This is a genomic window from Plantibacter sp. LMC-P-059a (assembly GCF_030209505.1).
Taxonomy (GTDB): Bacteria; Actinomycetota; Actinomycetes; order Actinomycetales; family Microbacteriaceae; genus Plantibacter.
The window spans coordinates 1-57,671 of sequence record NZ_JARVRZ010000008.1 but is presented as its reverse complement, the minus strand read 5'-3'; the positions used below and the strand labels follow the sequence as shown (position 1 = coordinate 57,671).

Sequence of the window (57,671 nt, the reverse complement as noted above, 5' to 3'; positions counted from 1 at the left end):
GACGGCGACGAGCAGCAGCTCGGCGTCGATGGTCTTGCCGTCTTCGAGCGTGATGTGCACGCCCTGGTCGTCCTGCGTGACGCCCTGGAACCGGACGCCGAGCGAGTAGTCGATCCCGCGCTTGCGGAACGCGCGCTCGAGGGCCTTGCTGATGGCCTCGTCCTCGTTGGGGACCAGGTGGGGGAGTGCCTCGATGATCGTCACCTCGGTGCCGAAGGACTTCCACACGCTTGCGAACTCGACACCGATCACGCCGCCGCCGAGCACGGCGACCTTCTTGGGCACGAAGTCGAGCTGCAGGGCCTGCTCGCTCGTGATGACCCGGCCGCCGATCTCGAGGCCGGGGAGCGAGCGGCTGTACGAACCCGTCGCGAGGATGACGTTCTTGCCGGTGATGAGGTCGTCGCCGACCTGCACGCTCGTCGGGGAGACCAGACGGCCCTCACCCTCGATCGTGGTGATGCCACGAGCCTTCACGAGGCCCTGGAGACCCTTGTACTTCTTCGCGACGATGCCCTCGCGGTACTTCGTGACGCCCTCGATGTCGATGCCTTCGAAGGTCGACTTGACGCCGAACTTCTCGGACTCGCGGGACGCGTCGGCGACCTCGGCGGAGTGCAACAGCGCCTTGGTCGGGATGCAGCCGCGGTGCAAGCAGGTGCCGCCGACCTTGTCCTTCTCGATCATGCCGACGGTGAGGCCGAGCTGCGAAGCGCGCAGCGCCGCAGCGTATCCGCCGCTTCCGCCTCCCAGGACTACCAGGTCAAAATTCTGCTCGGACACTCCGTTGCTCCTTGTGTGTGCTTCGTGGTCGATCGGAAACCGTCGTGGTGTGTTCGGCGGTGTCGAGGCAGGTCGAACCGCCCCCATCGACCTTACTACGGGTGGCTAATCTCCTCGGCCATTGCGAGGAGTGTGCGGACCGCGACACCGGTCGGTCCCTTGGCGGTGAACCCGTACGCCGCGTCGCCGTTCATGGCGCTGCCGGCGATGTCGAGGTGCGCCCACGGGATGCGGGTCGCCACGCCTTCGGCATCGGTGCGTTCGGGGATGAACTCCCGCAGGAAGGTCCCGGCGACGAGCATGCCGCCCGCGGTGGTTCCCGGCTTCGCGTTCGCGAGGTCGGCCACGTCCGAGTCGAGCACCTTGCGGAGTTCCGCGGGGAACGGCATCGGCCAGAAGAGCTCGTCGGCGCCGAACCCGGTCGCGATGAGGTCGGTCACGAACGCGGCGTCGCCCATGACCCCGGTGTAGCGGTTGCCCAGCGCCACCACGGCGGCACCGGTGAGGGTCGCGACGTCGATGATCGCGTCGGGCTCCTCTTCAGCGGCGGCGACCAGGCCGTCGGCCAGGACCAGACGGCCCTCGGCGTCGGTGTTGGTGACCTCGACCGTACGACCGCCACGGATCGTGAGGACGTCGTTCGGTCGGATCGCGGTCCCGGAGGGGAGGTTCTCGGCGAGACACAACCAGGCGGTGAGCCTCGTCGGCACGCCCAGGCGCGCGGCGGCGGCCAGGACGGCGAGGACGGTGGCCGCCCCGGTCATGTCGTACTTCATCCCGACCATCGACACCGGCGGCTTCAACGACAGCCCACCGCTGTCGAAGGTGATGCCCTTGCCGACGAGTGCGAGGTGCGTTCGAGCCGCCTCCGGGTGGTAGCTCAGCTTCACGAGACGCGGGGGCCGTGAGGATCCCTGCCCGACCCCGAGGATGCCGCCGAAGCCGTCCTCGGCCAGGCGGGTCTCGTCCCATTCCTCGACCTCGACGTCGAGGCCGTCCACGGCGGCCCGCGCGGCGTCGGCGAAGGTCGCCGGGTAGAGATCGTTCGGCGGGGTGTTGACGAGGTCCTTGACGAGCCCGATGGCCTCGGCGACCGCCGCAGCGTGCTCGGCGACGTCGATGCCAGGGGCGTCGAGGGCTGGCGGGACGACGACCGTGACGCGCTCGAGGGGGCCAGGCGCCGACGGCGTTCCGGTGCCACGGGAAGCGGTGTAGCGGTACGAGCCGATGGCTGCGCCTTCGAGGACGGCTTCCGCTGCCTCCGCCGTCTCCTCCGTCAATGCGAACGTGATGGAGGTGTGGCCGTCCAGCCCTCGGGTCACCGCGCCTGCGGCGCGACGGAAGGCCGCAGGGTCCGTGTCGGCGCCGACCCCCATAAGGACGAGACCCGTCGCGGTGCCGAATCGATCGGGGAGCCGACGCACCTGGTCTTCGGCCCCGGAGATACCGAAGGCGGGAAGCTCTGCGGTCAGTGCCGTGTAGGGCTCGGGAGCGAGGAGTTCCGGGCCGTCCTGACCCTGCCTCACCGCGAGGACGAGCAACTCGCCCTCGAGCTGCTCCACGGTGGCGGACACGACGGACAGTGCGGGGATCGTCATGTCTCCATCGTAGGCACGCACCCAGCGGGCCGGACGCGATGCCGACCCTGTTCGCTCTCGGCGGTACCCGGAGGGCGTCGAGGGGCGGGGGCCTTCGACACCCCCGTTTAGAGTTGGAGCATGCCTACGCCAGACGACCTCTACGAGGTGCACGCGGAGATCGACGTGCCCGCCGGACTGCACCTGGTGGCGGGGCTCACCGGTTTCTCCGACGCCGGGGGAGCGGTCGGGCAGCTGAACGCCTACCTCGACGACGTGCTCGACACGACGGTCGTCGCCGAGTTCGACGCCGACGTGCTGCTCGACTACCGCGCGCGCCGACCGATCATCTCCTTCGACCAGGACCACCTGACCGAGTACCGTCCGCCGCGGTTGACGCTCTCGCTCGCGCATGACGAGCTCGGATCGCCGTTCCTCCTGCTCACCGGCTTCGAGCCGGACTTCCTGTGGGGGCGTTTCGTGGCCGCGGTGCTGGAACTCGTCGACCGGTTCCGAGTGAGCGACACGACCTGGGTCCACGCGATCCCCATGCCGGTCCCGCACACCCGACCCATCGGCGTGACCGTGAGCGGCAACCGCTTCGACCTCATCGAGTCGCTCTCGGTCTGGCGCCCGCGCACACAGGTGCCGTCCAACGTGCTGCACCTGCTCGAACACCGCCTCTACGAGCGCGGCGACAGCATCGCGGCGTTCGTCCTCCTCGTTCCGCATTACCTGGCGGACACGGAGTTCCCTGCCGCGGCGATCATGGCCATCGAGAGCCTGAGTGCCGCGACCGGCTTGATCTTCCCGACGGACCGGCTCCGTGAGGACGGCCGTGACTTCCTCGCCAAGATCGACGAACAGGTCGGCACGAACCACGAACTCGGCCAGCTCGTCACGACGCTCGAAGAGCGCTACGACGCCTACATGGCCGACAACTCCCCGAAGTCGCCGCTGACCGACATCGACGGCGCCCTGCCGACCGCCGACGAGATCGCGGCCGAACTCGAGAAGTTCCTCGCCAGCAGGCGGCACGGCGACGAGGACCGTTCGAGCGCCTAAGCTGGATCGGTGGGATCTCGACGCGTCTGGTGGGTGTTCGGCGTCGGAGTGTTCGCCTACCTCATCACCGTCATGCAGCGGTCGACGCTCGGTGTCGCGGCCGTCGACGCCACCGGTCGGTTCCACATCGACGCTGCCGCGCTCTCGACGCTCGCGGTCGCGCAGCTGATCGTCTACGCCGCGATGCAGGTCCCCGTCGGCGTCCTGATCGACCGCCTCGGTCCACGGATCCTCATCGCAGCCGGTTTGTCGGTCGTCATGATCGGTCAGATCTGGTTGGGGCTCACGACCGAACTGGGCGGCGCCATCGTCGGGCGGATGCTCGTGGGACTCGGCGACGCCGCCGTGTTCACCTCGGTCCTCCGGCTCGTGAACTCCTGGTTCCCCACGCACCGCGTGCCGATCGTCTCGCAGTGGGTCGGGAACATCGGGCAGATCGGCCAGGTCCTGTCAGCGGTCCCCTTCTCCTTCGTCCTGCACGCCCTCGGGTGGTCGCCGGCGTTCCTCGGCGCGGCGGGTCTGGTCCTGCTCGCCCTCGTGGGCGTGCTGATCGTCGTGCGCGACCGCCCGACCGGGTCGGACGAGGCCCCTCGGCCGGAGAGCTGGGGACACGTCGTCCGCGAGGTCGTGGTCAGCCTGCGGCGGCCCGGCACCCGTCTCGGGTTCTGGTCGCACTTCGTGACCCAGTCCTCCGGAACCGTCCTCACCCTGCTCTGGGGCTTCCCGTTCATGGTCTACGCGCTCGGGTACTCGCAGCCGCTGGCGGCGTCTCTCCTCATCGTGATCGTCGTCTCCGGCATGATCGCGGGGCCGATCATCGGCGTGCTCACCGCGCGGTTCCCGTATCGACGCAGCAACCTGGTGCTCTGCATCGTGACGGTCATGGGCCTCGCATGGGCGGCCCTGCTCCTGTGGCCCGGAGTCCCTCCGATGTGGCTCGTCATCGTCCTGTTCGTCGTCGTGGGGGTCGGCGGGCCCGGGTCGCTGATCGGGTTCGACTTCGCCAGGACCTTCAACCCCATCCGGGCACTCGGTGGCGCGAACGGCATCGTCAACGTCGGCGGGTTCCTCGCGAGCTTCGTCATCATGTTCCTGATCGGCCTCATCATCGACGCGGTGAGTGGCGGCTCTCGCGCCGACTACTCGATGGACAGTTTCAGGATCGCGTTCTCCGTGCAGTACCTCGTGATCGGGTTCGGCGTCGCCATGCTGCTCGTGGCCAGGTCGCGCACGCGGAAGCGCTTCGTCGAGGAGGAGGGGATCGCGGTCGGCCCGTTGTGGATCGCCGTCCGTGCCCGACTCGGTCGCCGTCGCTGAGCGTTCGCCTCGTGCGACGGACCGGCTCTTGACAAATCGCCGGTGGCTCTGTGGCCTTCCGTAGCGCGCTATAATAGATCTCGGACCCGTTCACCTCTCGGAATGTCGGCGGCCCTTTTCGGGTTGCACTGCACCAAGACTTGACATGGGTCCTCGTAATGTCCGAAATCACGGACGATCCGGCGTTGACTCTCGAAGCCGGGTCCGAACAGGAAGGTGCAGCTATGGCCACCAAGACCGCTCGCGCAGACGAAGCAGCGCCGGCAGACGAGGCCACGGAGGCTCCCGCAGCGAAGGCTCGGACCACCAAGGCCGCCACGCCGCGCACGAAAGCCGCTCCCAAGGCGAAGGCCACGCGCGCCAAGGCCGCCCCGAAGGCGGGCTCGGAGCCCGATGAGGCTGCCGACGACGAGGACGTCGTCGTCGAGGTCGTCGCCGACGACGCCGTGGTCGACGCTCCCGCCGGCGAGGCGACGGAGGCGGTCGAGGAGGAGGACGACAAGTCCGTCCCCGAGATCACCCTCCCCACCGACGCACTCGTGCTCTCCAACAGCGACGACGACGAGATCCCCGTCTACTCCGCGGCGATCACCGGCGCGACCGCCGACCCGGTGAAGGACTACCTCAAGCAGATCGGTAAGGTCGCCCTCCTCAACGCAGCGGAAGAGGTCGAGCTCGCCATGCGCATCGAGGCCGGACTCTTCGCGGAGGACAAGCTCTCGCAGCTGTCCGACCTCGAGAAGCGCTCGCGCGTCGGCCGGGAACTCCAGTGGGTCGCGAAGGACGGAGCCCGGGCGAAGAGCCACCTGCTCGGCGCCAACCTGCGACTCGTCGTGAGCCTCGCCAAGCGCTACACCGGACGAGGCATGCAGTTCCTCGACCTCATCCAGGAGGGCAACCTCGGGCTCATCCGTGCTGTCGAGAAGTTCGACTACACGAAGGGCTTCAAGTTCTCCACGTACGCGACCTGGTGGATCCGCCAGGCCATCACGCGTGCCATGGCCGACCAGGCGCGGACCATCCGCATCCCCGTGCACATGGTCGAGGTCATCAACAAGCTCGCCCGCGTGCAGCGCCAGATGCTCCAGGACCTCGGTCGCGAACCCACGCCTGAGGAACTGAGCCGTGAGCTCGACATGACGCCTGAGAAGGTCATCGAGGTCCAGAAGTACGGCCGCGAGCCCATCTCGCTGCACACCCCTCTGGGCGAGGACGGCGACAGCGAGTTCGGCGACCTCATCGAAGACACCGAGGCGGTCGTCCCGGCCGATGCGGTGAGCTTCACCATGCTGCAGAAGCAGTTGGAGTCGCTCCTCGATTCACTGTCCGAGCGCGAAGCAGGTGTCATCCGGATGCGCTTCGGCCTCGGAGACGGCATGCCGAAGACGCTAGACCAGATCGGCGACACGTTCGGCGTCACGCGCGAGCGGATCCGACAGATCGAGTCGAAGACGATGGCCAAGCTGCGTCACCCGAGCCGATCCCAGTCGCTCCGCGACTACCTCGAGTAGGAGCATGCGCTACGCCCCCGCCATCCTCGCGGGTCGAGCCGTCCGATTCCTCGCCAGGCTGCGTAAGCCGGGCGGGGGATCGGCCGTTCCCGGCCTCGTGGTCAACCGTGTCGCTCCCGGGTTCCTGCCGGACACGCTGAACAGCTTCCCGCGTGGCCTCGTGATCGTGAGTGGCTCGAGCGGGAAGTCGACCACGACCAAGATGCTCGTGGGTATCCTGCGCGCGCATCAGGTCTCCGTGTTCACGAACCCGTCCACGGCGAACATCTCCCAGGGCCTCACCTCGGCACTCCTCGAACGGGCCGACCTCCGAGGTCGGATCGACGCGGATCTGGGCGTGCTCGAGATGGACGAGGGCCATGGGGCTCTGATCGCGCCGCGGCTCCGCCCGGCGCACGTCATCCTGACGAACGTGTCGGTCGATCAGATCGACCGCTTCCACGATGCCGCCATGGTGTCCCGCATGCTCGATGCGATCGCCGGACGATCGACCGGTTCGCTGGTCCTGAACGGCGACGACGCGCTGGTCGACGCGGTCGCCTCGGGGAGCGCCGCGACCCGGTGGCGGTACGGCGTCTCGGCCTCGGTCCTGGAAGCCAGTCCGCGTGGCCTGGGCTACAGCTCGACCGCCCCGGATCGTGTCGACGCGGACGCCGGCACGGTGGTCCAGTCGCTGGCCGGCGACGAGGTGGTCATCGCGCACCGAGGCGAGACCGCGCGGTTCCGCCTTCCCGCTCGCGGCGTGCACTACGCGATCGACGCGGCTGCGGCCATCTCCGGTGCCGCGGCCATCCTCGGGCCGGAGTTCCGGCTCGCGACGGCGGCAGCCTCGTTCGGGGCCTTGACCCCGGTCTTCGGCCGCGGCGAGGTGACCACCGTGCGTGGCGTCGAAGTGGAGTTCGTGCTCGTCCAGAACCCGGCGAGCTTCCAACTGAACATCGACAGTCTCGCCCCGGACACGGAGCAGATCCTGGTGGCCGTCGGCAGCGACGTCCGCGACCCGTCCTACCTGTGGCCGGTCGACACGGCCCGACTCGGTCGCGTCGCCGTCGTCTCCGGGTCGAAGGCCTGGGAGGCGGCGCTCCAGCTCGGGTACGACGGCGTCGAGATCGATCGCATCGAGCCGGATCTCGGTGCGGCCCTGGACGCGTTCCTGGCACTCCCCGCCCCTGGTGTCGGCCGTAAGACCGTCATCTTCACCGCCGACTCGATGCGTCGCACGCGCGCGCACCTCGGGCTCGCCTCGAACGATCAGGACGACGCATGACGACCGAGCCGACGATCATCATCGCCGTCCTGCTGCCGTCGAGCTGCAACGTCAACGGCGACGCCGAGAACGGCTCGGTCCTCGCCCGCCGTGGTCGCGCTCGGGGACTCACCGTCGAGCTGGTCCCGGTCGAGTCGGTGGCGGACCTGCCGGACGCGGTCCACGCCGTCGTGCTCGGCTCCTGCGACGACCCGTCCGCCCCGGCTGTCCTCGAAGCGCTCCGGCCGTTCCACGACGCCTTCATCGCGTGGGTGGAGGCCGGGGTGCCGGTCCTCGCCGTGGCGAACGGATGGAAGCTCCTCACCCGTCGTCTCGAACTGACACCGGGCAGCTGGGTGGACGGACTCGCGATCATCGAGGGGGACGCCCCGCTCCGCAGCGCCCGGGCCAGCGACGACCTGCTCGTCGTGCCGGCCGGCGACCTCGAGCTGGAGTCGCCCGTCCTCGTGGGCTACGAGAACCACGCGAGGGACTTCCGTGCCGGTACGGGCGTCCAGGCTGTCGGCGCGGTGCGCCACGGCCGCGGCAACGGAGACGGCACCGAGGGGGCGATGGTCGGTCCGTTCATCGGCACTCATCTGCACGGACCGGTGCTGGCGAAGAACCCCGAACTGGCCGACCGTCTGCTCCGTCAGGCCATCGTCGTCGCCGGTGGGACGTCGATGCTCGACGAGTCGCCGGAACTGCGCGCCCTCGACGACATCGCCGAGCAGGCGCGGGCACAGATCATCACGTCCATCGGCTGAACCCATGACGAAGGGCCCCGGATCTCGGATCCGGGGCCCTTCGTCATGACTGGGGAGGCTACGCGCGCTGCTCGGTGAAGAGCCGCGCGGACTCGTCGTGCCAGTCGGTCGCGACCTGCGTCAGCTTCTCCTGGTACTTCTTGCCGTGGTGCGCGCAGAACAGCAGCTCACCGCTGTTCATCTGCACGCGGATGTAGGCCTGTGCTCCGCACAGATCGCAACGATCGGCGGCAGTCAGTTGCTGGGCGTCGAGGTCACTCGGCGTGCTCTCGGTAGCAGTCTGTGACATGTGCTCCTCCTGACTCGGGCGGCTACGAAACTCGTAGTACTCATGAAAGCACGCGTTCGCCGCAACGGTGTGCCTTTGCGCGTTCGTTTCGCTCTGCGCGTAGATCATTCGGACCAGACCCTCAGCCGGATGGGTGCCGGCCGGAATGCAGGATGGCGGGATCGTCGCCGAGTGTCACCATGGGCGTGTCGGACGCGGAGACTACTCTTGAGAGGTGAGCAGCGACTACTCCGCCCGGCATCTCTCCGTCCTCGAAGGCCTCGAGGCGGTGCGCAAGCGACCCGGCATGTACATCGGATCGACGGACTCGCGGGGCCTCATGCACTGCCTCTGGGAGATCATCGACAACTCGGTCGACGAGGCACTCGGCGGGCACGGTGACGAGATCGAGATCATCCTGCACGCCGACCAGAGCGTCGAGGTCCGAGACCACGCGCGAGGCATCCCGGTCGACATCGAGCCGAAGACCGGCCTGTCGGGCGTCGAGGTCGTGTTCACGAAGCTACACGCCGGCGGCAAGTTCGGCGGTGGGTCCTACGCCGCGTCGGGCGGGCTGCACGGCGTCGGCGCCTCTGTCGTCAATGCGCTCTCGGAACGGCTCGACGTCGAGGTGGACCGCGGTGGCAAGACCTACGCGATGTCCTTCCACCGTGGCGAGCCCGGCATCTTCGCCGACACCGGTGAGCCCACGCCGGACGCACCGTTCACCCCCTTCGAGAAGCAGAGCGAACTCCGAGTCATCGGGAAGACCAAGCGCGGCGTGACGGGCACGCGGATCCGCTACTGGGCCGACCGCCAGATCTTCACGAAGGGTGCGCAGTTCCAGGCTGAGGAGCTGTTGGGCCGAGCCCGTCAGACGGCCTTCCTCATCAAGGGGCTCGGCATCCACATCCGCGACGAGACCGTCGAGGAACCGACCGAGGCCATGTACCGCTACGAGGGCGGCATCTCGGAGTTCGTCGACTACCTCGCGGGCGACACCGCCCTCACCGACACCTGGCGCCTCACCGGAAGCGGCACGTTCACCGAGACGGTGCCGGTCCTGTCGCCGTCGGGCACCATGGTCGCGACCGAGGTGGAGCGCGAGGCCGAGGTCGACATCGCCCTGCGGTGGGGCACCGGGTACGAGATGGTCATGCGGAGCTTCGTCAACATCATCGCCACACCGAAGGGCGGCACGCACCAGCTGGGCTTCGACCAGGGGCTGTTGAAGTTCCTCCGGGCCCAGGTGGAGCAGAACGCCCGTCGGCTGAAGGTCGGCTCGGACAAACTCGAGAAGGACGACGTCCTCGCCGGCCTGACCGCCGTGCTGACGGTCCGGCTCGCCGAACCGCAGTTCGAGGGCCAGACGAAGGAGATCCTCGGGACGCCCGCCGTGCGGGCCATCGTGGCGAACGTGGTCGCGAAGGAGCTCAAGGAGCGGTTCGCGTCGACGAAACGCGACGATAAGGCGCAGACGGCGCTCGTGCTCGAGAAGATCGTGTCCGAGATGAAGTCCCGGATCTCCGCCCGGACCCACAAGGAGACACAGCGCCGGAAGAACGCCCTCGAGAACTCGTCGCTGCCGGCCAAGCTCGTCGACTGCCGCTCGGGCAACCTCGAATCGAGTGAGCTGTTCATCGTCGAGGGTGACTCCGCGCTCGGGACGGCGAAGCTGGCGCGAGACAGCTCGTACCAGGCGCTCCTCCCGATCCGCGGCAAGATCCTGAACGTGCAGAAGGCCTCCGTCTCCGACATGCTCTCGAACGCCGAGTGCGCGTCCATCATCCAGGTCATCGGAGCCGGGTCAGGTCGATCCTTCGACCTCGACGCCGCACGGTACGGGAAGATCATCCTGATGAGCGACGCGGACGTCGACGGTGCGCACATCCGCACCCTCCTGCTCACGCTCTTCTTCCGCTACATGCGGCCGCTCATCGAGGCCGGCCGCGTCTTCGCTGCGGTGCCACCGCTGCACCGGGTCATCGTCATCAACCCCGGTTCGAAGCCGAACGAGACGATCTACACGTACTCCGAAGCCGAGCTGCACGCCGTCCTCGCCGACCTCAAGCGCACCGGCAAGAAGCACCAGGAACCGATCCAGCGGTACAAGGGACTCGGTGAGATGGACGCCGACCAGTTGGCCACGACGACGATGGATCGACGCCACCGCACGCTCCGCCGCGTGCGCGTGGAGGACGCCGAGTCGGCCGGACGCATCTTCGAACTCCTCATGGGCAACGATGTGGCCCCGAGGAAGGAGTTCATCGTGGACAGCTCCGACCGGCTGTCCCGCGAGAGCATCGACGTCTGACTCCCGCCCGGGCCCTGCAGCGCCCGGGGACGAGGCGATGGCCCGGGGAACGATCGAGGCCCGGTGCGAGCGGATGCTCGGACCGGGCCTCTCGTCGGTGCGGGACAGGGCTCAGGCAGGTTCGCCGTCGGCGGTCGTGTCATCCGTAGCCGGCGGGGCGACCGGTGGTGCGATCGCGCCGCCGATGAACCCGATAGGAGCGTCGAGCGGTGTGCCGGAGGCATCGCGTTTGGCCCCGACCTCCGGGAGCGTCCGAGGCGTCCCGTCCGTGCCGACGGCGTGTGCCGGAGCGGCACCGACCCAGGCGACGGCCAGCTGGTCCTCACCCTTCAGGAAGCGTTGCGACCGGACCCCGCCCGTCGCCCGACCCTTCGCGGGGAACTCCGAGAACTCGGACACCTTCGCACTGCCGGTGTCCGTTCCGGCGAGCGTGAGGGAGTTCGTCGCGACGGTGACGACGACCACCTCGTCGTCCGGGAGGACAGCAGTGAAGGAGATGACCTTCGCACCGGCGGCGAGGTTGATGCCGGCCATGCCACCCGCGGCACGACCCTGCGGCCGGACGGACGACGCGGCGAAGCGGAGGAGCTGCGCGTCGGAGGCGACGAACACGAGTTCCGCATCGTCGCCGACCTGCGCCGCACCGATGACACGGTCGCGCGGCTTCAGCGTGATGACCTCGACGTCGGGCTTCGCGGGCAGATCGCCGGGGATGACGCGTTTGACCACGCCGGTCTCGGTGCCGAGCACGATCGGCTGCTCGCTGGAGAGGGAGACGATGGCCAGCACCCGCTCATCGCGGTCGGGCAGGGAGAGGTACTCACCGATCCGGACGCCGGCCGCGAGCTGGATGGACGCCGCCGGCACCGCGGGGAGGTCGAGCGGCGTGAACCGGATGAGCCGTCCCTTGCTCGTGACGGCGCCGAGCTCGGTGCGGCTGGTGGTCTCGACGACGCTCAGGATCGCATCGTGCTTGCTCCGACGTCCCGGCCGGGGCGCCTGAGCGTCCGGGTCGAGGTCGACGCGGAGCGCCCGTCCCGTTGCGCTGAGGTAGACGCGGCACGGGGTGTCGGCGAGCTCGAGGATCGGGGCGCTCTTGCCGCGCCCGGTCGTCGCGACGCTCGGCTTGGCGTTCGTCAACATCGTCCGTCGTGGGGTGCCGAACTGCTCGGCGGCGGCGGCGAGTTCCGCCGAGACCGCCGCTCGGATCAGTCGCTGGCTCCCGAGCAGTCGCTCGAGTTCCGCGATCTCCGCGAGCAGCTTGTCGCGCTCCGCCTCGAGTTCGATGCGGGAGAACTTCGTGAGCCGTCGAAGCCGGAGCTCGAGGATGTACTCGGCCTGCAGCTGGGACAGGTCGAAGACCTCGATCAGTCGCGCGCGGGCCTGCTCCGAGTCGTCGCTCGCCCGGATGACCTGGATGACCTCGTCGATGTCGAGGATCGCGATGAGGAGGCCCTCGACGAGGTGCAGGCGTTCCTTCCGCCTCGCCAGCCGGAACCGGCTCCGGCGGGTGACCACGCTGATGCGGTGGTCGACGTACACCTGGAGCAGCTCGCGGAGACCGAGCGTCTGCGGGCCGCCGTCCACGAGGGCGACGTTGTTGATGCTGAACGAATCCTCGAGGGGGGTGTACCGGTAGAGCTGCTCGAGGACGGCTTCGGGGGAGAAGCCGGTCTTGATCCCGATCACGAGCCGGAGTCCGTGCATCCGGTCGGTGAGGTCGGTGACGTCCGAGATGCCGTTGAGCTTCTTGGAGGTGACGCCGTCCTTGATCTTCTCGATGATCTTCTCGGGTCCGACCAGGTACGGCAGTTCCGTGATGACGAGGCCGGTCTTCCGTGCGGTGACCGGTTCGACGGACACCTTCGCGCGCGTCTTGAAGGAACCACGGCCCGTCGCGTAGGCGTCCTTGATGCCGTCGAGCCCCACGATCGTCCCGCCGGACGGCAGGTCCGGTCCGGGGACGAACTCCATGAGGTCCTCGAGGGTGGCCTGCGGGTGCGCGATGAGGTGCCGGGCGGCGCCGATGACCTCGACGAGGTTGTGCGGCGCCATGTTCGTCGCCATACCGACGGCGATGCCGCTGGCGCCGTTCACGAGCAGGTTGGGGAACGCCGCAGGCAGCACCTCCGGCTGCATGAACTGGTTGTCGTAGTTCGGGACGAAGTCGACGACGTCCTCGTCGAGGTCGGCGGTGAGCGCGAGGGCGGCGGCGTCGAGCCGTGCCTCAGTGTAGCGCGGGGCCGCCGGCCCGTCGTCGAGCGATCCGAAGTTGCCGTGGCCGTCGATCAAGGGCACGCGCAGGGTGAACGACTGCGCGAGGCGGACGAGCGCGTCGTAGATGGCAGTGTCGCCGTGCGGGTGCAGCTTGCCCATCACCTCGCCGACGACCCGCGCCGACTTCACGTGGCCGCGATCCGGGCGGAGACCCATCTCGGTCATCTGATAGAGGATGCGCCGCTGGACCGGCTTCAGACCGTCGCGTGCATCGGGGAGGGCGCGGGCGTAGATGACCGAATAGGCGTACTCCAGGAAGGAGGTCTGCATCTCCGACGAGACATCGATGTCCTCGATGCGCTCGCCACTGGGCTCCGTCGGCGGGGTCTGCTGTTGGCGGGTCATTCCGTGTCTCTGCTGAGGGACACCGAGCCGATGCTCGGCGGTGATGGCGGGGCTCGCTCGACCATGCGGTGTGCGAGACTGAGCCCGATGACCTCCATGCTACCGACGGTCGATCCTGACTCGCGCAGCCTTGCCGATGTCCTCCCGGATTGCCTCGCATCCCTGACCTCGAGCGGTGGATCACTGCCGTCGGCCGACCATGCCATCGTCGTCCTCGTCGACGGCCTCGGCGCTGCGAACCTCCGCGGAGCTGCCGCCCACGCCCGCTTCCTCGCCCCCCGCCTCGGCCCTCGGTCCACGACGACGTCGGCATTCCCGTCCACGACCGCGGCCGGGATCGCGACGCTGACCACCGGGGCGCTCCCCGGCCGTCACGGACTCGTCAGCTATCGAGCCAGGGACCTCGCCGGAGACCGGGTCGTCAACCAGCTGAGCGGCTGGGACCCGGGCATGGTCCCAGAGACCTGGCAGCGCCTACCCACCGTGTTCGAACGGGCCCGCGCCGAGGGCGTCACCACCACCGTCATCGGCCAGGAGCGGTACCGCGGTTCGGGGTTCACCCGAGCGGTCCTCCGTGGCGCGGACTACCGGGCGGGACGCTCCATGTCCGATCGTCTCGACGCCGCGCTCGACGTCGTCGCCGGGAGCACCGGACGGACCCTGAGCTACGTGTACGTCCCTGAGCTCGACCAGGCGGCGCACGAGTACGGGTGGGAGTCCGGCCGCTGGGCGGCGCTGCTCGAGGAGCTCGACGGTGACCTGAGACGGTGGTCGACCCGGCTGCCGAACGCGGTCGGCGCCCTCGTCACCGCCGACCACGGGATCATCGACGTCCAGGCACACCAGCACGTCCTCTTCGATCAGGTGCCGGCGCTCGTGGACGGCGTGCGGCACGTCGGCGGCGAGCCGCGATGCCTGCACCTCTATCTCGACGCCGACGCGGACGCCGCGGATCACGAGCGACTGGCGGCGTCGTGGAGGTCCGAGGAGGGCGCGCGGTCCTGGGTCGCGACGCGAGCCGAGGCGATCGAGCACGGCTGGTACGGCGAGGTCGATCCGGAGGTGCTGCCGCGCATCGGGGACGTCATCGTGGCCGCCCGGAAACGCATCGCCTATTACGACTCACGGCCGACCGATCAGAGCGCACGCGGCATGATCGGCCAGCACGGGTCACTCACCGACGACGAACGTCGGATCCCGCTCCTCGGCCTCGGGCGCTACGAGCCCTGACCGCTCCGGCGCTCAGACGGGGTCGTCGTCGGACTTCGCGCCGAAGACGATCTCGTCCCAGGACGGCATCGACGCTCGGCCGCGTCGGGCTTTCGCACCCGCGGGTGCCGCGCCATCGCCAAGGGGATCGGTGTCGCCGGAACGTCGCTGCTGCGCAGCCTCGAACTCACCGGTGTCGAACACCGCCAGGGGTGTCTGCTGGTCCGGTACGGCATGCGGCGTGCTCGGCCGTTCCGCAGGTTCGGGTTCGCTGGGCGCGGACTCCCGCTCGCCCCGACGCTTGCGGAGCGCCTCGAGGAGGTCCGCGGTCTGGTTGTGCTGATCGGGGCTGGAGGCCTCGCGGTTGATGGCCGCCTGGGTCGCCGCCTTCGAGGAGGGCGCGCGACCGAATCCGGTGTCGGCAGCGAACGGCAGCGGATCGATCGGACGGGTCTCCGCCGCCCGAACCGAATCGGCGGGCGGTTCGGTGGACACCCGGTCGAGCGAGAACGCGCCGCTGTCGAAGCGGGAGGTGTCGGGGGAGTCGTCGGTGTCGACGGCGCGCAGACGGGGGATCAAGGCGGCCGGAAGGTCACCCTGGCGGGACAGCGTGGTGGCTTCGCTGCCGATGGGGGTCAGCGCGAGCTTCTTCGGTTCGAACGCCCAGCGGGCGTCGTGGTCGACCTGATCGGCGGTGAAGGAGAGCTTGACGATCCAACCGCCCTCCGGTTCCTTCCAACTGGTCCAGCGCTCGTCACTCGCTCCGAGCTTCTCGAGCCGGGCCCGGATGACGTTCCCGAAGGTCGCCTCGATGTCGTCGGCGGTGGTGTCCGTCGTCGGAAGGACGGCGACGCCGAGGGCGGTGCCGACGATGTGTTCGCGTTCCGCCATCACCGGGCCCTCGAACCGCTGGACGTATTCCAGGGACGCACCGGTGACCGCGGCGACGTCCTCGGCCGACAGACCGCTGCGGATGTGCGCCTGCACTTCGCGCGGGCTGATCTTGGTGGCGCCGCCGACGGGGGCCCCGGCCGGTTTCGCCCGCCGGAGGTGGACGTGGAATGCGTCGTCGACGATGAGGCGGTACTCCTCCTCGTTCCGATCAGCAACGATCAGAGCTCCGAGCTCCGCCCCGACTACCTTCAATTCCTGCATGATGAATGCCTCTCAGCGCGCCACGTGATTGACCCACGTTCTCACGGATCACCGGGTGATCCGGGGAATACGCCGGGCGTGCCGTCAGTTGCACGGGAAGGTTCCGCACCCCCTCCTGAACACGGTTTGCTATTCACGCGGAACTGATGCAAACTGTGCCCGCCGATTTTGTATCCGACGGCATCGAGAAGTGGATAGGCATGGCAACTGATTACGACGCTCCCCGCAAGACCGACGACGATTCCGAGTCGATCGAGGCCCTGAAGGAGCGCGTTCCAGACAAGCTGTCGGGAGTCGTCGACTCCGAAGACGCCGACAACCCGGGCGACTACAACCTGGGTGGATCCGACCTCTCCGACCTCGACCTCGACGTCGTCGTGCTCCCGCCTCAGGCGGACGAGTTCACCTGCATGGAGTGCTTCCTCGTGAAGCACCGCTCGCAGCTGGACCACGAGGGCAAGTTCGGCCCGATCTGCGCGGAGTGCGCAGCCTGACGACACCACCGCATCAGCGGTAGACGGAACCCCTCCGGATCTCGATCCGGAGGGGTCTTGTCGTTGCCGCTTCGGGCGGGTGCGGCTCGCCCGGATTCAGACGGTCGAGCGGGCAGCGGCGATCGCGTCCGCGAGCAGCTGCGGCCGACGGGACGACAACAACCAGTACGGCGTCGGGTCGGCCGGGTCGGTGACCTCCACCTTGACGAGGCTGTGGACCCACCCACGGATCATCAGCCACGCCCTGGCGTCGAGTTTGGTGCGGAGCTGCGCGGTCGCGTCCGCTCCGGTGTACACGATGACGTCGCCGACCTGCGCGAGCGGGATGGAGGCCTTGCCGACCGACAGGATCGCGCCGGAGACCTCGATCCTCGGCGCCGACCCGAAGGCGAGGGCGAGGCAACCGCCGTAGAGCACCACCGCCCCGATGACCCCGGCCGGAAGCGACACCGGCGCGAGGACGAGCATGGTCGCCGGCACCACGAGGGCGAGGGCGATGATGACCCAGGGACTGGGCCAGAGGGTTTCACGGTACGGCTGCATGTCTGCCTTGTCTCAGAGAACTGCACTACCCTCGATTCGTGACCGAAAGCGTTGACGTACTCATTATCGCGCCGGATCTGCCCGGCTACGCACACCCGGGCGATGCGGGAGCCGATCTCGTCTCCGCCGAACACGTCGTCCTCCAGCCGGGGGAGCGTGCCCTCGTCGGAACCGGCGTGTCCATCGCCCTGCCCGACGGGTTCGCCGCCTTCGTCGTGCCCCGGAGCGGACTCGCGGCGAAGCACGGCATCACGGTCGTCAACGCGCCGGGCACCGTCGACGCGGGCTACCGGGGCGAGGTCAAGGTCACCCTCCTCAACACGGATCGCGACGCCGCGTTCACGATCGAACCCGGCGACCGGATCGCCCAGCTCATCGTGATGCCGGTCGCCCGTGCCAACTTCATCCCGGTGGATCGCCTACCGGGGAGCGCACGTGGGACGGGTGGGTTCGGCTCGACCGGCCGTGGCGCCCTCGCTCACGCACCCGCCGCCACCGACTCATCCACCAGCACCCACGGTGCAGCGCAGACAGGAACCCTCGCATGAGCGAACTGGAAGACCTTCCCGACCTCGACGTCGACGCCGAGCTGCCTGACGACGCGAAGTCCGCGCCGGAGGACCGCGACAGCGCCGGCCCGTTCGACGAGAGCGAGGCGAACCCGGTCCGTCCGTACATCGACCTCGGCGGCGTCAAGGTGTTGCCGCGCGAGGGCCTGAACCTCCGTCTCGAGGTCGAGGAGGCGACCAAGCGCGTCGTCGCCGTCGGGCTCGACTACGCCGGTTCGACCCTGCAGGTCCAGCCCTTCGCAGCCCCGCGGTCCACCGGACTCTGGAACGAGACCCGCGCCCAGATCGCCGAGCAGATCGCCCAGCAGGGCGGGACGGTCACCGAGCGCGAGGGCGAGTTCGGCCCGGAACTCGTCGCCGAGGTCCCGACCGGCGGCGCCGCCGGCGCCGAAGCCACCCACCTCGCACGGTTCATCGGGGTCGACGGCCCGCGATGGTTCCTCCGTGGCGTGGTCGCCGGCGAGGGTGCCTCGAAGCCGGATGCCGCAGCGCTCGTCGACGACCTCTTCCGCAGCCTCGTCGTCGTCCGGGGCAACTCGCCCATGCCGCCGCGCGACCTCATCCCGCTGCGCATGCCGACGGCCACGAGCGCCTAGAGCATGTCGGGAGCAGCAGGAACCGGGCCGCACGAACCTGAGCGGCCCGCCGCGGCCGATGGTGTCGACCCGGCCACCGAGGACGGTCGTCCGCAGGCGGGTCCGTCGATGAGCGCCGCATTCGGTGCGGCCGCCCGCAAGTCGGGCCTCGGCGCCATGGCGGAGGGCGACGCCCCCACGGGGAAGGCCCTCCTCGCGGCCATGGGCGGTGTCCGGGGCATCGCCGAGGCGATCCTGCCCGGACTCGTCTTCCTCATCGTCTACACCCTCACCTTCGACCTCGTGCCGTCGATCGTGGCGCCCGTCGCGCTCGGCGTGCTGTTCGCCGTCGCGAGACTCGTGCAACGACAGCCGGTGACCCAGGCCGTCGGCGGACTGCTCGGCATCGCGCTCTCCGCCGCCCTCGCACTCCTCTCCGGGCGCGCCGAGGACTTCTACGTCGTCGGCTTCTGGACGAACGGGGCGTATGCGGTCGCCTTGCTCGTCTCCGTGCTCGTCGGCTGGCCGGTCGTCGGACTCGTCGCCGGGTACCTCATGGGGAGTGGCACCAGCTGGCGCACCCATCCGGGACAGCGTCGCGCCATGCGCTGGTTGACGCTCGTGTGGGTCGCGATGTTCGCGGCCCGTCTCCTCGTCCAGCTCCCGCTGTACTTCAGCGGGAACGTCGAGCTGCTCGGAACCCTCCGTCTCCTGATGGGGATCCCGCTGTACGCTCCACTGCTCGTCCTCAGCTGGCTCGTCGTGCGGGCCGTCTTCCCGAAGGCCCCGTCGTCCGCCGTCGCGTGACCCTGACCGAGAGCCCGGACCGACGCCGTCGTGCGTTCGGCACCGGGCTCTCGTGCTGTCCGGGATCGCGACGTCGCGGTGCTAGAATTGTCTCGACATCAAGATATATGCGCGGTGTAGAGATGACACGACGACTCCGACCCTGTAGTTAGGCAAGCCTTGCTAGCCCCGGAGACCCCGGCCGAAGCAAGATTGGTCGCAACGCACGTGAGTACTCGCCGCCGCCAATGAAGGAGAAGACGTTATGTCCACCGTGAACAGCTTCGGGGCGAAAGACACCCTGACTGTCGGGACGACCGACTACGAGATCTATCGCATCGACACGGTGGAGGGCCACGAGAAGCTGCCGTTCAGCCTGAAGGTGCTCCTCGAGAACCTGCTGCGGACCGAGGACGGCGCCAACATCACCGACGCGCACATCCGCGCCATCGGGGAGTGGGTCCCGACCGCCGAGCCCGACACCGAGATCCAGTTCACGCCGGCCCGCGTCGTGATGCAGGACTTCACCGGCGTCCCCTGCATCGTCGACCTCGCCACCATGCGTGAGGCCGTCGAGGCCCTCGGTGGCTCGGCAGACAAGATCAACCCGCTCGCCCCGGCCGAGATGGTGATCGACCACTCCGTCATCGCCGACCTCTTCGGCAGCGAGAACGCCCTCGAGCGCAACGTCGAACTCGAGTACGAGCGCAACGGCGAGCGGTACCAGTTCCTCCGTTGGGGCCAGACCGCGTTCGACGACTTCAAGGTCGTCCCGCCGGGAACCGGCATCGTGCACCAGGTGAACATCGAGTACCTGGCGCGCGTCACCATGACCCGCGAGGTCGGCGGCGTCCTCCGCGCCTACCCCGACACCTGCGTGGGCACCGACTCCCACACCACCATGGTCAACGGCCTCGGCGTGCTCGGCTGGGGCGTCGGCGGCATCGAAGCCGAGGCAGCGATGCTCGGTCAGCCGGTCTCCATGCTCATCCCGAAGGTCGTCGGCTTCAAGCTCAACGGCTCGATCCCGACCGGTGTCACGGCGACCGACGTCGTGCTGACGATCACGCAGATGCTCCGCAAGCACGGTGTCGTCGGCAAGTTCGTCGAGTTCTACGGTGCCGGTGTCGCTGAGGTTCCGCTGGCCAACCGCGCCACCATCGGCAACATGAGCCCCGAGTTCGGTTCGACCGCCGCCATGTTCCCGATCGACGACGTCACGCTCGACTACCTGCGCCTCACCGGCCGCAGCGAGGAGCAGATCGCCCTGGTCGAGGCCTACGCCAAGACCCAGAAGCTCTGGCACGATGCCGACGTCGAGCCCGCGTTCAGCGAGTACCTCGAGCTCGATCTCGCGACGGTCGTCCCGTCGATCGCCGGCCCGAAGCGCCCCCAGGACCGCATCGAGCTGAGCGACGCGAAGTCGCAGTTCGAGCGCGACCTGGTGGACTACGCCTCCGTCGAGCACGACATCGTCGACCTCGTCGGCGCCGACTCGTTCCCCGCATCCGACCCCGCCGGCACGACGCCGCAGGACGAGGACAACCAGCACCACCACACCCGCCGCAGCCACGCGCCGAAGTCGCTGTCCAAGCCGACGTCGGTCAGGCTCGAGGAGAACGGGGTCGACTTCACCCTCGACCACGGGGCCGTCGCCATCGCGGCGATCACCTCGTGCACGAACACCTCGAACCCGTCGGTCATGCTGGCCGCCGGCCTCCTGGCCCGCAACGCCAGCAAGAAGGGCCTGAAGGCGAAGCCGTGGGTCAAGACCACGCTCGCCCCGGGTTCCAAGGTCGTCACCGACTACTACGCGAAGGCAGGCCTCACCGAGTACCTCGAGGACCTCGGCTTCTACACCGTCGGCTACGGCTGCACGACCTGCATCGGCAACTCCGGTCCGCTGCTCGACGAGATCTCGACCGCCGTCCAGGACAACGACCTCGCCGTCACCGCGGTGCTCTCGGGTAACCGCAACTTCGAGGGGCGCATCAACCCCGACGTGAAGATGAACTACCTGGCGAGCCCGCCGCTCGTCATCGCCTACGCCCTCGCCGGATCGATGAACTTCGACTTCGAGGTCGACGCCCTGGGTGTCGACGCCGACGGCAACGACATCTTCCTGAAGGACATCTGGCCCGACGCGGCCGAGGTCCAGGACACGATCGACTCCTCCATCAACAAGGAGATGTTCGACCACGAGTACAGCGGCGTCTTCGACGGCGACGAGCGCTGGCGTTCGCTCCAGACCCCCGAGGGCTCGACCTTCGAGTGGGACGAGCAGTCGACGTACGTGCGGAAGCCCCCGTACTTCGACGGCATGACGATGGAGACGACTCCCGTCTCCGACATCGTCGGCGCTCGCGTCCTCGCGAAGCTCGGCGACTCGGTCACGACCGACCACATCAGCCCGGCCGGCAACATCAAGGCCGACTCGCCCGCAGGTCGGTACCTCGACGAGCACGGCGTCGGACGCAAGGACTACAACTCCTACGGCTCGCGCCGCGGCAACCACGAGGTCATGATCCGCGGCACGTTCGCGAACATCCGCCTGAAGAACCAGCTGCTCGACGGCGTGGAGGGCGGTTACACCCGCGACTTCACGCAGGCCGACGCACCGCAGTCCTTCATCTACGACGCGTCGCAGAACTACCAGGCCGAGGGCACGCCCCTCGTCATCTTCGGTGGCAAGGAGTACGGCTCCGGTTCCTCCCGCGACTGGGCGGCGAAGGGCACGAGCCTCCTCGGCGTCAAGGCGGTCATCACCGAGAGCTTCGAGCGGATCCACCGCTCGAACCTCATCGGCATGGGTGTCGTACCCCTGCAGTTCCCGGCCGGTGAGAGCTGGTCGTCCCTCGGTCTCGACGGCACGGAGGTCGTCTCGATCGCCGGCCTCGAGGAACTCAACAACGGCACCACGCCGAAGACGGTCCGCGTGACGGCTGCTCCGAGCGAGCACTCGGCTCCCGGCAAGGAGACCGTCGAGTTCGACGCGGTCGTCCGCATCGACACCCCGGGCGAGGCGGACTACTACCGCAACGGCGGCATCCTGCAGTACGTGCTCCGCAGCCTCGTCTGACGCCGAGGTTCTACCACCAGGCCGGTCCCGACAGCAACCGTCGGGGCCGGCCTGCGGCGTTCGCCGCCCACCCCGCCCACGACGCGTACACTCGAACGACGGGCTCCGAGCGATCGGGAGGCCCACGGTGGAGGGACGACAGCGTGACAGTGCTCGATCAGGTGAACGGCCCACGGGACCTCGACCGCCTCACGGAGGCGGAACTCGTCGAACTCGCCGGAGACATCCGTGCCTTCCTCATCGCCAACGTCTCCAAGACCGGCGGGCACCTCGGGCCGAACCTCGGCGTCGTCGAACTCACGATCGCGATGCACCGGGTGTTCGACTCTCCGACGGATCCGATGGTGTTCGACACCGGTCACCAGTCGTACGTGCACAAGCTCCTGACCGGCCGCCAGGAGTTCTCCGGGCTCCGGACCCGTGGTGGCCTCGCCGGCTACCCGCAGCGCTCCGAGTCCGAGCACGACATCGTCGAGAGCTCCCACGCGTCGAGTTCCCTCAGCTGGGCGGACGGCATCTCCCGCGCGTTCCAGATGACCGGGCAGGACGAACGGCACGTCGTCGCCGTCGTCGGCGATGGAGCCCTCACCGGTGGGATGACGTGGGAGGCGCTCAACAACATCAGCGACGACAACACGCGCCGGCTGGTCATCATCGTGAACGACAACGGGCGCTCCTACGCGCCGACGATCGGCGGCATGGCCCGCTTCCTGAGCGGCGTCCGCACCCGCCGGACGTACCGCGACCTGCGAGAGCGCAGCCAGCGCGCCTTCAACCTGCTCGGGGCACCCGGTCGCGCCATCTACCGGGGCGTCCGCGGAGGCGCCCACGGGTTCCTGTCCCGCCTCACGAACAACGAGGCGCTCTACTCCAACCTCGACATCAAGTACATCGGCCCGGTCGACGGCCACGACCTCCACGCCATGGAGGAGGCGCTGACGCAGGCGAAGCACTACGGCGCGCCCGTCATCGTCCACGCGATCACCGAGAAGGGCCGCGGGTTCCAGCCGGCTCGAGACGACGACGCCGATCAGTTCCATGCTGTCGGCGTGATCGACCCCGAGACCGGGGAACCGGTCGGGGCGTCGGCACGGCCGTCCTGGACGGCCGTCTTCAGCGAGGAGATGCTCGCGGTGGCCGAGGCTGACGACCGCGTGGTCGCGATCACCGCGGCCATGCTCAGGCCGGTCGGGCTCCACGCCTTCGCCGAACGCTTCCCGGAGCGGGTCCACGACGTCGGGATCGCCGAGCAGCATGCGTTCACCTCTGCCGCAGGGCTCGCCTTCGGTGGCCTGCACCCGGTGGTGGCCGTGTACGCGACGTTCGTGAACCGGGCCTTCGACCAATTGCTCATGGACGTCGCATTGCACCGGGCCGGGGTCACGATCGTGCTCGACCGCGCCGGGGTGACCGGTCCCGACGGTCCGAGCCACCACGGCATCTGGGACCTCGCCATCCTGCAGGTCGTCCCCGGCATCCGGATCGCCGCCCCGCGCGACGGTGAGCGGCTGCGGGAGGAGCTCCGCGAGGCCGTCGCCATCGACGACGCTCCGACGGTCGTCCGGTTCCCGAAGGGCAGCGCTCCCGCAGAACTCCCGGCCGTCGAGCGTCTGCACGACGGCGTCGACGTCCTCCGGACGACCGAGCAGCCGGACGTCCTCATCGTCGCCGTCGGTCCGATGGCGCCCATCGCGATCGACGTGGCGGACCGCCTGGCCCAGCAGGGCATCGGCGCGACCGTCGTCGACCCCCGCTGGGTGGTCCCAGTCGCCGAGTCCCTCATCGGGCTCTCGGCGGCACATCGGCTCGTGATCACCATCGAGGACGGTATCCGGGTCGGAGGTATCGGCACGCGCATCAGGCAGACCCTCCGCGAGGCCGGCGTCGACACGGCCGTCGACGAACTCGGTGTGCCGGACGAGTTCATCGACCACGCGTCCCGAGAGGAGATCCTCGAGGACGCAGGCCTCACCGCGCAACAGATCGCCCGAGACGTGGTGGCGCAGGTCCTCGGGAGTCGCATCCCCGTCGCCCGACCACTGCCCGGCGACCGCTCCGACAACGACGCGTCGTCGGAGCGGAGCACGACCGGGCCGCACGGCGCCTGATCGCGGACCGCGACGCGCTTGACTTCGAGTGCACTCGAAGTCGTATCGTGTGGACATGACCACTCTCCACGAGGGCTACGCCATCTCCGACGTCGCCGACCGCACCGGGCTGAGCGTCCACACGCTCCGGTACTACGAACGAGCCGGGCTCATGCCGCGTCCGATCGGTCGCAGCTCATCGACGCACCGCCGCTACACCGACGGCGACGTGTCCTGGGTCGTGTTCCTCACGAGGCTCCGATCGACGGGCATGCCGATCGCGACGCTCCGTAATTATACGGAGTTGGCCGCACGCGGCGACGACACCGCCGATGCGAGACTCGAGCTGCTGCTGCGGCATCGGATCTCGTTCCTGGCCCGCCTCGAGGAGATGCAGCAGTCGCTGGAGGTCATCGATCGCAAGATCGAACTCTATACAGAACAGGTGGCAACACGATGAAGCACATCACACTCGGCACTGCCGGACCAGACATCGCCCGGATCGGCCTCGGCTGCATGGGGATGTCCGCCTTCTACACCGGGGCCGCACTCGACGACGCGGCGTCGACCGCGACGATCCATCGTGCCTTGGACCTCGGCGTCACCTTCTTCGACACCGCCGAGATGTACGGGCCGTACCTCAACGAGGAACTGCTCGGAGCTGCACTCGGCTCGCGCCGGGACGAGGTGACGCTCGCGACCAAGTTCGGCACGATCCGCAATTCGAGCGACGGGGAGCCCGGTGCCGACGGCAGCGCTGCGAACGTGCGCCTCTCGATCGAGGGATCGCTGCGCCGGCTCAAGACCGACGTCGTGGACCTCTACTACCTCCACCGCGTGGACCCGGGCGTGCCCATCGAGGAGACGGTGGGTGCGCTCTCGGAGCTCGTCACCGAGGGCAAGATCCGGTACATCGGCCTGTCGGAGGCGGCCCCGGACACGATCCGGCGTGCACACGCCGTGCACCCGATCACCGCGCTGCAGACGGAGTACTCACTGTGGAGCCGCGACCCCGAGGCGGAGATCCTGCCGACGGTCCGTGAGCTGGGTATCGGTTTCGTGCCGTACTCGCCGCTCGGACGAGGCTTCCTCACCGGCACGATCCGATCGCTCGACGTGCTCGACGAAACCGACTTCCGTCGTGCGAACCCGCGCTTCACGGGGGAGAACCTCGCTGCGAACATCGCGATCGTCGAGGAGGTCGACCGGATCGCCGCATCCCTCGATGCGACACCGGCCCAGGTGGCGCTCGCCTGGTTGCTGGCCCAGGGCGACGACATCGCGCCGATCCCGGGCACGAAGCGGATCCCGTACCTCGAGGAGAACCTCGGCGCCGACGGACTCACGCTGTCGTCCGACGCGCTCGCTCGACTCGACGCACTCCGCCTCCCGGCGGGTGACCGGTATCCGGACATGACGACCGTCAACCGCTGAGCTCCGGCCGGCATCGAGCGCCGGCCTCGCGCGAGCCGCCACCACGAGAGCGGGGTGTCGTCCACCATCGGTGGACGACACCCCGCTCTCGTGAGACCGCGCGGACTACGCCTGGACGCCGCGGATGGGCGGGTGGTGGAAGGTATCGCCGAAGGCGCGCTCACTGGCACCCACACGGTCGAGGTACGGTGTCGCCCCACCGTCCTGGAACGGCCAGCCGGCCCCGAGGATGAGACCGAGGTCGATGTCCTGTGCCGCTGCGACGACGCCCTCGTCCAGCATGAGCTTGATCTCCGACGCGAGGCCGTCCTCGACCCGACGCAGGATCTCCGCTTCCGAGAGCGGCGCATCGCCCGTGACGAGCACCTTCTGCGCCTGCTTCGTGAAGCCCGTCACCTTGCCGCCCTTGTCCTTCTCGACGACCGAGTCCAGCGCGGCCAGGCGGTGCAGGTTCTCCGAGGCGAAGAAGCGGTCCGGGAACTTGCCGACCATCGTGTCCTGCACGTGGGCGGCGACCTTCCACCCGACGAGGTCGATGAGCTGGAACGGCGTCATGGGGAGGCCGATGGGCGCGAAGGCGCGTTCGACGGTCAGCACCGGGGTGCCGGCGTCGAGCGCGTGAGCCGCCTCGCCCATCACCTTCGCGAGGAGCCGGTTGACGATGAAGCCGGGTGCGTCGGCGGTGAGGATCGCACTCTTCTTGAGCTTCGCCGCCGTGGCGAAGGCCGTCGCGAGCGTCTCGTCGTCGGTCTGCGGCGTCTTCACCACCTCCAGCAGTGGCATGACGGCCACCGGGTTGAAGAAGTGGAAGCCGACGAGCCGCTCGGGGTGCGCCAGCTTGGCACCGATCTCTTCGACGGAGAGCGACGAGGTGTTCGTCGCGAGGACCGTCTGCTCCGAGACGTACTGCTCGACCTCGGCGAAAACGCTCTGCTTGACCCCGACCTCCTCGAAGACGGCCTCGATGACCCAGTCGCAGTCCGCGAAGTCGGCCTTGTCCGTGGTTCCGGACAGGAGCGCCTTCAGGCGGTTCGACTCGTCGGGGGAGATGCGACCCTTCTCGCGGAGGGTGTCGATCTCGCCGTGGATCCGCGCGACACCGGCGTCCACGTGCCCCTGGTCGAGGTCGGTGATGACGACCGGGACCTGCAGACGTCGGAGGAAGAGCAGCGCGAACTGGCTGGCCATGAGCCCGGCACCGATGATGCCGACCTTCGTGACCCGCCGCGCGAGCTGCTTGTCCGGTGCGCCCGCGGGCCGCTTGGCGCGCTTCTGCACGAGGTCGAACGCATACATGCTCGCCTGGAACTGGTCGCCGACGATGAGCTCGGACAGCGCCCGGTCCTCTCGCTCGAACCCCTGTGCCTTCGTGCCGCTGCGGGCGGCCTCGAGCAGGTCGAGGGCCGCGTAGGGCGACTTCGCGACGGTGCCGATCTTGCTCTCGAGCATCTTGCGGGCGGTGCTGATGGCGAGCGGCCACTTGATCGTCCGCTCCACCTTGCCCGGCACGTTCTTGCGCTGCACGGTCACCGTGCCACCGAGCACGCCGTCGGCCCAGCGCAACGAGTCCTCGAGGAAGGTGGCGGCGGGGAACATGACGTCGGCGATGCCGTAGGCGAGCGCGTCCTGCGCCTTGAGCATCCGGTTGTTCTTGAGCGGGTTCGAGATGACGACGTTGAGTGCGTTCTCGATGCCGATCAGGTTCGGGAGCAGGTAGGCGCCACCCCACCCGGGGATGAGCCCGAGGAACACCTCGGGGAGGGCGATCGCGGGAGCGGAGGCGTCGACGGTGCGGTAGTTCGCATTGAGGCCGATCTCGAGGCCGCCACCGAGCGCGAGCCCGTTGATGAAGACGAACGTCGGGACGCCGAGGTCCTCCAGCTTGCCGAACACGTGGTGGCCGAGCTGGGCGAGCTTCGTGGCCACCGCCCGGGACGGGATGTCGCCGACCTTGCTCAGGTCGGCGCCCGCCGCGAGGATGAACGGCTTGCCCGTGATGGCGACGCCGTCGATCTCGCCGGCGTCGGCACGCGTCCGCTGCGCCTCGATGACCCCGTCGAGTTCGAGCAGGGTCACCGGGCCGAGGGTGTTCGGCCGGGTGTGGTCGCGTCCGTTGTCGAGGGTGATGAGCGCGATCGTGCGCCCGCTCGCCATCGTGACGTCCTTGACGTACGAGCGGGTGACGACCTCGTCGTCGCCGCTGATCGCGACGAGTTCCGAGAAGTCGATGGTCGTGTAGTCGGTCATCTACTTGCGTCCCTTCTTGCCGGTGAAGTGCGGGTTCTCCCAGATCACGGTGCCACCCTGGCCGAGCCCGACGCACATGGCGGTGAGTCCGTACCGCACCTCGGGGTGCTCGGCGAACTGCGCGGCGAGCTGGATCATGAGCCGCACGCCGGACGCCGCGAGCGGGTGTCCGACGGCGATCGCGCCGCCCCACGGGTTCACCCGCGGGTCTTCGTCGTCGATGCCGAAGTGGTCGAGGAAGGAGAGCACCTGGACGGCGAACGCTTCGTTCAGTTCGAACAGACCGATGTCGTCGATGGAGAGCCCCGCCTTGCGCAGGGCCTTCTCGGTGGACGGGACGGGGCCGATGCCCATGATCTCCGGTTCGACACCGGCGAAGGCGAAGCTGACGAGCCGCATCTTCGACGTGAGGCCCAGCTCCTTGGCCGTGTCGGCGCTCGCGAGCATGCTCACGGTCGCCCCGTCGGTCAACGGCGAGGCGTTGCCGGCCGTGACGCGGCCGTGGGGCCGGAACGGCGTCTTCAGTCCGGCGAGACCCTCCATGGTGGTCTCGGGCCGCAGACCTTCGTCGCTCGTGGCGAGTCCCCAACCGCTGTCGCTCCGGAGGGCGACCGGGATGAGGTCCGGCTGGAGGCGTCCCGCCTCATAGGCCGCCGCGACCTTCTGCTGGCTCCGCATGCCGAAGCGGTCGGAGCGTTCCTTCGTCAGGTGCGGGAACCGGTCGTGGATGCGTTCCGCCGTCTTGCCCATGTTCAGCGCGTCCTCGCTCACGAGTCGCTCGGCGAGGAAGCGGGGGTTCGGGTCGGCGTCGAGCCCCATCGGGTGGCGGCCCATGTGCTCGACACCGCCGGCGAGGACCAGGTCGTAGGCACCGAACGCGATGCCGCTGCCGAGAGTGGTGACCGAGGTCATCGCCCCGGCGCACATGCGGTCGATCGCGAAGCCGGGGACGGACTTCGGCAGGCCCGCGAGCAGCGCAGCGGTCCGGCCGAGCGTGAGTCCCTGGTCACCCTGCTGGGTCGTGGCGGCGATGGCCACCTCGTCGATCCGGTCGAGTGGCAGACCAGGGTGACGTTCGAGCAATCCGATGATCGCCTTGACGATCAGATCGTCGGCCCTGGTGTTCCAGTACATGCCCTTTTCGCCGGCTCGTCCGAACGGTGTCCGGACTCCATCAACGAATACGACGTCGGCTTGTTCGGCCACGTTGCCTCCTCATTCTCGGGTACGCCCCGATCCTAGGCGGCGGACGCGTGCCGGCGTCCTGGTGCAACGCTTCCTACGAAGCGTCCGGGGCAGGCTCCTCGAGCGATTGGGCCGACTCCACAAAGGCGTCGGTGATCGCGCGTGCCGTCGCATCGATCTGCCACGGCCGAGCCTCGTGCTCCGCAAGGGCCGCGGCGACCGCTTCGACGGAGAGCGGCTCGGGCGGCGACCACGCCAGGCGGCGCAGCGTCTCGGGGGTGAGCAGGTTCTCGACGGGCATCGTCAGGAACTCCGCCGTCACGAGGATCCGCGTCCGGGCCGCGGTGTACCTGGCGTGCGCCTCCGGGTTCTTGTCGGACCAGCTGCGCGGGGGAGGGAGCGTGTCGCTGCTCGGGCGGGCGCCGGGCAGGTCCTCGGTGGTCTGGCCCGTGTGGATCGCATTCCACCACAGGTCGAGCTCCGTGCGGCTCGCACGACCTCGGAAGTCGGAGAGTGCCGCGAGGTCGCGCTTCGACGCCGGGTTCACCTTCGCGGCGGCGGTGATCGACGCATCGGGGATGAGGCGACCCGGTGCGGTGTCGCGGCGCTGCGCGAGGGCGTCACGGGCGAGCCACAGCTCTCGGGCGACCGCGAGGTTCCGCTGCCCGCGGACGGCGTGGAGTCCGGAGAGCCGACGCCACGGTTCAGCCCGGGGCGCTTTGGCCTCGCGCGCGAGGGTCGCCTCGAACTCCTGACGGGCGATGTCGCTCTTGCCGGCCTCCTCGATCCGGGCTGCCAGTTCCTCTGCGGCGTCCACGAGGAGTTCGACGTCGAGCGCCGCGTATTCGAGCCAGGCGGCAGGCAGTGGACGGGTCGACCAGTCGGCCGCGGAGTGCTCCTTGGCCAGGTGGATGCCCAGCAGCTCCTCGACCACGGCGCCGAGTCCGACCCGCGGCAGTCCGAGCAGCCGCGCACCGAGTTCGGTGTCGAAGAGTTCACTCGGATCGACGCCCACCTCGCGGAGACAGGCGAGGTCCTGACTCGCGGCATGGAGGATCGACCGCTCACCCTGGATCAGCTCGCCGAGCTCGGCCATGGAGCCGATCGCCGGCGGGTCGTACAGGAACACGCCCGCGCCGCGGCGGTAGACCTGGATGAGGTAGGCACGCTGGGAGTAGCGGTACCCGGAAGCACGCTCGGCGTCGAGCGCGAACGGGCCGTTCCCGGCTGCGAGGACCTCGAGCGAGGCGAGGTAGGCCTCGCGGGTGTCGGTGACGATCCGTGGTCCGCTGGGCGCGGGTGGGTCGAGCAGCGGTGCTGGTTCGGGGGCCGCGTCACTCACGGTGAGCTCGTTTGACGGACAACAGGGACACCCCTTCGGTGGTCGGAGGCAAGCCGGCGAGCATGCACAGCAGCTCTCCCCATCCTTCCACGTGCGCCGCGACGTCGCTCTCGAGCGGCGTCCACGAGGCCCGGAGCTCGATCTGGGCGCCGTCGCCCTGGCGAGCCAGTTCGCCGAACCCGCTCGAGATGATCTTCGTCGCCGTCCCCGAGGCGGCCTGGTAGGCGGCACCCCGGGTGTCCAATGCGTCGACGAGCCAGGACCAGGCGACGTCGGCGAGGAAGGGGTCGAGGCCGATCTCGGTCTCCAGCGGCGCCTGCGCGAAGCAGACGACGCGGAACCGACCACCCCAGGCCTCCGAGCCCTCCGGGTCGTAGAGGAGCACGAAACGTCCCGTGCCGAGGTCCGAGTCCGCGTCGTGTCGACTCGGCGAGACGTCCGCCGCGAGGGCGATCGCGAACGGCGCGAGGTTGCTCGGGGCGGGGATCTCCGTGACCCGCAGATCGGGTCGGACGGCAGCCGCGCGAACAGCGTCCACCGCTCGGGCGAACTCTTCGGGAACCTTTGCCGTCGTCGGACTCTCTACCACGACTGAAGACTAGAGTTACATCCCGATGAATGGGCAGAGGCACGCCGGGCGGAGACGCGGACCCGGGTCGCGGACGGGCGGTCTTGGATCGACGATCAGCGAGGTCCGTCGACGACGTTCACCGGTCACCGACGCGGTCCTGATCGCGGGTGGTGCGACGGCCGCCGTCGGCGCCCTGGGGCTCGCGATCGTGGCGACCATCGCTCGGAAGGTCGTGGTGCCCGCCCGCGACCGACCGAGCGAGGCGCGCATCCTCGCGCTCGATCGAGAGGCGGGGACGCTGGAACTGGTCGCGACCCCGGACACCGTGGTCCCCGGCCGGTACGGCAGCTGGGTCACCCGGCGGGCCGCCTACGTGCAACTGGGCGACATCGTCGAGATGCGCCAGCACACCGTCGTCCGCACGCTGCTCGGCGGAGACGTCGACGCGCTCCGGGTCGGTCAGGAGGCCGAGTTCAGCGGGTGGTTCTTCCGGCGGCCCGACGAACTGGGACTCGCCGCGGAGGACGTGCTCGTACCGACACCGCTCGGCCCCGCCCCGGCGTGGGCGATCCATCCGGAGGAGGGCCCGTCGACGCGGTGGGCAGTCCTCGTGCACGGTCGGGGGACCACCCGGTCCGAAGCCCTGCGGGCCGTGCCCAGCTTCCGGAACGCCGGATACTCCTGCCTCCTCGTCTCCTACCGGAACGACGGGGACGCACCGCCGGCACTCGACTTCCGATACGCCCTCGGCGACGAGGAGTGGCGGGACGTCGACGCGGCGATCGGCTGGGTGCGCGAACAGGGTGCCGCCGACGTGGTCCTCATGGGATGGTCCATGGGCGGTGCCATCGTGCTGCAGGCCTCACGCCGGACGACGCACCCCGAGCTGATCCGTGCCGTCGCCCTCGACTCACCGGTCATCGACTGGGTGGACGTCCTGCAGCACCAGGCCCGGGAGAACCGCATCCCCAGCGTGGTGGGGCGCGTCGCGTTGCTCGCCATCAGCCGTCGGTGGGGGAGATTCCTCACCGGACAAGCGACGAGCATCGACCTCGCCAGGCTCGACTACGTCGCCAACGCCGCCGACCTGGCGCTGCCCATCCTCCTGATGCACAGCGACGACGACGGATACGTCCCGGCCGGACCGTCGAGGGCCCTCGCGCTCGCCCGGCCGGACATCGTGACCTTCGTCCCGTTCACCGTCGCCAGACACACGAAGCTCTGGAACTACGACCCGGAGCGCTGGACCGCGGCGGTGTCGGACTGGCTCGACGAGATCGTGCCGCTCCCGCCCGGGCACTGAGGGGTCGTTCGCGCGAATTCCGGCCGGCGTCTGCCGCCTCGACGAGCGAGCGGCGGCGGCACCGTCAGGCGAACTCGCGGAGGCGACGCTTGGCGCGTCCGAGGAGTGCCGACATCCCTCGCAGCCGGAGCGGGGAGACCGCACGCGACAGCCCGATCATCTGCGGGAAGTCGTCCGGGACGGCGAGCACCTCGTCGACCGTCAAGCCCTCGAGCCCCTGGACCAGGATGCTCGCGAAACCACGCGTCGTCGGTGCTTCCTCCGGTGCCGTGGCGAACAGGTGCACGATCCCGTCCTCATCGACCTCGATGAAGAAGAACACGGGTGCCTGGCACTCGAGCACGCGTTCCATGAGGTCCGGGTGGTCGCGGTAGCGCTCGGGCAGCGGCGGCAACTCGTCGCTGAACTCGAGCAGCAGTTGGAGCCGGGATCGTTCCTCGACGGCGAGGAATTCGTCGCGGATCTCGGCGAGGTTCGGGGCGAGGAGGGCATCGGTCATGGTTCCTCCAGTATCGCAGCCGCCGGACGCGGAACCGCCCTCCGAGCCGTGGACGGGTCTCGGAGGGCGGTCAGGGAAGGCGCACTCTGGGGAAACGCACTCAGCGCGTCGGCACCGCACCGGGCTCGGAGCCCTGCGTGATCGGCACCCGCACGGCGCTGCCCCACTCCGTCCACGAGCCGTCGTAGTTGCGGACGTCGTCGAAGCCCAGGAGGTGCTGCAGCACGAACCAGGTGTGGCTCGACCGCTCGCCGATGCGGCAGTAGGCGATCACCTCGTCGCCCTCGGCCAGACCGGCCCCGTCCCGGTAGATCGCGTCCAGCTCCTCGACCGGTCGGAACGTGCCGTCCTCGGCCACGGCCTTGCCCCACGGGACACTCTGGGCACTCGGGATGTGCCCGGCGCGGAGCGCACCCTCCTCGGGGTAGGCGGGAGCGGTCGTCCGCTCGCCGCTGTACTCCTCGGGGGAGCGCACGTCGATGAGCGGCTTCCCGAGGTGCGCGAGCACGTCGTCCTTGTAGGCGCGGAGCTTCGAGTCGTCGCGCTCCACGACGGGGTAGGTGGTCGCCTCGCGGTCGGCGACGTCGCGGGTGATCGCCCGGCCGTCCGCGATCCACTTGTCGCGCCCGCCGTCGAGCAGGCGGACGTCCTCGTGTCCGAAGAGGCTGAACACCCAGAGCGCGTACGCGGCCCACCAGTTGTTCTTGTCGCCGTAGACGACGATCGTGTCGTCGCGGGAGATCCCTCGGGAGCCGAGCAGTTCCGCGAAGGCGGCCCCGTCGATGTAGTCGCGCTCGACGGGGTCGTTGAGGTCCGTGTGCCAGTCGATCTTCACCGCACCCGGGATGTGACCGGCTTCGTACAGCAACACGTCCTCGTCGGACTCGACGACGACGAGCCCCGGTTCGCCCAGGTGCGCTTCAAGCCAATCCGCCGTGACGAGGCGCTCGGGGTGGGCGTAGGCGGCGAACTTGGTCGAGGTCGAATCGGCGTCGACGGTCATGGGTACCTCCGGTCGTGCAGCTGGCTGCGATGGGGCTCGGGTGTCGTGCATCTAGGCTGGAAGCCTGTCCCTTCGACAGTACGCCGTCCGGGCCGTCGCCCCGCACCGATCCGTCAGACGCCGTAACCCTGCACCAGACTCAGAGCCAGAGGTTTGCCGTGACCACGTCCTCCGTCCCGACCGGGCACCGCAGCCTCACGGACCGCAATCCGGCGGTCAGCGGAGCCGAGATCGTCGCCAGCCTGACGCCGCCGCGACAGTTCCACGAGGCGAGCTTCGACTCGTACCGTCCCGATCCCGACTTCCCGGGCCAGGCGGCCGCCGTCGAACAGTTGCGCGCTTTCTTCGCTCCGCAGGCCGGCGGCGGAGGCGGCTTCTTCGGCCGACGGAAGTCCAAGGAACCGAAGGCCAAACCCGGCGTCTACCTCGACGGCGGCTTCGGTGTCGGCAAGACCCACCTGCTGGCGGCGCTCTGGCACGACGCACCCGGTCGGAAGAAGTACTTCGGCACCTTCATCGAGTACACCGCACTCGTCGGCGCGCTCGGGTACGCGGCGACGGTCGCCGAACTGAGCGGTGCCACCCTCATCTGCATCGACGAGTTCGAGCTCGACGACCCGGGCGACACCATGGTGATGACCCGACTGCTCGGCGAACTCGTCTCGACCGGCACCCGGATCGCGGCGACCTCCAACACGCCGCCGAACGCCCTCGGCGAAGGCCGCTTCGCCGCAGCCGACTTCCTCCGCGAGATCCAGGCCATCAGCGCCAACTTCGAGACGTTGCGCATCGACGGGACCGACTACCGCCGCCGCAGCATCGAGGGACACGCGGTCGTGAGTTCCGACGAGCGGTTCGACGAACGCGTCGCGGACGCCGCAGCCGCCGGGCGCCACGTCACCGTCGACGGCTTCGACGAGCTCATCACCCATCTCGCGGCCGTGCATCCCTCCCGGTTCATCGGACTGCTCGAGGGGGTCGACGTCATCGCGCTCCGCGAGGTGCACGTCCTCACCGACCAGGGCCAGGCGCTGCGCCTCGTCGCCTTCATCGACCGCGTGTACGACGCCCAGATCCCCATCGTCACGACCGGGGCCGCCCTGGACGAGGTCTTCGGCGGCGACATGCTGAACGGTGGTTACCGCAAGAAGTACCTGCGGGCGATGTCGCGCATGATCGCCCTCACCTCGATGGAATGACCGGTCCCGCCGGGTCAGGAAACACGCTGTTTACCTGAGCGGCGCTCGCGTAACACATCGGAAACACGCTGACCGTCGCGCCGAAACCTCCGTTCCCCAGACTGGTCGCTGTACCGAGTCGGACGGTCGGATCGAGCTCAGCCGGCCCTCACCGTCTCGGTAACCCGTTGCAAGACCACGATGTGTGAGGAAGATCCAATGGATACAGGCAGTATCGCCTGGGGAGTCACGGCCACCGCTCTGGTGCTGTTCATGACCCCCGGCGTCGCATTCTTCTACGGCGGCCTCGTGAAGGCGAAGAGCGTCGTCAGCATGATGATGATGAGCTTCGGCGCACTGGGCCTCATCAGCGTGCTGTGGATCCTCTACGGCTTCAACATGTCGGCCGTCGGCAGCCCACTGGAGTTCGCGGGCAACCCGTTCTCCGACTTCGGGATGACCGCGCTCGCGAGCGGCGAGACGGCGAACACCGACCTCGTGGGAGCGACCTACGGCGCCACCTTCGCGATCATCACGATCGCCCTCATCTCCGGCGCCATCGCCGACCGCGCGAAGTTCGGCTCCTGGATGATCTTCGCCGGCCTCTTCGCGACCATCGCCTACTTCCCGATCGCCGCGTGGGTCTGGGGCGGCGGCTGGATCATGAACCTCGGCACGACGCTGTTCGGCGAGGACGCCGGCATCGGCGTCATCGACTACGCAGGTGGAACCGCGGTGCACATCAACGCCGGAGCCGCGGCCCTCGCCCTCGCGCTGGTCCTCGGCAAGCGCATCGGCTTCCAGAAGGGCATCACGAAGCCGCACAACGTGCCGCTCACCCTCCTCGGCGCGGCCATCCTGTGGTTCGGCTGGTTCGGCTTCAACGCCGGTGCGGAGTGGCTGAACGAACTCGCGAACGTCGGACTCATCGTCGTCAACACCGTCGGGGCGACCGCGGCCGCCATCATCGGTTGGATCGTCGTCGAGAAGTTCAAGGACGGCAAGGCGACCTCGGTGGGCGCCGCATCCGGTGCCGTCGCGGGTCTCGTCGCCATCACCCCGGCGTGCGCGAACCTGACTCCGGGTTGGGCGCTGCTGCTCGGCATCGTGGCCGGCGCCGTCTGCGCCATCGCCGTCGAGCTGAAGTTCAAGCTCGGCTTCGACGACTCGCTCGACGTCGTCGGCATCCACCTCGTCGGTGGCCTCATCGGCACGCTGTATCTCGGCTTCTTCGCCACCGGGACGGGCCTCTTCGTCGGCGGCGGCATCGAGCAGCTCGCGGTCCAGGCCATCGCCGCCTTCGCCGTCCTCGTCTACTCCTTCGTCGTGGCCTTCATCATCGGCTTCGCGATCGAGAAGACGATCGGCTTCCGCGTCAAGAACGAAGACGAGATCGCCGGCGTCGACACCTCCGTGCACGGCGAAGAGGGGTACGCCCTCGTCGACTGACGCGCATCGCCGTGCACCACGGAGTGGGTGTCGTCCAGCTGGACGGCACCCACTCCGCGTTGCAGGCCGTGGGCCAGGACCGACGGCCAGGCGGCGGACGGTAGGGTGACGGCGTGCCAACCTTCGTCTCGATCCTCCGCCGGGTGGCGGGTGCCCTCCTCGGCCCGTCGACGAGCGCCGCCTCGAGCGCCGCTCGCACGGCTCGCCGCTCGTCCGCCCCGGCCACGACGTACGCCTCCACCGCGACCACGACCGCCACACCGGGACGGACCGGTCCGAACGCGACGGTGGAAGTGGATCCGCGGGCTGTCCGCGGCGTCTCGCTCGAGTACGCGCCGGTCGTCGACGGCGATCCCGACCCGGGGGAGATCGTCTGGACCTGGGTCCCGTACGAGGAGCGCGACGGGCGCGGCAAGGACCGCCCGGTCCTCATCGTGGCTCGGTCGACCGGCGGCCGGGTGCTCGCGGTGCAGTTGACGAGCAAGGACCACTCGCAGGAGGGCGACTTCGTCCCGCTCGGCTCCGGCGCCTGGGACAGTGCCGGCCGCCCGAGCTGGGCGAACCTCGACCGGGTGTTCCACGTCCACCCCGACGGGATGCGGCGAGAGGCGGCGCAGGTCCCTCGCGACCGCTTCAGCCGGGTCGCCGCGGCCTTGCGTGCGCGATACGGATGGCGCTGACGACCGCGAGCCGCACGGTTCAGGCGTAGCGGTCGCTCCGACGAGGCGCGGCGTCCCACGGCACCTGGCCGTGTTCCCACGGATCATCGGCCGTGGCCGGCTTCGGCGACGGAGCCGTCCGTCGGCCGACGGGCACGGCTCGCTCCGCCTCCGCGAGCGTCGCGAAGCGGCCGATCAGTCGGCGATCCGCTGAACGCGGCGCCCACGAGACGCACCGGAAGTACGCCGGCGCTCCGCTCGGAGCGAAGTACTTCACCAGCGCGGCAGGCCGGTCCGGTTCTTCGCGCATGATGATCCACTCGGCCTCGCCGATGCGGATCGGCGGGGCCGCGACGCGCGATGCAGCACTCGGATCCGGCATGGTTCGAACATATGTTCGATTCCACCCGAAGTCAAGTCGAGTGCAGGCGGTCGCCGCCCCACCCCCGGGTCACCCGATCTGTTCGAGCGGCTCGACGGGCTCGGCACGTTCGATCTCCGCCACCCAGGCGTGTCGTGTCTCCGGGTCCTTCCGGATGGACAGGAGTCGGTCCATGTAGGGCTCGAGCGCCGTCACCTTGTCGAGCGGGGCGCCGATCACGAGCTGGAATCCGAGACGGAGCCAGGCGACCACGGCCCGGCCGGCGAACTCCGAGTCCGCCTTGATGAAGCCTTCGTCGAGCAGGACGGGCGCGAACCGCGGCCGAGGCCGGTCCTCATCACCGAGCTGGTAGCGCAGAGCGGCACCGACGATGAACGCGACGAGCTCCTGGGTCTCGCCACCACTCTTGTCGCCGAGCGAGGAGTAGACGCTCACATCGCGGCCGGACGTGTCGTACCGCACGGCGGTGATCTCGACGTGTCGACGGACGTCGAGCACCTGGTCGCGGGTGGACGCAGAACTCGAGGTGGCAGCGGTGTCCCGCATCGACTCCATGAAGCGGCGCAGGCGCTGGAACCGACCCTCCAGGGCGTCGTCGTCGAGTTCGGCGGTCACCTCGCCGGAGAGCGCCCGGAGCTCTCGTCGGAAGGCGGCGGCCTCCTCGCGGTGCACCCGGCGGAGGACGATCTTCAGCCGGTCGTGGGCGGGCCCGAACGGGAGGTCGCGCAGGATGTCGTTGACGGGGACGAGCCGGTCCTCGATCTCCTCGACAGCGCTGTCGAACGCGCTGCTGAGCGGGACCAGGTCCTCGCCGCTCCACTGGGACAACCGGCGGCGCCACTCCTGCCGGCGCTCGGGCAGGCCGGTGCCGAGGATGCCGTCGAGGATGGCACGGTAGTCCCCGTAGGACTCGAGCGTCGTGCCGAGGTTGGGGTCGTGCCAGATCGACTGGTAGTGCTCGAACACGTGGACCTGCGCGAGGGCGGCCTGCTCCGCCAGGCGGACGGCAGCGCTCAGCTCGTCACCGAGACGGGTGCGGAGCCGTTTCATCGCGTCCCCGAAGCCGGCCAGGGACGGGACGCCGCCCACGGCGGCGAGGGCGGCCTCGATGCGTTCGACGTCATCGGCCGAGACCTCGTCGACGTCGGAACGCTCGAAGCGGTCGATCACGGTCGTCGCCGCGTCCTGCTGGTCGACGAGCGAACCGTGTTCCTCGTCCAGGCGTCGGACGCGGTCCTCGGCGGGGAACCGCTCGGCGTTCGCGGCATCGAGTTCGCGCTGGGCGGCCGTCACCGAACCCTGCAGCTCCTGCAGCACGTCGCTGGCGTCCAGCAGACGTTCGAGGTCCGCCGCGGCGGCATCCCGACGCGCTGCGGCTCCGTCGACGTCGATCCGTGACCACTCGCTGTCGAGGCGGTAGCGGTGGGCGGCACGCTCCGCCTCCCGGCCCGCCAGGCGCCGCTGGACGGCGGCCTGGCGACCGGCGATGAGCTCGAGTCGCCCGCGGAGCTCGGCCATCTCGGACTCGATGGAAGCGATCCGTGCCTCGTTCGTGAAGCCGAGGATCGGTGCGCCACCGGGATCGCCGTGTGAGCCACGACGTCCGTCGCGCAGCTGCCCGCTGGCCGTGACCCGTCGGCCACCTCCCGAGAGCTGTGACGGCGAGTCGACGCATCGGGCGTCGATGCGGTCCGACGTCACCCGCTGCTCGACCCAGGCGCTGAACGGCGAGGCCTTGTAGGTGACGCGGCCTGAGACGAAGGCGGGGTCACCCGGCGCCGGGGCCGTGGTCGCGCCGAGCGGCACCCCCTCGAACTGCAGGCGGACCGGGATCCGCACCGCGTCGATCGCCCGCCCGAACGCGTCGAGGTGGTCCTCGTCGACCAGTACCGTCCTGGCGAGTCCGTGCAGGGTGACCTCGATCGCCGGACGCCAGGCGGCGTGCGTCGGCGCCACGTCGATGAGCTCCGCGACGAACGGCAGCTGCTCCGGATCGAGTCCGGCGGCTTCGGCCAGCGCGAGCCGCGCGCGGTGGAGTCGATCGGGGACCGCGCCGTCGCGACCACGGAGGGACTGCAGCTCGAGCCGGAGTTCGGTGTTCCGCTCCTCGAGCGGGAACGCTTCGCGGTGGAGCTCGGCGCGTTCGGCCTCGATGGCCTCGAGCGCCGCGTCGTCGTCGTCGAGGAACTCCTCGCTGCGGCTGAGCGCCGCCACGAACGAGGCCTCATCGTGGAGTGGTTCGTCGAGGGGTTCGGTCCGCTCGTCGAACAGGGCTCGCGCCCGGACCGCCTCGGCGTGGGCCGCTTCCGCCGCCTCGCGACGTTCCTCCGCCCGGCGCAGCGCACTCCCGCCCTGCTCGGACACCTGGCGTTCGAGCTCCCGCACTCGGACCCCGGCGGCGGTCGCCCTGGCTCGAGCCGCCTCGAGGGTCGCACCGGCGGCGAGCTTCTCCCGGCGGTTCCGAGAGACGGCCTCGTCGAGCAATGCCTCGTGCGCGCGACTGCGCCACACGGCGAAGGGCGTTTCGCCGTCTTCAGCGAAGCCGAGCCGCTCGAGTTCGGCTGCGGCCCGGTGTCCGTCCTCGTAGTCCCGGCGGAGTTCGCCGAGCCGATCCAGGACCCGCGCCTTACGGCTCTCGGTCTCCATGGCGAGGTACGCCTCGTCGAGCGCTTCGAAGTGGGAGAGCGCGCGATCGGCCGCCTCATAGGTGCTCGGTCGCTCCAGCACCATCGACTTGTACAGCCCGTCGACCGTGGGCAGGTGCTGCCCGGCCTGGATACGCGCCAACAACCGCATCGCACGGCCGCCGTCACCGCCGGCTCCGATGCCGAGGCGGGTGTGCAACGTGTAGGACAGCTCCGCGTAGGTGTCACGGACGACGAACCCCGGGATCCGACCCTGGAGCTCGCCGGCGTCGAACCGCTTGGGGACGAACGCCTCGAGCTCGGTGAGGTCGAAGGGTCCGTCGACGGTCGCCATCGTCATCGACAGGTCGCCGGTGCGGAGCGCGCGTCGAGGGACAAGGTACGCGCGGACGACGGTGAACCGCCGGTCGTCGTCGTTGACAAAGGTGACCGCGACGGCGCCCCAGGTGAGTTGCTCAGATCCACGGAGGTTGATGTCGCGCATGGCGCCGGTCTGCGGATCCCTGGCCGAGTCGACCTTGCCGCGCAGATAGGTCAGCAGGTTCCGCTGGTCCGGGTTGCGCGCTCGTCCCACGGCCGCATCGTTCGACGCCCCGTTGAACGGGACGTCCGACGGCATCATGACCGCGAGGTACGCGTCCATGAGAGAACTCTTGCCGGTGCCGGACGCGCCGGAGATGAGCGTCGCCCGTGAGGCGAAGTCGACCGAGCGGTACCCGTCGAACCCACCCCAGTTGATGAGCTGCATGCGCTCGATGCGCCACTGCTCGACGAGGTCGAGCAGGGTGTCGGTGTCGGTGGGGCGGCTCATCGTCCGTCCTCTCCTGGTCGTGACGCGGTCTCCCGAGCCAGGTCGTCCGGGTCGTCCTCGTCGGGTTCGGCGTCGTCGTCTCCGTCGGTGGCTGCTGCCTCCGGACCGGACGGCGTGTCCGGCTCCTGCTCGGGCTGCGGTGCATCGGCCGTGGGCGTCTGTGTCTCCAGCCACTCGAGCAGTTCCTGGAGGCGTTCGAGCGGGAGGAGCGTCTCGACGACGGAGGCGATGCGATGACGACGGGCGTCCTTGGTGCGGAGGAGCACACGGGCGGTCAGCAGCTTCTCGATCGCGCGCTCCACCCGGCCGTCGTCGCGGGCCCGGTCGGTGGCGTGCTCGGGGCGGAAGCTCGCGACGAAGCCGAGGAGCTCGTCGTGCTCCACGATGGCGGCGCGAGCGCCGTTCGCGAGTTCGGTGCGCAAGCGGGTGCGCAGGTAGACGAGCAGGATCGTCTCCTCGCGACTGTAGCTCGTGTCGTGGAGCAGCGTCGGGAACGGACGCCGGCCGCTCTCGGAGCCGGCCTGGCGTTTGAAGGCGACCTCGGCGGACCGGTCGACCTGGAGTTCCAGGAACAGTTCGTTCAGCCGCGACCCGAGGAGGGCCTCCGACTCGAGGATGGTCCGCCACTCCGCCGGTTGCAGCGCCGGGCTGACGTACCGGTGCTTCAGCAGGGCGACCAGCGCGCGGCGCTGAGCGGCGTCGAGTCGACCTTCGTCGCCCTCGAAGAGCGCGAACGACTCGGCGTCCGAGGGACGGTCCGGCGTCGCGACCGGGACGGCTGCGAGGTCGCCGTCGGTCGCCGCATCGGCCGATCCACTGAGGTTGGGTTCCGATTCGATGGTCATGTCATTCCGTTCCGCGCGACGCGCGATCGCGGGCCGCTGTGGTCGAGGTCGTCGTGGCCCGGGTCAAGCCGGTGATGCCGGTCTCGTCGAGGGGGAAGGCCGGAAGGTCGAAGGCCGCCGTCGTCCCGTCGGGGCGGACCGTCTCATAGCGGCGTCGGGGACCCGCCTCGTCGTACGCGCCGAGCTGCGTCATCAGATGGACCAGACCGAACAGTTCGACGGGGCGCCGCAGCTCGGGGTCGAGCCCGGTGAACGCCGTGTGGGCGTCCGAGGCTCCGGACGTCGCCGCCGCGAGCAACCCGGCTCGGAGCTCGTCCAGCAGGGGGCCGCCCTGCGAGCGCAAGGTGTCGAGTGACATGGACGCGACGTCCGTCCGTTCCGGCGCCGTGGTGATCGGCGGGGGAGCGGCCTCGACGTCGGGGTCGTAGAAGCGCTCACGCAGGTGTTCGACGTCGATCGCCTCGGGGAGCAGCGGCACGTCGACCGTCGCGCGGGGGCCGGCGGTCCGCATCCAGATGCCGAGTCGTTGGTTGAGCGCGCGCAGCGTCGTGTCGAGCTCGCGGTCCTGGACGACGTCGTGATGGACGATGTGGTCGCGGAGGGTCGCGGTGAGCCGACGCCGCTGTGCGAGGACGTCGTCGATGCCCTGCCGGATGATGCCGACGGCGCCGCGGAAGCCCCGGAGCTCCGCCGGGCCGAGGCGGGAGGAGAAGGGGTGGTCGAGGATCGTCGAGAGGTCGCGTTTGAGGTCCTGCAGCAGCTCGTCGTTGCGCAGCAGCTCGAACGCACCCTCGAACGCCCGACCCTCGGCGGTGGCCGTCATCAGTTCGTCGGTGCGTCGGAGGTAGTCGTCGAGGATCTCACCGATCGGCCGGGTGTCGTTCCGGAAGTCCTCGACGATGCGCCGGTGCATCGCGATCACGGACTCCTCGACCCGGCGGAAGTCGCTCGGGAGCTGGCGGATGAGGTCGGCGATGTTGGCGTAGCCGTCGTGCATGCGGTCGTCGCTCGCTGCGACGACCGTCCCACCGGCCGCGACACGCTCGCGCTCCGCTTGGAGTTCGGCGAGTTGGGCGTCGATGCGTCGCAGATGCTCCTCCCGATCGGGGTCGGCCTGCAGTGCCCAGCGACGGACGGAGTCGAGGATCATGGTCAGCCGCGATTCGCTGATCAACGCCCGGTCGTGCGCCAGTCCGTCGACGAGCGACACCGCCTCCAGCGCGTGTGACGTGAGCGAGTACTGCTCCTCGCCGTCGTCGGTGCTGGTGCGGACGAGCCACTGATCGTGCACCCACTCACGGCAGAGGGTCCGGCCACCACCGCGCTCGTCGCCGCCGGCCGGGATGCGGGCGCCACGGGCTCCGAGCTCCGCGAGATACTCCTCCACCTGCAGGTGGAAACGGTCGGCCGCGACGAACTGGACGTCCCGACCGAAGGTGGTGCGGAAGATCGCGACGACGGCTGGCGCCGTTGGACGGCTCAGCAACCGGATGGCCGGCCGTTCCAGAGCGTTCCGGACACGGTCGAACTCGCCGTCGATCTCTCCCACTGCACTCCTCGGTCACCCGGGCACACGAACACCCCGAGGCCACTGCAGGGACAAGATTATCAGCGTCGCGCCCCGCTCGACGGCCGGCGGGGTGGAGCAGAGCCTCCTGTCAAGGTCCGCGGCCGTGCCGAGCGCCCCCGATACGGTGATGGGATGGGAACAGGTGCACGCCCCGGCCTTCGGCGGGGAGACGATTGAGGCGGACGGCGGTGCGACGGTGATCCGGTCCGCACTGCGGACGCTGGGCTGGTGGGTCCGCGACTACGCCTACGCCGTCGTCTGGCAGGTGCGGGCGTTCGTCAGCCGGACGGACCCGCACGGGTTCCTCTCCGGCGACCGATCACCCGTCGTCGTCCTGCCGGGCGTCTACGAGACCTGGCGCTTCCTCGAGCCGCTCATCCGCCGCCTCCACGACGACGGTCACCCGGTGCACGTGATCGACCCGCTCGGGCGCAACGACCGGACGGTCCCGGTCGCGGCCCGGCTGGTCGCCGACTACCTGGAGGCCACCGACCTCCAGGACGCGGTGCTCCTCGCACACAGCAAGGGCGGCCTCGTGGGGAAGTACGTCATGTCGCTCAGCGGAAGTGGAGACCGGATCGCCGGGATGCTGGCCGTCGCCGCACCGTTCGCCGGATCGCGCTACGCGAAGCTCATGCTCCTCCCGAGTCTGCGGATCTTCATCCCGAACGACCCGACGATCCTCGCCTTGACCCGCGAGGCGGCCGTGAACCCGAGGATCGTATCCGTCTACGGCCGCTTCGACCCGCACATCCCCGGCGGAAGCCGACTCGACGGGGCCAAGAACGTCCAGCTGGACACCGGCGGCCACTTCCGGATCCTCGCGCACCCCCGGGTGTTCGCCGAGGCACAGCTGCTCGCCGACGGAGGGGAAGCATGACGATCGAGACCACCGACCTCGAGACCGTGACCGTCGACGTGGTCGTGCCGGTGAAGGACGACGCCGCGCTCCTGCGCCGCTGCCTGCGCTCGCTACGGGCACAGGACACCCGGCCGGCGTCGATCATCGTCGTCGACAACGGCAGCCTCGACCGGGCGGAAGTCGCCGCGATCACGGAACGGTACGGGGCCGTCCTCATCGACGAGCCGGTGCCCGGCATCCCGGCCGCCAACGCCGCCGGGTTCGACCGCGCGACGGCGACCGTCGTGGCGAGGCTCGACGCGGACTGCGTGCCACCGCCCGACTGGCTGACCCGGATCGCCGAGGCTTTCCGCGCGGAGCCCGAGCTCGACGCGCTCACGGGACCGGCGACGTTCATCGACGGTCCTCGCCCGCTCCGGGCGCCGCTCGCGGCCGTCTACCTCGGCGCGTACCGGCTCTTCGTCGGCGCGGCCCTCGCGCAGACGCCGATCTTCGGATCCAACTGCGCGATCCGCCGGGCGACGTGGGACGAGATCGCGCACGCGGTGCATCGCCACGATGCCGAGCTGCACGACGACCTGGACGTGTCGGCCCACCTGGGCCTCGACCGACGCGTCCGCTACGACCGGGAGCTCGGGATGGGGATGTCGATGCGCCCGTTCAGTGATGCCGCATCGCTGGCGGTCCGCCTCCGCCGAGGGTGGGCGACGTTACGGGTGCACTGGCCGCAGGAGTTGCCGATCGTCCGATGGGCGCATCACACCACACGGTTGCATGCGGCGGTGACGGCTGCTCCCACCGGGTCGTCGAGCGTGCGCTGGCGGGAGCGCAGCGCACTCGTGCTCGCCGCCCGACGGTGGCGCACCCGTCGGCCGCAGACCTTCCGGGAGAAGGTCCGGTACAAGATGCTCCGCGACCGGCGGCCGATGATCGTCACCTTCGCCGACAAGGCCGCCGTCCGCGAATATGTCGCCTCGCGCATCGGCTCCTCAGCGCTTCCGCAGGCGTACGGGGTCCTCGACGATCCGCGCGCGCTGCGCGAGCTGGACCTCCCGGCGTCGTACGTGGTGAAGCCGACGCACGGGAGTGGCGCGGCCATCGTCGTCTCGCCGGCTGCCTCGCCCGATACCCGCCTGCCCACCGAACCCGGCAGCTGGGTGTACCGACACGTCCGTCCTGAAGCGGTCACCCGCGAGGCACTCGTCTCCATCGCCGACGGCTGGGTGGCCCAGCTGTACGGACAGGGTCCGAACCGCGAGTGGGTCTACGGCCAGGTGCCACGGCGGATCATCGTCGAGGAGTTGCTGACCGGACCGGACGGCGGCATTCCCGACGACTACAAGCTGTTCGTGTTCCACGGACGCTGCCGGTACATCCAGGTCGACGCCGGTCGGTTCGGACGCCGGACCCAGGACTTCTTCCGACCGGACTGGAGCCACCTCCCGATGAGCGGCGGCCCGCCGTGGGCCGATCCGGAACCGCAGGCGCCCCAGCGGCTCGACGAGATGATCCGAATGGCCGAACGACTGGCGGAGGGAACCGACTTCGTGCGGGTCGACCTCTACGACCTCGGTGATCGGATCGTGTTCGGCGAGCTGACGAGCTACCCCGCCGGCGGCGACAGCCCCTTCGACCCCGAGTCGTACAACGCGGAGTTCGGCTCCTGGTGGACGGTGCCGAGGCGGTACCGATGACCGAGCCGCTCGGCGGGCCGCGTCGGCAGCGCTGGCTCGTGGCCACGACGGAGTATGCGGGGCTGACGGACTACACGGGTGGGATCGGACGGCACTATGCGGCACTCCTCCCCGCGCTCGTCCGAGCCGGGGTCGACGTCGACCTCGTCGTCTGTACTGACGGCGGGCTGTCGACCGACGTGGACCTCGGCGGTGTCCGGCTCGTGTCCACCCCCGGGACCGCCGGACGGTCTTCGCGCGTGCGCACGATGATCCGGAACGCGCGGGTCGTCCGCCGGGCGTACCGACGACGGCGGTACGACCGCGTCCTCCTGCCCGAGTGGAGCGCCCTCGGATCGGCGCTGCCGCGGTCGGCACCGCTCGTGACCAACCTGGCGACCAGCATGCGGTTGTCCAACCGGATCTCGGGATTCACCCTCCGGGACTTCCCGGCGGCCGACCGCTTCGGCGTGGTCGTCCAGGACGCGCTCGAGACCCGCCAGATCACCAGGTCCGCCGCCCTCGTCGCGATCTCGACCGCCATGCTCGCCCGGACGCACGACCTCGTCGGCGACCTGCCGCCGTCCGTCGTCGTCCGCAACTGCATCGACGTGGCAGCCGTCCGGATCGCCGCCGCGAGCTCCGGGCTTCCCGAGCGGTGGCCGTCCGGATCGGCGCCGACCGTGCTCTTCCTCGGACGACTCGAACGACGCAAAGGGGTCGTCGAGGCGGTCTCGGCCTACGCCAGACTCGTGCAGGACGTGCCGGACGCCCGCCTCGTCCTCGCTGGAGCCAGCGGCGACGGCCGGTTCGAACCGCAGGTGGCCGCGCTCCTCGACCTGGTCCCCGCTTCGGCACGCGCCCAGGTCGTCTGGCTGGGACACGTGCCAGGGGACGAGCTGTTCCGGGCCGTGGCCTCGGCATCCGTGGTGATGTGCCCGTCTCGGTGGGAGGGGTTCGGGAACGTCGCACTCGAGGTACGGACGATCGGAACACCGCTCGTCGTCACGTCCGGCAGCGGCTACGACGACTTCTGCACCGACGGCGTCGACTGCTCGATGGTGCGACCCTGCGACGTCGGTGCGCTCGCCGGGGCGCTCCATGAGATCCTCCAGGACCCGGTCGCCGCGAGGCGCCGGGCATCGGTCGCGGCGCAGACCGTCGACCGTTACGCGCCCGACCCCGTCGCCAGGGATCTGGTGGCCGCCGTCGACGGACTGCTCGGCCGGGTCGGCTGAGCGCGGACCCAACCATCGCCGACGTTCCGCACGGCTCCGGCCTCGGCGAACGCCTCCAGCCACCCCGTCATGGGCCACGTGCCCCATCGCGCGGCGAAGCGGGCGCCGTTCCGGAGGATGTCGTCCAGGTGCTGCCACGGTGGGCGTTGCGTCTCGTGGTACTGGTGATAGGCGTGTGCGCCACCGACCCAGACCAGCGGTGTGCCCGCCTCACGGAGGGCGAACGCGAAGTCGGTGTCCTCGCCGCCGTACCCTTCGTACCCCTCGTCGAACCCGGCGGTCGCGGACCAGGTCGCGGCGCTGGTCGCGAAGGACAGCGACCAGAACAGCGGGTACTCGTCCGCTGTCGCGACACGCTCGTCGTCCGCCGCGGGATTCGGTCGGGCCGGATGGGGCGCGGTCGCGGCGGCCAGCACTCGCCCATCGGAGACGTCCGTCCCCGGCTGGAGGTAGGTCACCGGCCCGCAGAGCACGGCGTCGACGTGCCGGTCGGACGCCTCGCGGTAGCGGGGGAGCAGCTCCGGTCCGGGGACGCAGTCCGCGTCGAGGAACACCAGGAGCTCGGCCCCGTGCTCGATCGCGAGCGCCGCGCCGGCGTTCCGACCGGCCGCCAGTCGCAACCCGTCCGGTCCCGGCGGGACATGGAGCACCCGCTCGGCGTCGAGGGCCGGTGGTTCGTCGTGACCGATCCAGACGACGACGCGTTCCACGATGTCCGCCGACGTGCCGATCGATGCTCCGACGGCCTCGAGCTGACGTTCGAGGTGCTGCAGCCTCGGGCTCGAGCACATCGTGACCACGGCGATCCTCATCGGTCTCCTCCGGGCGGCGCGTCGGCGGCGACGGCCTCGATGACCGCTGCCGCCCGGCGAGCCGCTCCGACCACCTGCCATCGGTCCCAATCGGGGTCGAGCGTCGCTGCGCGGTCGAGGAGGCCCGGCCACTCGGCGGGATCCGGCCAGCCGTCCGGAACGATCGCCAGGCCGGCCCGCTGGAGGGCCAGAGCCGTCGTCGCCTGTTCTTCGAACGGCCGTTCCTGCGGGACGACCACGGCCTTGGCTCCGACGGCGGCGAGGTCGGCGACGGCGTTCTGACCGGCCCAGGACACGACCACCTCGGCGCGGCAGAGCGCGTCCCACGGATCGTCGGCCCAGACGGATCCGGCACCGGCACCCAGGGACGCCCAACGACGCCCGCTCGCTTGAGCCGCGGTTTCGATCGCTTCGACCGACACCGCGCTACCACCCGCCCCGCCGAGGAGCAGCACGCCGCTCCGCTCGCCGCCGGGGCTCGGACGGTCGCGACCCTCGAACCGACTGATCCCGCCGGTGTGGACCACCTTGTCCTGGACGGGCCGGAGGTGCTCGAGGTCCAGTAGTCCGGCCGGCCACGGCGCGATGATCCGGGACGCAGCGCGGAACGCCAGGGTGTGTGGTGTGTCGTCGCGTCGGCCCGGCTGCGCCATGACCACGGTGGCGACGCCGAGCAGCCGGGCGAGCAGCACGACCTCGGCCGACACGTCGACCACCATCGTGTCGATGCGTCGCCGTGCGAGCGTCTCGGCGATGGTCGCGAGACGCCCTCGATGCCCGACGTGTCCGAGCGGCGCCCAGTGGAGCAGTCCGTCGGCGGTCGGGTCGGACTCGTCCGGCCGCGGTCCACCCTCCGGTACCTCGTCGTCACGGTCGAGCCGCACCCAGGTGCAGTGCTGCGGAAGCGCGTCAGGGCGCGGAAGCGAACTGAAACAGACGACGTCGGCGTCGAGGTGGGGGAGGACGGCGAGCAGTCGCGTGACGTGACCCCGACCATGGTGGTGCACGTACCACCCGATCAGCGGCCTCACGAAGTCAGCTCGTCGACACGGCCGGCGTCGAGCACGGGCGAACCGGCCAGGAGCGCGTCGAAGTGGCCTTCGAGCCGGCTCACCCGGGCTTCGAGGGAGAACCGCGCGAGGGCCGACGCGCGGATCGTGCTCCGGAACCCGCGATCCAGTTCCGACTGCCGGATGAGTCCGTCGACCCGGTCCGCCATCGCGGCCAGATCACCGGCGGCGACGACCTGCATGCCGACGCTCGCCTGGGCGATCTCCGGGACGCCACCGACGGCGAAGCTGACGACCGGCGTCCCCGTCATGAGTGCTTCCGGCGCCACGAGCCCGAACGGTTCCGCCCAGGCCGGCGTCGACACGGCTGCGGCGCTGCGGCCGACGAGGGCGGCGAGCCGGGTCGGTTCGAGGGGGCCGACGTGGCGGACGTCGCGACCGAGCAGCGGTGCCAGGACGCGCTCGGCGTAGGCCGGATCACCGACCCGGCCGGCGATGACGAGCCGTCGTCCGAGTCGCCGCGCGACGTCGACCGCGAGGTGCGGTGCCTTCTCCGCGACGATCCGGCCGAACCACACGAGGTCCTCACCACCACGTCCTGCCGGCCATGCCGTCGGATCGATGCCGTTGAGCAACACCTCGGACTCGACACCCGCATCCGCCCAGGTCCGACGGGTGTACTCGCTCACCGACAGGAATCGGCTGCCCGCGGCACCGGAACGGTTGGCCGCAGCGGCCACCGAGGCGTCGACCGGCGTGTGCAGCGTGGTGATCATCGGGACGCCCAGCCGGGGTGCCAACTCCACCGGGAGCGCGTCCAGGCAGTGGTTCGAGACGACGTCGTAGCGTCCCGGTCGGGCGGAGATCGCTTCGAGCGCACGCCGGAGCGCCGGGATCGAGCGTGTCGCATGGCTCGGCGGGTAGCGCTCGTCGTCCGGCGAGGCCCAACGCGGCCACCGCAGTTCGGGGAGCTCGAAGACGCTGCCACGCTCGACGAAGTCGGATCCGCGGACACCGATGAACGTCACCTCGTGGCCCCTGGCCCGCAGCGCTGCCACCTCCGACCAGACGGCGGATTCGAGTCCACCGGCGTGCGGGCGCCTGATGGGGAACCGCAGCGGGGCGACGACGACGACGCGCAGTCGGCGACCGGCCGTCATGAGGCCTGCTCGGCGAGGACTCGGCGGTACACGGCGACGTGGGCGGCGACCCCGTCGGCATCCGTGGTGGCGCGGCGGGAGCGACGCTCCGCCACGGCGGTGAGGCGGTCGGGGGAACCCGGACGGGTCGTGCCCTCCACCTGCACGAGGTCGTCGAAGGCGCGCTCCAGGGAGGCGGCGTCTCCCGGGCGATAGGCGACGACGGTGTCATCAGCGTGCTGCTCGGCGTACTCCCCGACGCCGTCCGGGACCGCGACGGGGACGGCGAGGTCCCAGCACAGCTCGAGCCAGCCGGAGTGCGTGCCGTGACGGTAGGGGAGGACGCAGACGTCGAGCCAGCTGAGGGCGATGGCGAGTCCGTCGTCGTCCAGACGTTCGTGCTCGATGAGGAGGTCGGCGTCCGATGCCCCCACGAGCCGCCGGACCGCGTCCCGCGCGTCCGGATCGCGGACGGAGTGGTGCAGTCGTACCTCGGCGACGACGGCGGTGCCTCTGGCGCGGAGTCGCCCGACGGCTTCGAGGAGCGTCGTGACGGTGCCGACCGCGTCGACGTTGGGACGGAGGTCCTTCAGGTGGACGCCGACGCGGATCTCAGCGGAGGCCAGGACGGCCGGGACACGGACCTCGTCCGAGAGCAGCGACGGGTGCCGGATGACGGTCGCGTCGCGACCCCAGCGCTCACGGATCCCATCGGCGGCACCCTGTGTGAGGGTCACCAGGGCGTCAGCACCGCGGACGAGCTCGTCGAGCTGGTCATCGTAGGCGGCCTGCTCCTCGAGCTGCGGGTGCTCGAGGTCGTGCACGGTGTACACGACGGGCCAGCCCACCTCGTGTGCAGCCACGAGGCACGCGGTGACGTACCCGGGTGGGAAGGATTCCGTCCCGAAGTGGATGTGGAGGAGGTCCGCCTCGGCGGCGTGTGCTCGGATCCAGGCCGGGTCGAGGGCGACCGGTGGCCACCAGACGCCGGCCGGCGCGCCGGCGACCGGTGGATCGCTCAGCACCTCGATCTCGGTCGACGCGGAGATCCGGCGGACGTAGGGGTGCGCCGCCGGTACCGACACGACCCGGATCGGGCGGGTCGAGGGTTCGGCGACTCGGGCGCCGGGATGTGGCGTCACGATCGACTGCATGGCGGAATCCCCTGTTCGACTGCGGGCGCGATGCGCACGGATGTGACGGCGTATGAACACGCCGTCATCCGACGATAGGGCCGATGATCAGACTGCCCTGGACCCTTGACGCGGCACCCCCGCTGCACCAACATGCCGCCGACGGAGCGACGGGTCGGACCGGGGTCGCCGAGCCGGATGCCTGCGCGCCGTTCCGCGCGAGCGCCACCCCTGTCCTCCGATCCGGGATTCTGGGACGGTTGGACGATGACGCATGATGAACAACACGCATCGCCGACCGACTCCTGGCCGTCGCGGGAGGGCGGAGCACCGGTGTCGGACGCGACCCTTTCGCAGGTCGACGCCTGGTGGCGTGCCGCGAACTACCTGTCCGTCGGGCAGATCTACCTGCTCGACAACCCACTGCTCCGGCGTCCGCTCGAGGCGGGCCACATCAAGCGCCGGCTGCTCGGTCACTGGGGGACCGCTCCCGGTCTGAACCTCGCCTACGCGCACCTCAACCGGGTCATCGCGGAACGCGGGCAGTCGACGATGTTCATCGCCGGACCCGGTCACGGTGGTCCGGCGATCCTCGCGAGCGCCTATCTGGAGGGCACCTACAGCGAGATCTACCCCGACGTCGCCGAGTCCGAGGAGGGCCTCACCCGCTTCTTCCGGCAGTTCAGCTTCCCGGGCGGGGTGCCGAGTCACGCGGCACCCGAGACCCCGGGGAGCATCCATGAGGGCGGCGAGCTGGGGTACGTCCTCAGTCACGCCTACGGCGCCGCCTTCGACAACCCCGACCTCCTCGTCGCCGCGGTCGTCGGCGACGGGGAGGCGGAGACCGGCCCGCTCGCGACGAGCTGGCATTCCAACAAGTTCATCGACCCGATTCAGGACGGCGTGGTCCTCCCGATCCTCCACCTGAACGGCTACAAGATCGCGAACCCGACGCTCCTGGCCCGCATCCCGCAGGCCGAGCTCGACAGCCTGCTCCGCGGGTACGGTCACGAGCCGTTCTTCGTCGAGGGCGGCTTCGACGGCGAGGATCCCATGCACGTGCATCGGCGACTGGCCGAGGTCCTCGACGTCGTGCTCGACCGCATCGCCGCGATCAAGGCCAGAGCCGCTGCGGGGGACACCGAGCGGCCCGTCTGGCCGATGATCGTCCTGCGCACGCCGAAGGGGTGGACCTGCCCCGAGGAGATCGACGGGGCACGGGTCGAAGGGACGTTCCACGCGCACCAGGTCCCGCTCGCGAACGCCCGCGACACCGAGGAGCACACGGCGATCCTCGAGGCCTGGATGCGGAGCTACCGACCCGAGGAGCTGTTCGACGAGCATGGGGCGGTGATCCCCGAGGTGCGCGCCCTGGCGCCGCGCGGGGACGCCAGGATGAGTGCGACGCCGCACGCAAACGGTGGCCTCCTGCGCACGGACCTCGACCTACCGCCGATCGACGACGCCGCGGTCGTCTCCACAGCGCCCGGCGCTGTCGATGCCGGCGCGACGGCTGTCCTCGGCCACTGGCTCGCCGACGTCATCCGACGGAACCCGACCACCTTCCGGATCTTCGCTCCCGACGAGCTCGCCAGCAACCGGCTCCAGGCGGTGTTCGACGTCACCGAGCGCCAGTGGAACGCGGAGACCGTCCCGGGAGACGAACATCTGGCCCGCGTCGGCCGCGTGATGGAGATGCTCAGCGAACACCAGTGCGAGGGCTGGCTGGAGGGCTATCTGCTGACGGGCAGGCACGGTCTCTTCACCTGTTACGAGGCCTTCATCCACATCGTCGACTCCATGTTCAACCAGCACGCGAAGTGGTTGAACGGCGCTCGCGCGCTGGAGTGGCGTCGCCCGGTGGCGAGCTTGAACTACCTGCTGACGAGCCACGTGTGGCGTCAGGACCACAACGGGTTCTCCCATCAGGATCCGGGGTTCATCGACCACGTCGTCAACAAGAAGCCCGGCGTCATCCGGGTCTATCTCCCGTTCGACGCGAACACGCTCCTCGTCGTCGCGGAGCACTGCCTGCAGAGCACGGACGAGATCAACGTGATCGTCGCCGGGAAGGACGTCGAGCCGGTCTGGCTCGGTGTCGACGACGCGCGAGAGCACTGCGCCCGCGGGCTCGGCGTCCTGCCCTTCGCCGGCTCGGAGCGTCCGGGGGAGCAGCCGGACCTCGTGATGGCTTGCGCGGGCGACGTCCCCACTCTGGAGACGCTGGCCGCCGTCAGCATCCTCCGGGAGCGCATCCCCGGTCTCGCCGTCCGCGTCGTGAACGTCGTCGACCTCATGCGGCTCATGAGTGAGGACCAGCATCCCCACGGCATCTCGGACGCGGAGTATGACAGCGTGTTCACCACGGATCGGCCCGTCGTCTTCGCGTACCACGGGTACCCATGGCTCATCCATCGGCTGACGTACAAACGCCACGGACACGAGCAGTTGCACGTCCGCGGGTACCTGGAGAACGGGACCACGACCACGCCGTTCGACATGGTGATGCTCAACCGGATCGACCGCTATTCGCTCGTCTGCGACGCGATCGACCGGACTCCCGGGCTCGGCGAACGGTACGCGGGACTCCGCCAGGAGATGCAGGACGCCCGGCATCGTGCGCAGGAGCACACGCGCGAGTTCGGTGAGGATGCGCCTGAGATCACCTCCTGGCGCTGGCCGGTGGTCTCCTAGGGAGCCTCGTCGCTCGAGCGGTCGAAGGACTGCAGCAGCATCGGGAGCTCGTCCGCGAACTCGCGGGCGAGGGCACCCAAGGGCCCGATCCGTTCGGCGACCCGATCACCGGACGAGGCGTGGAGCACGGTGCCCCAGCAGCTCGCCGCCAGTGGGGAGAGCCCTCTCGCCGCGAGCCCAGCGATCGCTCCGGCGAGCACGTCTCCGCTCCCGGCGGTGCCGAGGACCGGGCCGCCACCGGGCGCGACGAAGTCCTGACGCCCGTCAGAGATCCGTCCCTGGCAGGTGACGGCGGCACCGTGGCGTCGTGCCAGCTCGCCTGGCGCGGTCTCGGGGTCCGCCTCGTCGACATCGAGCAGGATCGCCGCCTCCGCGACGTTCGGGGTGAAGACGAGCCGGTCCTCGAGCCCCTTCGAGAATTCGGGGAGATGCGAGAGCGCCCCGAGCCCGAAGGCGTCGAGGATCACGACCGTCTCCGCGCCCAGCGACGGCCGGATCCGACGGAGCAGGGCGACTGCCTCATCCGCGTCGTCGAGGCCGGGGCCGAGCAGGACGCAGTCGACGTCCAGTTCGTCGTCGAGACGATCGACGGCGTCACCGCGGACGGCTCCGTCGGTGGTCTCGGCCAGGCCGATCACGCCGGCCTCGGGGAACGCCACGGCGAGCGCGGACGCCGCCGACTCGCCGACCGCGAGGGTGATCCTGCCGGCACCGACCCGCAATGCGGCGAGCCCGGCCAAGGCGACGGCGCCAGGGGTCATCCGAGCTCCGCCGACGACGAGCACCGATCCGCGGTCGTCCTTGGACGAGCCGGGATCGGGAAGCGGCCAGGCGGCGAGCGCGCCCGGCGTGAGCGCGATGGGTTCAGTGGTGGACATCAGGCACCCCCGCGTGCTCGGTGACCGCGACCTGCTCCTGCTGCAGATGCGCCGTCGCGTTCGCGGCCCGCGCCCGCCAGGCCCGACCGTCGTGGACCAGGTGGGTGAACGAGGCGTTCGGGGTGGGGCGCAACGCCGCCTCCTCGAGGACGCGGTGTTCGTCCCACCCCTCGCACACATAGCGGAAGAGCGAGATCACGGCGTCGTGGCAGACCACCAGGGCGCGCGTGCGGTCCGGGTATCGGTCGAGGTCCCGGAGGAACGACCGGATGCGGAGCGCCACGTCGGTCCACGACTCACCTCCCGGCGGCCGGTAGTAGAACTTCCCGAGGAAGCGCCGTCTCGCAGCCTCGTCCGGGAATTCGGCATCGACGCCGAGTGAGGTGAGCGTGTCGAGGATCCCGAGGTCGCGGTCGCGCAGTCGTTCGTCGACGAGCGGTCGCAAGCCGTCGGCGTCCATGGCGGCCGCGCGGAGGGCGACGACCGCGGTCTCGTGGGCGCGTCGGAAGGGCGAACTGAACACGATGTCCGGGTGGTCCGTCGGAGCCAGACCCGCCAGACGGGTGCCGACCGCGGCGGCCTGTTCCACCCCGAGGGGTGTCAGCTGGACGTCGGCGTCGCGATCCGGGACGGCGATCCGGTGGGCCCCGGTGCGTTCGGCTTCGTGTGCTGCGACGTTGCCGGCGCTTTCACCGTGGCGGACGAGGATGAGTTCCGTGATGGCCATCCATCCACGCTAATCAGCCGTTCTCCGTGGTCACACACCTTGACGATTCGCCGATGATCCGGCATGGGCCGGGGTCGCGGACCGCTTGTCGAGGCGGATCACGGTTCGGCCGGGTTTGCGACAAAGCGACGATGCACGACCGAAGAGCGCGTCCTATCGTTCGACCATGCCTGCACCTTCTGCAACCCCACCCGCGCAACCGTCAGCCTGGGCACCCATGGCGATCACCGCCTTCAGGGTGCTGTGGTTCGCCCAGTTGGGCAGCAACATCGGGACCTGGATGCAGACCGTCGGCGCCCAGTGGTACCTGGTCGAAGCCGCTGCGGGAGCGGCGGTGATCGCACTCGTGCAGACCGCGAGCCTCGCACCGGCCATCCTGGTGGCGCTCCCGGCCGGGGTTCTCGCGGACTCGCTCGACCGACGACGACTGCTGATCTGGGGATCGTCGGCGAGCGCCGTCCTCGCCGCCACCCTCACGGTGGTGGCGGCGATCGGCGCGCTGACCCCCTGGACGATCCTCGGCTTCACCTTCCTGCTCGGCATCACCTCCACCCTGACGTCGCCCGCTTGGCAGGCGATCCAGCCGGAGCTCGTGCCCCGCAACCTCATCGCGGCGTCGTCCGCGCTCGGCGGGGTGACGGTGAACGGTGCCCGCGCGGTCGGTCCCGCCCTTGCCGGCGTCGTCCTGTCGGCCTTCGGCGCGCCCGTCGTGTTCGGGATCAACGCGCTGAGCTTCGTCGGGGCCGTGATCGCCCTCGTATGGTGGAAGCGGCCGGTGCAGACCGGTCTCGACGACCGCGAACGGTTCGGCGCCGCGCTGCAGGCGGGCGTCCGCTACGTCGCTTCCGCGCATCTCGTCCGCCGGATCCTGCTGCGGTCGGCGCTCTTCGCCCTCCCGGCCAGCGCACTCTGGGCACTGCTGCCCCTCACCGCGAAGCGACTCCATCTCGATTCGAGCGGGTACGGCTTCCTGCTCGGCGCGCTCGGCCTCGGTGCCGTCCTGGGCATCTTCGCTCTGCCGCTCGCTCGACGCCGGTTCTCCGACAACCTCGTCATCGCGGCGAGTGCGCTGCTCTTCGCCGCGGGGTCGCTCGCGGCGGCGTTCCTGCCATTCGTACCGACCCTCGTCCTGCTCGTGCTCGCGGGGCTGGCCTGGATCGGCACCCTCACCGTGCTGAACGCCGCCCTGCAGCTCACCCTGCCGCAGTGGGTGCGGTCCCGCGGAGCCTCGATCTACATCCTCGTCTTCATGGGAGCGATGGCCGTCGGCTCGATCGGTTGGGGACTCGCCGCGCAGGCACTCGGGACGTCGGTCGCCTATGCCGCTTCGGCCGTCCTGCTGCTCCTCGTGGCGGTCAGTGTGCGGGTGCTGCCCCTGCTGCCGGGAACGGGCACCGTCGACCGCAGCATCACGATGTCGTGGCCCACGCCCACGCTGGTGTTCGAGCCGCAGCCGACCGACGGGCCGGTGCTCGTGCAGATCTCCTACACGGTCCACCCCGACTCGCTCGCCGCGTTCCAGACCGCGATGGGTCGCGTCGAGAGCTCCCGTCGCCGAACCGGCGCATCGAGATGGGCCCTGTACCGGAGCGGCGAGGTGGCCGACGTGCAGCTGGAGACCTTCATGGTGCCGTCGTGGGGGGAGTTCCGGCGGCAGGAGACGCAGCGTCTCACCGGCCGCGACCGCGACATCCGTGCGGCAGCCTTGGAGCACACCGAGGGCGAGCCCGTCGAGCGGCACTTCCTCCCGAGCCGGACCCGCGCGTGACCCGAGGCGGAGGCCGGGCCGAGACGGCCCGGATTCGCAGCGATGGGTGCGGAGGGAACAAAAAAACTCCTGGCGGACCAGGAGTGTGCTGTGGGCGATACCGGACTCGAACCGATGACCTCTTCCGTGTGAAGGAAGCGCGCTACCAACTGCGCCAATCGCCCGCAGGTCGTTCGCACCGGGGTGCCGAACAGCCGCGAGTCACGATACTAGCCGATGCCGAGTGTCGAACGCACATCGGCCACGCGCAAAGCGCGGCGTGCGCGCCGGTTTGAACATCGGTCCCGGTTTCGGCTAGAGTCGTTCGAGCACGCAGTGATGCGAGCAATGCGGATGTGGCGCAGTGGTAGCGCATCACCTTGCCAAGGTGAGGGTCGCGAGTTCGAATCTCGTCATCCGCTCGAGTGTCAGTGGTGTCGTTCCGTGAGGAACCCCATTCGGCAGTGTGTTCGGTCACACATGGTGGCGTGGCCGAGAGGCTAGGCAGCGGCCTGCAAAGCCGTCCACACGGGTTCGAATCCCGTCGCCACCTCCACTCGGTAGCATCGGTTCCATCAGCAACATCCCGGCGTCGTGTCCACACACGCCACCCGGGCGATTGGCGCAGCGGTAGCGCGCTTCCCTGACACGGAAGAGGTCACTGGTTC

At 69.7% G+C, this 57,671-nt stretch carries 46 protein-coding genes and 3 tRNA genes (1 of these 49 running past the window's edge); 26 read left to right on the top strand and 23 right to left on the bottom strand.

Going from position 1 to position 57,671, the window contains the following annotated elements:
* Both lpdA and QRN27_RS17470 read right to left on the bottom strand, forming a co-directional pair.
* A protein-coding gene (lpdA, locus tag QRN27_RS17475; protein WP_285043310.1) for a dihydrolipoyl dehydrogenase crosses the window boundary here: on the bottom strand, positions 1–783 show its 5' portion. 591 nt of this gene lie to the left of the window's left edge; the window shows 783 of its 1,374 coding nt (coding positions 1–783); it begins with the start codon at positions 781–783; the stop codon falls past the left edge of the window.
* A 95-nt stretch (positions 784–878) separates the two neighbouring features.
* A complete protein-coding gene (locus QRN27_RS17470) occupies positions 879–2,381 on the bottom strand; it encodes a leucyl aminopeptidase (protein WP_285043309.1) in 1,503 nt (500 codons plus the stop codon).
* Positions 2,382–2,501: 120 nt separating this feature from the next.
* Here QRN27_RS17470 and QRN27_RS17465 point away from each other — a divergent pair, with 120 nt between their 5' ends.
* From QRN27_RS17465 to QRN27_RS17445, 5 genes are all read left to right on the top strand, one after another.
* Positions 2,502–3,425 carry a proteasome assembly chaperone family protein gene (locus QRN27_RS17465; RefSeq protein ID WP_285043308.1) on the top strand — a complete coding sequence of 308 codons (924 nt, stop codon included), beginning with the start codon at positions 2,502–2,504 and terminating at the stop codon, positions 3,423–3,425.
* Between the two features lie 9 nt (positions 3,426–3,434).
* Complete coding sequence (locus QRN27_RS17460) at positions 3,435–4,742, top strand: MFS transporter (protein ID WP_285043307.1); 1,308 nt, start codon at positions 3,435–3,437, stop codon at positions 4,740–4,742.
* A 224-nt stretch (positions 4,743–4,966) separates the two neighbouring features.
* Positions 4,967–6,253 carry an RNA polymerase sigma factor gene (locus tag QRN27_RS17455; RefSeq protein WP_285043306.1) on the top strand — a complete coding sequence of 429 codons (1,287 nt, stop codon included), beginning with the start codon at positions 4,967–4,969 and terminating at the stop codon, positions 6,251–6,253.
* A gap of 4 nt (positions 6,254–6,257) precedes the next feature.
* On the top strand, positions 6,258–7,520 hold the full coding sequence (locus tag QRN27_RS17450) for a MurT ligase domain-containing protein (RefSeq protein ID WP_285043304.1): 1,263 nt from the start codon (positions 6,258–6,260) through the stop codon (positions 7,518–7,520).
* A complete protein-coding gene (locus QRN27_RS17445) occupies positions 7,517–8,266 on the top strand; it encodes a type 1 glutamine amidotransferase (protein WP_285043303.1) in 750 nt (249 codons plus the stop codon). Before QRN27_RS17450 ends, QRN27_RS17445 begins: the two co-directional genes overlap by 4 nt.
* 58 nt (positions 8,267–8,324) lie before the next feature.
* On the opposite strand, the gene QRN27_RS17440 is transcribed toward QRN27_RS17445, so the two are convergent.
* Positions 8,325–8,555, bottom strand: coding sequence for a DUF7455 domain-containing protein (locus tag QRN27_RS17440; RefSeq protein ID WP_056011197.1), 231 nt, complete (start codon positions 8,553–8,555; stop codon positions 8,325–8,327).
* Positions 8,556–8,769: 214 nt separating this feature from the next.
* Between QRN27_RS17440 and QRN27_RS17435 the strand changes: the two genes are divergently transcribed.
* Positions 8,770–10,848 (top strand): DNA gyrase/topoisomerase IV subunit B, encoded by a 2,079-nt coding sequence (locus QRN27_RS17435; RefSeq protein WP_285043302.1) that lies wholly within the window; start codon positions 8,770–8,772, stop codon positions 10,846–10,848.
* A 111-nt stretch (positions 10,849–10,959) separates the two neighbouring features.
* On the opposite strand, the gene QRN27_RS17430 is transcribed toward QRN27_RS17435, so the two are convergent.
* Positions 10,960–13,470 (bottom strand): DNA gyrase/topoisomerase IV subunit A, encoded by a 2,511-nt coding sequence (locus QRN27_RS17430; RefSeq protein ID WP_285043301.1) that lies wholly within the window; start codon positions 13,468–13,470, stop codon positions 10,960–10,962.
* An 87-nt stretch (positions 13,471–13,557) separates the two neighbouring features.
* On the opposite strand from QRN27_RS17430, the gene QRN27_RS17425 reads away from it, so the two are divergent.
* Positions 13,558–14,700, top strand: coding sequence for an alkaline phosphatase family protein (locus tag QRN27_RS17425; RefSeq protein ID WP_285043300.1), 1,143 nt, complete (start codon positions 13,558–13,560; stop codon positions 14,698–14,700).
* Between the two features lie 12 nt (positions 14,701–14,712).
* Here the strand turns inward: QRN27_RS17425 and sepH are convergent, their stop codons facing one another.
* A complete protein-coding gene (gene sepH / locus QRN27_RS17420; RefSeq protein ID WP_285043299.1) occupies positions 14,713–15,834 on the bottom strand; it encodes a septation protein SepH in 1,122 nt (373 codons plus the stop codon).
* Positions 15,835–16,034: 200 nt separating this feature from the next.
* On the opposite strand from sepH, the gene QRN27_RS17415 reads away from it, so the two are divergent.
* Positions 16,035–16,328: a DUF4193 domain-containing protein gene (locus QRN27_RS17415; RefSeq protein WP_056005937.1), complete on the top strand. Its 294-nt coding sequence runs from the start codon at positions 16,035–16,037 to the stop codon at positions 16,326–16,328.
* 96 nt (positions 16,329–16,424) lie between these two features.
* Here QRN27_RS17415 and QRN27_RS17410 read toward each other — a convergent pair whose 3' ends face one another.
* Complete coding sequence (locus QRN27_RS17410) at positions 16,425–16,871, bottom strand: DUF3093 domain-containing protein (protein ID WP_285043298.1); 447 nt, start codon at positions 16,869–16,871, stop codon at positions 16,425–16,427.
* A 38-nt stretch (positions 16,872–16,909) separates the two neighbouring features.
* Here QRN27_RS17410 and dut point away from each other — a divergent pair, with 38 nt between their 5' ends.
* The 7 genes from dut to QRN27_RS17375 all read left to right on the top strand — a co-directional run bounded on the left by dut (position 16,910) and on the right by QRN27_RS17375 (position 25,401).
* Entirely contained in the window at positions 16,910–17,419 is a 510-nt protein-coding gene (gene dut / locus QRN27_RS17405) for a dUTP diphosphatase (RefSeq protein ID WP_194669970.1), read from the top strand.
* Entirely contained in the window at positions 17,416–18,036 is a 621-nt protein-coding gene (locus tag QRN27_RS17400; RefSeq protein WP_056005926.1) for a DUF3710 domain-containing protein, read from the top strand. The genes dut and QRN27_RS17400 overlap by 4 nt, the downstream gene beginning before the upstream one ends.
* A gap of 108 nt (positions 18,037–18,144) precedes the next feature.
* Positions 18,145–18,822 (top strand): DUF3159 domain-containing protein, encoded by a 678-nt coding sequence (locus QRN27_RS17395; protein ID WP_285043297.1) that lies wholly within the window; start codon positions 18,145–18,147, stop codon positions 18,820–18,822.
* A gap of 244 nt (positions 18,823–19,066) precedes the next feature.
* The gene (acnA, locus tag QRN27_RS17390; protein ID WP_285043295.1) at positions 19,067–21,880 is read left to right on the top strand and encodes an aconitate hydratase AcnA; all 2,814 of its coding nucleotides are present in this window, start codon (positions 19,067–19,069) and stop codon (positions 21,878–21,880) included.
* 143 nt (positions 21,881–22,023) lie between these two features.
* On the top strand, positions 22,024–23,988 hold the full coding sequence (gene dxs, locus QRN27_RS17385; protein WP_285043293.1) for a 1-deoxy-D-xylulose-5-phosphate synthase: 1,965 nt from the start codon (positions 22,024–22,026) through the stop codon (positions 23,986–23,988).
* A gap of 55 nt (positions 23,989–24,043) precedes the next feature.
* Entirely contained in the window at positions 24,044–24,427 is a 384-nt protein-coding gene (locus QRN27_RS17380) for a MerR family transcriptional regulator (RefSeq protein WP_285043292.1), read from the top strand.
* The gene (locus tag QRN27_RS17375; RefSeq protein WP_285043291.1) at positions 24,424–25,401 is read left to right on the top strand and encodes an aldo/keto reductase; all 978 of its coding nucleotides are present in this window, start codon (positions 24,424–24,426) and stop codon (positions 25,399–25,401) included. Before QRN27_RS17380 ends, QRN27_RS17375 begins: the two co-directional genes overlap by 4 nt.
* 105 nt (positions 25,402–25,506) lie before the next feature.
* On the opposite strand, the gene QRN27_RS17370 is transcribed toward QRN27_RS17375, so the two are convergent.
* From QRN27_RS17370 to QRN27_RS17355, 4 genes are all read right to left on the bottom strand, one after another.
* Positions 25,507–27,648 (bottom strand): 3-hydroxyacyl-CoA dehydrogenase NAD-binding domain-containing protein, encoded by a 2,142-nt coding sequence (locus QRN27_RS17370; RefSeq protein ID WP_285043290.1) that lies wholly within the window; start codon positions 27,646–27,648, stop codon positions 25,507–25,509.
* Positions 27,649–28,854: a thiolase family protein gene (locus tag QRN27_RS17365; RefSeq protein ID WP_056005907.1), complete on the bottom strand. Its 1,206-nt coding sequence runs from the start codon at positions 28,852–28,854 to the stop codon at positions 27,649–27,651. It abuts the gene before it with no gap.
* Positions 28,855–28,927: 73 nt separating this feature from the next.
* Complete coding sequence (locus QRN27_RS17360) at positions 28,928–30,145, bottom strand: HRDC domain-containing protein (RefSeq protein WP_502929545.1); 1,218 nt, start codon at positions 30,143–30,145, stop codon at positions 28,928–28,930.
* Between the two features lie 22 nt (positions 30,146–30,167).
* A complete protein-coding gene (locus QRN27_RS17355; RefSeq protein ID WP_056005904.1) occupies positions 30,168–30,764 on the bottom strand; it encodes a DUF3000 domain-containing protein in 597 nt (198 codons plus the stop codon).
* Between the two features lie 25 nt (positions 30,765–30,789).
* Here QRN27_RS17355 and QRN27_RS17350 point away from each other — a divergent pair, with 25 nt between their 5' ends.
* A complete protein-coding gene (locus tag QRN27_RS17350; RefSeq protein WP_285043289.1) occupies positions 30,790–32,049 on the top strand; it encodes an alpha/beta hydrolase family protein in 1,260 nt (419 codons plus the stop codon).
* A 64-nt stretch (positions 32,050–32,113) separates the two neighbouring features.
* Here QRN27_RS17350 and QRN27_RS17345 read toward each other — a convergent pair whose 3' ends face one another.
* Both QRN27_RS17345 and QRN27_RS17340 read right to left on the bottom strand, forming a co-directional pair.
* Complete coding sequence (locus QRN27_RS17345) at positions 32,114–32,548, bottom strand: SufE family protein (RefSeq protein WP_056005898.1); 435 nt, start codon at positions 32,546–32,548, stop codon at positions 32,114–32,116.
* A gap of 100 nt (positions 32,549–32,648) precedes the next feature.
* Positions 32,649–33,551: a sulfurtransferase gene (locus QRN27_RS17340; RefSeq protein ID WP_194669980.1), complete on the bottom strand. Its 903-nt coding sequence runs from the start codon at positions 33,549–33,551 to the stop codon at positions 32,649–32,651.
* Positions 33,552–33,709: 158 nt separating this feature from the next.
* Here QRN27_RS17340 and zapE point away from each other — a divergent pair, with 158 nt between their 5' ends.
* From zapE to QRN27_RS17325, 3 genes are all read left to right on the top strand, one after another.
* The gene (gene zapE, locus QRN27_RS17335) at positions 33,710–34,750 is read left to right on the top strand and encodes a cell division protein ZapE (protein WP_285043288.1); all 1,041 of its coding nucleotides are present in this window, start codon (positions 33,710–33,712) and stop codon (positions 34,748–34,750) included.
* Between the two features lie 198 nt (positions 34,751–34,948).
* The gene (locus QRN27_RS17330; RefSeq protein WP_194669981.1) at positions 34,949–36,178 is read left to right on the top strand and encodes an ammonium transporter; all 1,230 of its coding nucleotides are present in this window, start codon (positions 34,949–34,951) and stop codon (positions 36,176–36,178) included.
* Between the two features lie 113 nt (positions 36,179–36,291).
* Positions 36,292–36,858 (top strand): type II toxin-antitoxin system PemK/MazF family toxin, encoded by a 567-nt coding sequence (locus QRN27_RS17325; RefSeq protein ID WP_285043287.1) that lies wholly within the window; start codon positions 36,292–36,294, stop codon positions 36,856–36,858.
* A gap of 19 nt (positions 36,859–36,877) precedes the next feature.
* On the opposite strand, the gene QRN27_RS17320 is transcribed toward QRN27_RS17325, so the two are convergent.
* From QRN27_RS17320 to QRN27_RS17305, 4 genes are all read right to left on the bottom strand, one after another.
* Positions 36,878–37,219 carry a hypothetical protein gene (locus QRN27_RS17320; protein WP_285043286.1) on the bottom strand — a complete coding sequence of 114 codons (342 nt, stop codon included), beginning with the start codon at positions 37,217–37,219 and terminating at the stop codon, positions 36,878–36,880.
* A gap of 69 nt (positions 37,220–37,288) precedes the next feature.
* Complete coding sequence (locus QRN27_RS17315) at positions 37,289–40,675, bottom strand: ATP-binding protein (protein WP_285043285.1); 3,387 nt, start codon at positions 40,673–40,675, stop codon at positions 37,289–37,291.
* Positions 40,672–41,520: a DUF4194 domain-containing protein gene (locus QRN27_RS17310; protein ID WP_285043284.1), complete on the bottom strand. Its 849-nt coding sequence runs from the start codon at positions 41,518–41,520 to the stop codon at positions 40,672–40,674. The genes QRN27_RS17315 and QRN27_RS17310 overlap by 4 nt, the downstream gene beginning before the upstream one ends.
* Before the next feature lies 1 nt (position 41,521).
* Complete coding sequence (locus tag QRN27_RS17305) at positions 41,522–43,069, bottom strand: DUF3375 domain-containing protein (protein WP_194669985.1); 1,548 nt, start codon at positions 43,067–43,069, stop codon at positions 41,522–41,524.
* Positions 43,070–43,217: 148 nt separating this feature from the next.
* Between QRN27_RS17305 and QRN27_RS17300 the strand changes: the two genes are divergently transcribed.
* The 3 genes from QRN27_RS17300 to QRN27_RS17290 are packed head-to-tail and all read left to right on the top strand — an operon-like array spanning position 43,218 to position 46,863.
* Positions 43,218–43,970, top strand: coding sequence for an esterase/lipase family protein (locus tag QRN27_RS17300; RefSeq protein WP_285043283.1), 753 nt, complete (start codon positions 43,218–43,220; stop codon positions 43,968–43,970).
* Complete coding sequence (locus QRN27_RS17295) at positions 43,967–45,646, top strand: ATP-grasp fold amidoligase family protein (RefSeq protein ID WP_285043282.1); 1,680 nt, start codon at positions 43,967–43,969, stop codon at positions 45,644–45,646. The genes QRN27_RS17300 and QRN27_RS17295 overlap by 4 nt, the downstream gene beginning before the upstream one ends.
* On the top strand, positions 45,643–46,863 hold the full coding sequence (locus QRN27_RS17290; protein ID WP_285043281.1) for a glycosyltransferase family 4 protein: 1,221 nt from the start codon (positions 45,643–45,645) through the stop codon (positions 46,861–46,863). The genes QRN27_RS17295 and QRN27_RS17290 overlap by 4 nt, the downstream gene beginning before the upstream one ends.
* Here QRN27_RS17290 and QRN27_RS17285 read toward each other — a convergent pair.
* Genes QRN27_RS17285 through QRN27_RS17270 form a run of 4 tightly spaced genes read right to left on the bottom strand, consistent with a single transcriptional unit; the run spans position 46,794 to position 50,978 of the window.
* Entirely contained in the window at positions 46,794–47,675 is an 882-nt protein-coding gene (locus QRN27_RS17285) for a glycosyltransferase family 2 protein (protein WP_285043280.1), read from the bottom strand. The genes QRN27_RS17290 and QRN27_RS17285 overlap by 70 nt on opposite strands.
* On the bottom strand, positions 47,672–48,706 hold the full coding sequence (locus QRN27_RS17280) for a glycosyltransferase (RefSeq protein WP_285043279.1): 1,035 nt from the start codon (positions 48,704–48,706) through the stop codon (positions 47,672–47,674). The genes QRN27_RS17285 and QRN27_RS17280 overlap by 4 nt, the downstream gene beginning before the upstream one ends.
* The gene (locus tag QRN27_RS17275; protein WP_285043278.1) at positions 48,703–49,845 is read right to left on the bottom strand and encodes a glycosyltransferase; all 1,143 of its coding nucleotides are present in this window, start codon (positions 49,843–49,845) and stop codon (positions 48,703–48,705) included. Before QRN27_RS17275 ends, QRN27_RS17280 begins: the two co-directional genes overlap by 4 nt.
* The gene (locus QRN27_RS17270) at positions 49,842–50,978 is read right to left on the bottom strand and encodes a glycosyltransferase (RefSeq protein ID WP_285043277.1); all 1,137 of its coding nucleotides are present in this window, start codon (positions 50,976–50,978) and stop codon (positions 49,842–49,844) included. Before QRN27_RS17270 ends, QRN27_RS17275 begins: the two co-directional genes overlap by 4 nt.
* A gap of 246 nt (positions 50,979–51,224) precedes the next feature.
* Between QRN27_RS17270 and QRN27_RS17265 the strand changes: the two genes are divergently transcribed.
* Complete coding sequence (locus tag QRN27_RS17265) at positions 51,225–53,651, top strand: phosphoketolase family protein (RefSeq protein WP_285043276.1); 2,427 nt, start codon at positions 51,225–51,227, stop codon at positions 53,649–53,651.
* Here the strand turns inward: QRN27_RS17265 and QRN27_RS17260 are convergent.
* Together QRN27_RS17260 and QRN27_RS17255 are read right to left on the bottom strand one after the other, a co-directional pair.
* The gene (locus tag QRN27_RS17260; RefSeq protein ID WP_285043275.1) at positions 53,648–54,529 is read right to left on the bottom strand and encodes an ADP-dependent NAD(P)H-hydrate dehydratase; all 882 of its coding nucleotides are present in this window, start codon (positions 54,527–54,529) and stop codon (positions 53,648–53,650) included. The genes QRN27_RS17265 and QRN27_RS17260 overlap by 4 nt on opposite strands.
* Positions 54,516–55,256 carry a histidine phosphatase family protein gene (locus tag QRN27_RS17255; RefSeq protein ID WP_285043274.1) on the bottom strand — a complete coding sequence of 247 codons (741 nt, stop codon included), beginning with the start codon at positions 55,254–55,256 and terminating at the stop codon, positions 54,516–54,518. Before QRN27_RS17255 ends, QRN27_RS17260 begins: the two co-directional genes overlap by 14 nt.
* A gap of 166 nt (positions 55,257–55,422) precedes the next feature.
* On the opposite strand from QRN27_RS17255, the gene QRN27_RS17250 reads away from it, so the two are divergent.
* Positions 55,423–57,024: an MFS transporter gene (locus QRN27_RS17250; protein WP_056005855.1), complete on the top strand. Its 1,602-nt coding sequence runs from the start codon at positions 55,423–55,425 to the stop codon at positions 57,022–57,024.
* A 91-nt stretch (positions 57,025–57,115) separates the two neighbouring features.
* Here QRN27_RS17250 and QRN27_RS17245 read toward each other — a convergent pair.
* A tRNA-Val gene (locus tag QRN27_RS17245) sits at positions 57,116–57,188 on the bottom strand.
* Between the two features lie 165 nt (positions 57,189–57,353).
* Here QRN27_RS17245 and QRN27_RS17240 point away from each other — a divergent pair.
* Both QRN27_RS17240 and QRN27_RS17235 read left to right on the top strand, forming a co-directional pair.
* A tRNA-Gly gene (locus tag QRN27_RS17240) sits at positions 57,354–57,425 on the top strand.
* A gap of 60 nt (positions 57,426–57,485) precedes the next feature.
* Positions 57,486–57,559: transfer RNA gene (locus tag QRN27_RS17235), tRNA-Cys, on the top strand.
* The last annotated feature ends 112 nt before the right edge of the window (positions 57,560–57,671 follow it).

Coding starts and splice junctions, on each gene's coding strand:
- QRN27_RS17470 (WP_285043309.1), bottom strand. CDS start 2,381: ATGACGATCCCCGCACTGTCCGTCGTGTCCGCCACCGTGGAGCAGCTC.
- QRN27_RS17465 (WP_285043308.1), top strand. CDS start 2,502: ATGCCTACGCCAGACGACCTCTACGAGGTGCACGCGGAGATCGACGTG.
- QRN27_RS17455 (WP_285043306.1), top strand. CDS start 4,967: ATGGCCACCAAGACCGCTCGCGCAGACGAAGCAGCGCCGGCAGACGAG.
- QRN27_RS17450 (WP_285043304.1), top strand. CDS start 6,258: ATGCGCTACGCCCCCGCCATCCTCGCGGGTCGAGCCGTCCGATTCCTC.
- QRN27_RS17445 (WP_285043303.1), top strand. CDS start 7,517: ATGACGACCGAGCCGACGATCATCATCGCCGTCCTGCTGCCGTCGAGC.
- QRN27_RS17440 (WP_056011197.1), bottom strand. CDS start 8,555: ATGTCACAGACTGCTACCGAGAGCACGCCGAGTGACCTCGACGCCCAG.
- QRN27_RS17430 (WP_285043301.1), bottom strand. CDS start 13,470: ATGACCCGCCAACAGCAGACCCCGCCGACGGAGCCCAGTGGCGAGCGC.
- QRN27_RS17425 (WP_285043300.1), top strand. CDS start 13,558: ATGACCTCCATGCTACCGACGGTCGATCCTGACTCGCGCAGCCTTGCC.
- sepH (WP_285043299.1), bottom strand. CDS start 15,834: ATGCAGGAATTGAAGGTAGTCGGGGCGGAGCTCGGAGCTCTGATCGTT.
- QRN27_RS17415 (WP_056005937.1), top strand. CDS start 16,035: ATGGCAACTGATTACGACGCTCCCCGCAAGACCGACGACGATTCCGAG.
- QRN27_RS17410 (WP_285043298.1), bottom strand. CDS start 16,871: ATGCAGCCGTACCGTGAAACCCTCTGGCCCAGTCCCTGGGTCATCATC.
- QRN27_RS17400 (WP_056005926.1), top strand. CDS start 17,416: ATGAGCGAACTGGAAGACCTTCCCGACCTCGACGTCGACGCCGAGCTG.
- QRN27_RS17395 (WP_285043297.1), top strand. CDS start 18,145: ATGAGCGCCGCATTCGGTGCGGCCGCCCGCAAGTCGGGCCTCGGCGCC.
- acnA (WP_285043295.1), top strand. CDS start 19,067: ATGTCCACCGTGAACAGCTTCGGGGCGAAAGACACCCTGACTGTCGGG.
- QRN27_RS17380 (WP_285043292.1), top strand. CDS start 24,044: ATGACCACTCTCCACGAGGGCTACGCCATCTCCGACGTCGCCGACCGC.
- QRN27_RS17375 (WP_285043291.1), top strand. CDS start 24,424: ATGAAGCACATCACACTCGGCACTGCCGGACCAGACATCGCCCGGATC.
- QRN27_RS17370 (WP_285043290.1), bottom strand. CDS start 27,648: ATGACCGACTACACGACCATCGACTTCTCGGAACTCGTCGCGATCAGC.
- QRN27_RS17350 (WP_285043289.1), top strand. CDS start 30,790: ATGAATGGGCAGAGGCACGCCGGGCGGAGACGCGGACCCGGGTCGCGG.
- QRN27_RS17345 (WP_056005898.1), bottom strand. CDS start 32,548: ATGACCGATGCCCTCCTCGCCCCGAACCTCGCCGAGATCCGCGACGAA.
- QRN27_RS17340 (WP_194669980.1), bottom strand. CDS start 33,551: ATGACCGTCGACGCCGATTCGACCTCGACCAAGTTCGCCGCCTACGCC.
- QRN27_RS17330 (WP_194669981.1), top strand. CDS start 34,949: ATGGATACAGGCAGTATCGCCTGGGGAGTCACGGCCACCGCTCTGGTG.
- QRN27_RS17320 (WP_285043286.1), bottom strand. CDS start 37,219: ATGCCGGATCCGAGTGCTGCATCGCGCGTCGCGGCCCCGCCGATCCGC.
- QRN27_RS17315 (WP_285043285.1), bottom strand. CDS start 40,675: ATGAGCCGCCCCACCGACACCGACACCCTGCTCGACCTCGTCGAGCAG.
- QRN27_RS17310 (WP_285043284.1), bottom strand. CDS start 41,520: ATGACCATCGAATCGGAACCCAACCTCAGTGGATCGGCCGATGCGGCG.
- QRN27_RS17300 (WP_285043283.1), top strand. CDS start 43,218: ATGGGATGGGAACAGGTGCACGCCCCGGCCTTCGGCGGGGAGACGATT.
- QRN27_RS17295 (WP_285043282.1), top strand. CDS start 43,967: ATGACGATCGAGACCACCGACCTCGAGACCGTGACCGTCGACGTGGTC.
- QRN27_RS17290 (WP_285043281.1), top strand. CDS start 45,643: ATGACCGAGCCGCTCGGCGGGCCGCGTCGGCAGCGCTGGCTCGTGGCC.
- QRN27_RS17285 (WP_285043280.1), bottom strand. CDS start 47,675: ATGAGGATCGCCGTGGTCACGATGTGCTCGAGCCCGAGGCTGCAGCAC.
- QRN27_RS17275 (WP_285043278.1), bottom strand. CDS start 49,845: ATGACGGCCGGTCGCCGACTGCGCGTCGTCGTCGTCGCCCCGCTGCGG.
- QRN27_RS17270 (WP_285043277.1), bottom strand. CDS start 50,978: ATGCAGTCGATCGTGACGCCACATCCCGGCGCCCGAGTCGCCGAACCC.
- QRN27_RS17265 (WP_285043276.1), top strand. CDS start 51,225: ATGACGCATGATGAACAACACGCATCGCCGACCGACTCCTGGCCGTCG.
- QRN27_RS17260 (WP_285043275.1), bottom strand. CDS start 54,529: ATGTCCACCACTGAACCCATCGCGCTCACGCCGGGCGCGCTCGCCGCC.
- QRN27_RS17255 (WP_285043274.1), bottom strand. CDS start 55,256: ATGGCCATCACGGAACTCATCCTCGTCCGCCACGGTGAAAGCGCCGGC.
- QRN27_RS17250 (WP_056005855.1), top strand. CDS start 55,423: ATGCCTGCACCTTCTGCAACCCCACCCGCGCAACCGTCAGCCTGGGCA.